The organism is Vibrio satsumensis (assembly GCF_050337435.1).
GTDB classification, from domain to species: Bacteria; Pseudomonadota; Gammaproteobacteria; order Enterobacterales; family Vibrionaceae; genus Vibrio; species Vibrio satsumensis.
Genome location: NZ_JAKJSX010000022.1, coordinates 1 through 42,236, shown reverse-complemented (window position 1 = coordinate 42,236; position 42,236 = coordinate 1). Strand labels below are relative to the sequence as shown.

The following is a 42,236-nucleotide window of genomic DNA, read 5'->3' as shown; positions in this document are numbered from 1 at the left end:
ACGCGAGAGGCCCGAAGGTCCCCCTCTTTGGCCCGTAGGCATTATGCGGTATTAGCCATCGTTTCCAATGGTTATCCCCCACATTAAGGCAATTTCCTAGGCATTACTCACCCGTCCGCCGCTCGACGCCCATTAACGCACCCGAAGGATTGTTAGTGTCGTTTCCGCTCGACTTGCATGTGTTAGGCCTGCCGCCAGCGTTCAATCTGAGCCATGATCAAACTCTTCAATTTAAAGTTTTGATTACCTAAACTAATAGGTGTGACTCAACGAATACTGACTTCAAAACTAATATTCATTCGCTCTTTTCGAAAAAGGAACATGAACATGTAATTTTAAAGCTATTACCATTCCAACAGAATGGTAATGAATTGACTGTGCCAAAATTAAGTAAACTTAACTTTGTATTGGTCACTCAGCTCATTGAAATCAAGTTTGTTACCGAAGTAACTGTTATTACGCTCTTTCGAAAAAGAACCAATAACGTTTTGATATTCATCAACGAGTGCCCACACAGATTGATAGGTTTAAATTGTTAAAGAGCTTTACTTGTTGAGCGTTCCTTTTAGTAAGGAGCCTCTCGAAGTGGACGGCCATTCTAGCGAATTGGGTTTCAGTGTCAAACACTTTTTCCAGCTAATTTTTCAAAGCATCTTAAATGCTTATCACCGTATTGTTACTCAGTTCAAACCGCTTGGTTATCCTTGGCAACGGAGGCGCATTATAGAGAAAATAATCCTTTGCACAAGACCGAAAACAAAAAAAAACCGCCACCGGCGACCGTTCGAACACTATTCACACAAAGCGCTCAAAATAGGTACGATTAAGCCTCAATTTCGGCCAATCGTACCTACCGTTCTTGCTTTAACTATTGGTGAGCAATAATGCGATCGTTGTTTACTAATAGCTGTACTTTCTTATCTGGATTAATTTTTCCTGCCAATATCGCTTTCGCTAACGGGTTCTCAACACTTTGTTGAATAGCTCTTTTCAAAGGTCGCGCGCCATATACAGGATCAAAACCAACTTGAGAAATCAACTTCAGTGCTTTATCCGAGACTTCAAGCTCATAACCATTGTCTTCCATTCTCTTCTTAAGGTGATCAAGCTGAATAGAGGCTATCGATTGAATGTGCTCTTGACCTAATGGGTGGAATACAACGCTTTCATCAACTCGGTTCAGAAACTCAGGGCGGAAATGCTTACCTACCACTTCCATCACCTCATTCTTTATTCCTTGGTAATCGAGAGTCTTGAAGTTCTCTTGAATTCTCGATGAGCCAAGGTTAGATGTCATGATCACAACTGTATTTCTAAAATCGACCGTACGACCTTGTCCATCAGTTAAGCGCCCATCATCAAGAACCTGCAATAATATATTGAAAACATCAGGATGCGCTTTCTCTACTTCATCTAACAAAATCACAGAGTAAGGCTTGCGACGTACAGCTTCTGTTAAGTAGCCACCTTCTTCATATCCAACGTAACCCGGAGGAGCACCAACCAAACGAGCAACAGAGTGTTTCTCCATAAACTCAGACATATCGATTCGCACCATCGCATCATCACTATCAAACATGAAGTTCGCGAGTGTTTTACACAGCTCGGTTTTACCAACGCCAGTTGGGCCAAGGAATAAAAAAGAGCCAATCGGCTTATTCGGATCAGATAAACCAGCACGGCTACGACGAATCGCATTCGATACCACTTCTACTGCTTCCGCTTGGCCAATAACTCGCTTATGTAGAACACCTTCCATTTTAAGGAGCTTCTCTTTCTCAGCCTCTAACATTTTAGAAACAGGGATGCCAGTTTGCTTCGATAGCACGTCTGCAATTTCTGCGTCGGTGACCTTATTACGCAACAGCGTCATTTCTTGCATTTCAGCTTGAGTCGCAAGATCTAACTGCTTCTCTAACTCCGGGATTCGACCGTATTGCAATTCAGACATTCGATTAAGATCACCAGCACGTCTCGCAAAATCCATATCCATTCGAGCTTGCTCTAGCTCTGATTTAATATGTTGCGTGCCAGAAAGCGCGGCCTTCTCTGCATTCCACACTTCTTCAAGCTCTGCAAAATCGCGTTCTTTGTCAGAAAGCTCTTCTTGTAATGTTCGAAGACGCTTTTCACTGGCTTCGTCATTTTCATTAGTAAGAGCTTGCTGCTCGATCTTCAATTGAATGATCTTGCGTTCGAGCTTATCTAGAGACTCAGGTTTCGAGTCGATCTGCATACGAATACTCGAAGCCGCCTCATCAATCAGATCAATCGCCTTATCTGGCAGTTGACGATCAGAAACGTATCGGTGAGATAACGTTGCTGCCGCAACAATCGCTGGGTCGGTAATTTCTACGTGATGATGAAGTTCATAGCGCTCTTTCAAACCACGGAGAATCGCAACCGTGTCTTCCACGGTTGGCTCATCGACGATCACTTTTTGGAATCGACGCTCTAGCGCAGGATCTTTCTCTATATACTGGCGATATTCATCGAGCGTTGTTGCGCCTACACAATGAAGTTCACCACGAGCCAATGCTGGTTTCAGCATATTCCCGGCATCCATAGAGCCTTCGCCTTTGCCCGCACCGACCATGGTGTGAATTTCATCGATGAAGAGAATAATATTGCCCTCTTCTTTCGACAATTCGTTAAGAACCGATTTTAAACGTTCTTCAAATTCACCACGATATTTAGCACCGGCAATCAAAGAGCCCATATCTAATGAAAGTACACGTCGGCCTCTCAAACCTTCAGGTACTTCATTATTGATAATACGCTGCGCTAAACCTTCGACAATTGCTGTTTTACCGACACCTGGTTCACCAATAATGACAGGGTTGTTCTTAGTACGGCGTTGAAGTACTTGGATAGTGCGACGGATTTCGTCGTCTCGGCCAATTACCGGATCTAGCTTGCCTTGCTCTGCTCTTTCGGTCAGATCAATAGTGAACTTCTCTAGTGCTTGACGTCTGTCTTCCGCATTCGGGTCATCGACCTTCTGGCCACCGCGAACTTGTTCAATAGCTTGAGATAATTTTTGCTCGGTAAGACCTAGCTCTTTAAGTAGACTTCCTAAAGGGCCTTTATCTTCAATTGCGGCAAGTAGGAATACTTCTGAAGATATGTAACTGTCTTGACGCTTTTGCGCGACCTTATCACATAGGTTGAACAGCGTTCCCATGGCATTCGATAATTGAACGTCACCACCGATGCCACTTACTTTAGGGACTCGGTCTAATATTTCGCTCAATTTAGAGCGCAATTGAACCACATCAATATTCAGCATGGTGAGCAATGGACGAATTGCACTACCATCTTGATTAAGCAAAGACACCATTAGGTGCACAGGTTCTATATATTGGTGATCACGACCTAATGCGAGCGACTGAGCATCAGATATCGCAATTTGGAATTTACTAGTGAATCGATCGAGACGCATGCCAACCTTCCTACTCTTAGATATGTTTATCTTATGATTAGAAGATGGATACGGTAACGCGGATTTTCAAGGGATAAGAATGAAGAATAGAGCTTATATAAAAATATAAATGAGCTGGATGCCTGGTTGCACTAGCTAAAGCTTACTCTAACCAAATAAAGGTAGCTTGGCGTCCAGTAATACCATCACGACGATAAGAATAGAACAAATCAGGATCTGCAAAGGTACAGAGATTTGAATCCGTCACTTCCGACACACCCACTTTTTCAAGTCGTTGTGTAGCAAGTTGAGACATATTCGCTAGCCATTTGCCCGGTTCAGCTTTGGCTGCAAATGCGAGCTTAGCTTGAAGGTCAAAACGAACAAAAGCTTCCAACACATCATCACCTACTTCAAAGGCTTGTTTGCCTATTGCAGGACCAAGCCAAGCAATGATCTTATTCTCTGAATCTAGGTTTGAAAACTTTGCGACTGCATTTTCAAGAATTCCACCAGCAAGGCCACGCCAACCAGCATGAACAGCCGCAACTTGAGTGCCTTTGGTATCAGTAAGAATTACAGGTAAGCAATCAGCTGTCATCGCAGAACAGACAACACCTTTAGCCGTGGTAAATGCACCGTCAGCATCAAGAACATTCGCCATAGGTTCTAAAACCGTAATGACATCTGTTGAATGAGTTTGATTTAGCCATACCGGAGCTGCGGGCATATTAGCTTGCTGCTTAAGCCAGGTTCTATTGTTTTCAACAAGCGAAGCATCATCCCCAACATGCGTACCTAAGTTTAATCCTTGATACGCGTCAGTAGAAAAGCCACCTACACGTGTCGACGCAAATGCCTTCACGTTGTTAGGTGCATTCCAGTTAGGGATGATCAACGACATATTAAATGTCTTCTTCTTTATTTTCGCGAGCATCAACACGTAACGCTTCAGCCATCACAACCATGTCATTTGGCACAGGAGCGTGGAACTCAACTTCTTCACCTGTAATTGGGTGAACAAATTTAAGCATAACGGCGTGTAGCGCTTGGCGATCAAAAGAACGAATCATGGTCGTTAGTTCTTCAGATGCACCTTTTGGAATACGAGCACGGCCACCGTATGCAACATCACCTAACAGCGGGTGCTGAAGGTATGACATGTGAACACGGATTTGGTGAGTACGACCCGTTTCGAGGCGCAGACGAATACGAGTATGCTCACGGAAGTGTTCAGCAACACGGTAGTGAGTTACCGCCGGCTTACCCAGTTCATTTACGTCCATTAATGTACGCTTAGTTGCATGGCGGCTAATGCCTTTTTCTACCACACCACCAGCGGTCATTTTGCCAATTGCAATTGCTTCATATTCACGAGTAATACGACGCTTAGCAAGAGCACGCACAAGACGAGTTTGAGCTGGAACCGTTTTAGCCACAACCATAAGGCCGGTTGTGTCTTTATCAAGACGGTGCACAATACCTGCACGAGGCACTTCTGCAATCTGTGGGTAATGGAAAAGCAATGCGTTTAGTATGGTTCCATCCGGTGTGCCTGCTCCTGGGTGTACAACCAGATCGCGAGGCTTATTGATAACCAATAAGTCATCATCTTCGTAGACAATGTCTAGAGGAATATCTTGTGCTTCCCAGCGCTCTTCATCTGCAAGCTCAGCTTGCAAGATGATCTCCTCACCGCCCAAAACCTTAACGCGCGGCTTAGTTATAACTTCGCCATCCACTTGGATTTTGCCGTCAAGAAGCCACTCTTTAATACGAGAGCGAGAAAAATCGGTAAATAGTTCAGCGACAGCTTGGTCTAAACGTTGACCTAACTGGCTGCTTTTTACTGTGTCTGTTAATGTGATCTGCTGAGCCATATCGAACTTTTTTAAAAACCGTGAGACTAATACCCATTAGTATGGATAAAATAGAATAATTGCATCATTGTATCTGTTACTGGTTAGAAAGTAACGGAAGCTTACGAAATATTTAATTCAAGGAATCGACGCCTGACATGAAACACCTTACTTTATCGGGTCTATTAGCCGTATCACTCTTGGTTGGTTGTTCAAGTAGTGAAGAGATAGTGCCAGATGTACCACCATCGGTTCTCTACTCTGACGCGCAAGAATCACTGCAGAGCGGTAGCTGGCTTTCAGCAATAGAAAAGCTAGAAGCCCTAGACTCACGTTACCCATTCGGCGCCTATTCTGAGCAAGTACAGCTCGATCTGATTTACGCTTACTACAAAAATGATGACTTGGCACTTGGCCTCGCTACCATTTCACGATTCCTACGTTTGAACCCTACTCACGAGAAACAAGATTGGGTTCTTTACATGCGTGGCTTAACACACATGGCGCAAGACCGAAACTTCATGCACGATATTTTTAATATCGACCGTAGCGACCGAGACCCAGAGCCGGTGAAACTCGCTTTTGCTGACTTCAAGCGACTACTCGAACGGTTCCCTAGCAGCCCTTACGCTGAAGATGCACAAAAACGCATGTTCGCACTTAAGAATCGCCTAGCCGACTATGACTTAGCAACTGCGGATTTCTACCTACGCCGCGAAGCTTGGATAGCTGCGATCAACAGAACGCAAGAGCTGCAAAAGACTTACCCAGATACCATCGCTGCTCGTAAATCTCTAGAGATTCAGCTAGAAGCTTATAAACAACTAGGCCTAGATGACGCTGTGTTAAGAACAGAAAAGTTGATTGAGTTAAACCCACTACCTTAATCTACTTCTTACATCTCAATCCCAAAAGCGCGCTAATTTACTAGCGCGTTTTTTTATCCACATATCGCAAACTTGATGAATCGCATATTACACGGTATCTTCAAAAGATAACTTTTAACAAAACATCAACATGGAGTGTGGATGTGAGTAGGTTGTTATTATTTATCTGGGTATCGCTATTTAGCCAATTATCCTACGCATTAGAACTGTCCCCATTAAGCAATAAGCCTTACATGGGCGACTTAGATGTGCTCAAAGCCAAAGGAACGGTTAGAGTGCTAGTTTCTGCCGATCTTGGTTTCTATTACATCGAGGATGGTAAGCCAAAAGGCATCGTGGCAGAAATGCTCTACCACTTTGAAAAAAGCCTTCGTAAGAAACACCCCTACCTCAATGTTCAAATCATCCCCGTACAACGAGATGATCTACTTCCCTCTTTAGAATCTGGCTATGGAGATGTCGCTGTTGCTAACCTGACGATCACCGACAAGCGCTTACAAATCATCGATTTTTCCAATCCAATGATTAAAGATGGGAAAGAATTGATTATCACCGGCAAGAACTCAGAGCCGATCACCGAGATCAAGCAATTGAGCGGCAAAGAGGTATGGATCCGTGCAAGCTCGAGTTACTTCGAGAGTGTACAAAGAGTCAATAAAGAGCTTAACGAATTAGGTTTACCACCACTGCATGTCCACTTCATTGAAGAATCACTGCAAGACTACGAGCTGATAGAGCTAGTCAACCAAGGTTATATTCAGGGCACAATTCTGGACAGCCATAAAGCAAAGCTGTGGATCGACGTAATGGAAAACATTCAAGTGCATCATGATTTGCCCTTACGTGAAAATGGCCAAATAGCATGGGCATTGAGAAAAAACAGCCCTCAGTTAAAGAAAGAGATAAACAAATACGTCAAGACTGCACGAACAGGTACCCTACTTGGAAATGTTATCTATCAGAAATACATCGACAACACTCGCTGGTTAGGTAGAGCACTCAACCCAAATAAAATAGACCGAGTGGCTAAGCTTTCAGATGTCTTTGAAAAGTATTCGAGTAAATACGAATTCGACCCTTTGATGATGTCTGCACAAGGTTTCCAAGAATCTGGATTGGATCAAAGCAGAGTTTCTCATCGTGGCGCTATTGGGGTGATGCAGGTGCTGCCAAGTACCGCTAAAGACAAAAACGTCAACATTAAAAACATACATAAGGTGGATAACAATATCCATGCGGGTGTGAAATACATGCGCTTCATTAAGGACAGATATTTTGACGACCCTGCCATTACGCCAGACAACCAAATCTACTTCACTTTGGCTTCTTACAATGCAGGTCCAGCTAAGATCAGAAAGATGAGGCGCATTGCCAAGCAGAAAGGTTACAACCCAAACATCTGGTTTAAAAACGTAGAGATCATCACTCGCAAATACGTGAGTAAAGAACCGGTAACCTATGTCGCCAACATCAACCGTTATTTTGTAATCTATAAGCAGTTACAAGCTATCAATGCCATCCGAGAGGACGGTACAGCGAGATTACTAAAAACCAACGATTAGTTTGTCTTCAATCCCAAAAGCCTGAGGAACAAAGGCACTAGGGGAAGATAAAAACACAAAAGCCGCATAAGAAAACTTATGCGGCTTTTGCTTATCAAATTCAGAGAAAGCTTACATAGCGAACTATATCACGAGAGCTACATCACAAAACACTATTGAGTGAATTTTCATCAAGTACTTTCAATAAGCTGTAGGACGCCCCTAAAAACTGGTTTAATTTTTAGCGAAGCCTTGTCTCCAAGTTATCGTTTTCCATAAGGATAACAAGCATTTTCCGCCAAAAAGATACTAAGATTTGCGTGAGATCACATTTGATTTTAATGCTCACTCCACCCAACAAAAACAAGATCTAGATCACATTCTTTATTCCTGAAAGTCGTAATCTGAAGTTAACCCATGAGGGATACAACAGAGGAAAACTTCTATGAAAATGAACATCACTGGTAAAAACATCGACATTACCTCTGCAATCCGTGATCACATAGAAAGCAAATTTAAAAAGCTGGATAAATGGCAAGTAGACATCATTGGCTGCCAAGCGAGCTTTAGCGAAGAACCAAATAAGAAGAAAAAATTTGAAGCAGTACTAACCGTACCAAAAGGCCAACTTGTTGCTTCATCAATCCATGACGACCTCTACGTTGCTATCAACGAAGTAGAACAAAAACTAGAGCGTCAACTCAACAAGCTACGCCATAAACCAGAAGCGCGCCGCGCTGAAAAGCCTGAAATCGAAGAGCTAGAAGCTGAAGTAGAATAAGGAAAGATAACAGATTAAAAAATAGCGCCTCAGGGCGCTATTTTTTTGCTTGACGCTCGTAGCTCGCTTGCTTATTGTGTTTAAACATTCATAAAACAATCACTTTTTATGCAAACTCAATCTTTGTTTATTTTTGACTTCTTTTTTCTTCCGTAAATCGGAGGCTAAGTCGTTTTAGAAAAACAAGTCAAAAACGAACAAGAAGCCTCCCACACTAGGGAGGCTTTTTTATAAGGACACATTTATGACTGACCGCTCAATTTCACTGGATGATATCCGCCTTCGTCTTAATGATTTAGATGACGAACTACTGAAGCTACTTTCAGAACGTCGCAAGCTAAGCATCGAAGTTGCTAAAAGCAAGGTAGAAACATCAAAGCCAGTTCGTGATGCAGTAAGAGAACAACAACTGTTGGTTAAACTGATTAACAACGGTAAAGATAAATACGAATTGGATGCTCAGTACATTACCAAGCTGTTTCACACTATCATTGAAGATTCAGTCCTACTGCAACAGTCATACCTACAAAACCTCGCGAATCCGCAAAGCCGTAAACCATTGGCTCGCGTTGCATTCTTAGGTTCTAAAGGGTCCTACTCTCATCTTGCGAGCCGTGAATATTTCAGCCGTAAGAATATGGAATTGATTGAATTAAACTGCAACCACTTCAAAGAAGTAGCGTCGACGGTAGAGTCGGGCCACGCTGATTACGGTGTGTTACCTATTGAGAACACCAGCTCAGGTTCGATTAACGAAGTGTACGACCTACTTCAACACACCACGCTTTATATCGTTGGTGAGCTATCTCAGCCGATTGAACACTGCCTAGTGGCGAAAAACGATATTCGTTTAGAAGACATCAAAACGCTCTATTCCCACCCACAACCTCATCAGCAATGCAGTGAGTTCTTGAGCCGCCTTAAGGGTGTCAGCCTTGAGTCTTGCGCAAGCACGGCTGATGCAATGAAAAAGGTTAAAGAGCTGAATGGAAATGACGTAGCAGCTATTGGTAACGCATCGAGCGGTAAGCTTTATGGGCTTCAGCCAATCCAAGGCAACATTGCAAACCAAACAGAGAACCACACGCGTTTCATCGTTGTAGCACGTAAGCCGGTTGAGGTATCGACTCAAATTCCAGCAAAAACGACACTGATTATGTCGACATCTCAAGAGGCGGGTTCTTTGGTAGAGACACTACTGATCCTGCAACGCTTGGGCATCAACATGACCAAGCTGGAATCTCGCCCAATAATGGGTAACCCTTGGGAAGAGATGTTCTATGTCGATTTAGAAGCACACCTGGATTCAGATAATATGCAGCAAGCGATAACGGAACTAACAGCTATTACTCGCCATTTAAAAGTCCTTGGTTGCTACCCAAGTGAAAACATCAAAGCGACTCAAGTTAAGTTGTCATAGCTGAGAGTGAGTATCAGCTTCTAGCCAACATAAGTATTTGGCCTACAGTAGGCCAAATACTTAAATCACCATCTAGTCGAGTACTATTCGAGCTAAGAACACTTCCCCTAGCATGCCTGTAACACAATTCACTTGTTTCGTAAATTCTGCACGATTATCTCCCTCCACCACTTACTCCTATCTAATAAAAAAACATTAATGGCTTTTTTATCAATAAAGACAAAACCTTACCGCCTTCACAGGAAATCATCGAACTGTGTGTAATTAATAGCGAGTAAGCATTAAGTAACATAAACTTACGCGCTTAAATTATAAATAGTGTTGTCATTAACTATGAAGCTAAGTACTAAAATCTTGCTGCTGATAACTCCTGTGATACTGTTCAGTACCGCTGCTTCTAGCTATATTATTTATTCGACGCAGAAAAGCAGTTTCATCAAACGCGAAGACAACGCACTTCAGCTCAACATGGAAAAGTTAGCTGGGTACTTTCGACAGTCTCGCTCATTCCTCAATAGCTACTCTTACACCTTGACCCAAAGTGATATGGTAAAGCGTTACTTTCTCACTGAACAAAACCTATCTCGCGATCTTGAACTGGTAAGTAATCTTCAAGAAGCCATACATTTTCTGCAAGATGATGATGAAAGTTATACTGGTTTAGCACTTTTAAATGGTGAACGAAAATTGCGCTATTATGCGGATAATAGCAACGATTCACGCTCTCAGATTGACAAGAAAATATTAGAATATGTTGACCAGTACTATCGAGATACCCAAGCAATCTCAGGTACCAAATATATTCAAAACTCTCAAGGCGAAGGGATGTTGGTTCATTATGAGAAGGTAGACAGAAAAGCGACTTTTCCAACCGAAAATAATCAACTAAACGATACGTTCTTTGTGGTTGTGTCAGTCTCTCTCGACAAGTTTAATACTTTGAGAAAACAGATAGAATTCGACTATCAAACAAGCTTATTTTTCACCTCGGTAGCGGTTTCTCTAGAAAATGATGTCACCCACTCAGTCAAACTTGCGCCAGAACTGTATGCCACGGTAGACCCAGCTCAGTTCCTATTAGAAAACAAACTCGACTCTATTTGGAACAAGCTGAGTGTCTCATTTGTACTATCTGCGTTTGTTACTGTCGCTCTGCTACTCATGCTTTTGTCTCGCAGCGTGATAACTCCGATAACGCGACTCGATCGACAATTACAGCAAGTAGAAAAAAAACAACGTAAGAACATTGAACGCTTGGGCACTCGTGATGAGCTTGGCCGTCTATCACAGCGTTTTTATGACATGTACCAAGAACTAGATAACACCTACCAACAAACCAAGCTTTTGGCCGAGAATGATCAGTTAACCCAAATCGCCAATAGGCATCAATTTCAAACCTTCGTTCAGAAATCATTGCCCAAGCCTAGCTCGAATACCGAAACCTGGGTTCTCTACTTTGACCTAGATAACTTCAAGTTTGTGAACGACAAATATGGACATCAAATCGGCGACTCCATTCTGGTCAGTTTTGCTCAGCGTATTTCCGATATTTGTAGCCACTATAAAACAGAATTTGACGCTCATTGTATGCCAGCCCGACTTTCTGGAGACGAGTTCGTTGTGTACATTAACGCCCCTACTCGCCAAGGGAATATCGCGCATAGATTCTCTGAGAGCTTACTGACGCCACTACAAAAAGGTTTTATCACAGAATCAGGGAGCTTTCCGATCACGGTCAGTATTGGTATTGCGACCTACCCCAACGATGGCCACTCCATCGAAAAGCTACTGTCGAACGCTGATACCGCGATGTATCAAGCCAAACGCGCAGGTAAAAACCAATTTGCTGACTATTCACGAGATTTAGACAAAGCGATTCAACGCCAAGCAAACATTGAACGCGCACTCAGAGACAAGAACTTTGATGATGAATTTAGACTCGTTTATATGCCGTACATGGATTCAACAGGAACCCATGTTATTGGTGTTGAGGTGTTATTACGTTGGAATTCGGAGCAACTAGGCTTGGTTCCACCTGATGAATTCATTCCAATTGCCGAGCAAACAGGATTATTCGATCAGGTTGATCAGTGGGTCATTCAGAATGCATTTGCTTCTTTTCATCGACTTCAAGCTCAATTTGATCACTCAATTCAGTTATCGATTAACTTATCTTCTGCTGGGATTGAAACGACTGATCTTGCTGACTTCATCAAAGAGCACGCCGATTTAAATCGAATTCCGCCAAGTTTGATTGATTTTGAAATTACCGAAACCTTTTACTCTAACTCTGAAGGTTTTCCGCTGCTTAACGAACTGTCATGCATGGGTTATCGACTGGCGATTGATGACTTTGGTTCCGGTTACACCTCTATCACTCAACTGGTGCAGTATCCAACTCAGAAAATTAAATTGGATAAAGCGTTTTTGGATACCTTAATTGAGACAGATAACCAGAACATCGTAAAACCAGTTATCGGGTTGTGTCATGCTCAGGGGAAAAAGGTCACCGCCGAAGGGATTGAAACTCAAGACATGCACCAGTGGTTACAGGATGCACAGTGCGATATGCTGCAAGGCTATTACTTTGGTAAACCCATGCCATTAGAAGAGTTGAGTGACTGGTACCGACAACATCAACTCAATCTAATCGACAACAAAAAGAATCCGACACATGAAATCTGTAATCATCGCATCGCTGAACCCAGCTAAAATTAACGCCGTTAAAAGTGCGTTCTTATCTGCTTTTCCTGATACTGAATTTGATTTCAAAGGCATCAGCGTCCCTAGTGGTGTCGCCGATCAACCGATGAGCAATGATGAAACCTATCAAGGTGCCGTGAATCGTGTTCACAACGCAACTCAAGCTCAGCCTGATGCAGACTTCTATGTTGGTCTAGAAGCGGGAATAGAAACAAACGTCACCTTTGCTTGGATGGTGATCGAAGCGAATGGTCAACGTGGCGAGTCTCGTTCAGCAAGCCTGATGTTGCCACCAGCCGTGCTTGAGAAGTTAAAGCATGCAAACGAGTTAGGGGATGTGATGGATGAAGTGTTTGGTACCGATAACATCAAACAGAAAGGTGGCGCCATTGGCTTACTAACACATAACCAACTGTCACGCAGTTCGGTCTATCATCAAGCTTTAATTTTAGCACTGATCCCATTTGTGAATCCTGAGCACTTTCCTATTTAGTGCTTCGTTAAACTTAGAAAGGTTCTGAAAACAATCTTCAGAAACAAAAAACGCTAACATTCAGTTAGCGTTTTTTATCGAATTCGTATTCGCACTATCTAGTGATAGCCTAATTCCGTTATTACTTTAGCAATAGATCGGCGATCACGGCTTTCTCTTGTTCAGACTTGGCCTTTAGCTCATTTGAGCCTCTGGTTATCGTTGCCACGCCTACTCCCAGCATTTGACTTACTTGCCGTTGAGACATATCGCCTTTCATCAACTCACAAAAAATATTAATTCGAGCAACCAAAGCATCTCGCTCGTCAGGTGTCATCATCATGGTCAACAACAATTCGTGCTGATCTTTTTCGACAGCCGTCTTTACCAAGTCCATCAGTTGTTGCCAATTATCATATTCAGGTTGTGATGCCATATCTCTACACTTACTTTTAAATTCTGACTTTAAAGAGTCGCTTAACGATTGAAAGCGTTTAACACTTTATACCGAAACACTTGATGCGATCCAATGTAAAAAGGCAGTAAGTGGAAATGGTTCGCACTCACTGCCTTTCATATTACTCAGATTAAGACAAAATACCGAAGCCTTAGTATTTCATTTTTGCCTCATGGGGAGCTAAAAACGTTCCCTGCTCACCCAAGATATCTCGATAGTAGGTCTCAAACATCAAGATATTTTGAACGTAACCGCGAGTCTCTTTGAATGGGATCATTTCGATAAAAGCATACGCATCTAGCTTTTCATCACTGCGTGAACGCCACTGTTTGACACGACTAGGACCAGCATTATAAGCAGCAAACGCAAAGATACGGTTATTATCATATTGAGCCAATAAACCATCTAAATAGTGGCTACCAATCTCAATGTTCTTGCCGACATCATAAAGGTCATCGCTGCCCTGGTACTTAATCTGATGCTTCTTCGCTGTATATTGAGCCGTCTTCGGCATGATTTGCATGATACCGCGCGCGCCAACAGGAGAACGAGCTTCTGAGTCCATGGCACTCTCTTGTCTTGCTAAAGACATCAAAGTAATTGGATCGAGATCGTGCTTCTCGGCGTAGAAATTAAACCACCACTTATGAGCAACAGGAAAACGTAGCGCAATGTTATCCCACATCTTCGCCGAGATGCTCGCTGTTACTGTAAAGTGATTCCAACGCTGCGTCGCGGCATGAGCCGCAAGCATTGATTTCTGATCTTTGTCAGCATTAGTTAACAACCAACGCCATTCACTCTTCGCTGCCGCTATTTTATCTCGGTCAATCAGCTCGCCGATTCGAACCAAAGAAGTCTCAAATGGCTTCACTGTTTCAGCATTGTATTTAAGTGTCGATGTTGGGTATTGAACCGGCTTACCTAACTGCTTAGCCGCAGCCACACTGTAGAAGTTACGCTTCCCTAAAATATCTGACAGTCGCTTATTGCCTTTATCAGTGTCGCCCGTCGCGATTTCAGCTCTGCCCTGCCAATATTGCCAACGAAGCGAAGCCTGATGTTTATCATCCAAGCGCGCTATCCACTCTTTCAGGCCCGTCCAATCGGCATGCTGAATCGCTAAGCGAGCACGTCGTTCGAGCAGAACTTGCTTTGATGAACTCGCGAGCATTTTGTCTCGCCACACCATCAACTCTTCAGAATCGGTGTTGATCAGACGAAACGTTAGATAATCGGCTAGCTCTTGAGATTTCTCTTTCGAAAATTTCTGAGCCTTGATGACATCATCAAACACCTCTTGAGCGCTGCTTGATGACTTCCTTGCTAACTTCTCGAAAGCAAACTCGGTTTGCGCTTGGTAGAATTCATTTACTGGGTGCTTCTTAGCAAACGCGAGTACATTTTCAGGCTTGTTGTACAACGCCTTCATCTGCTTAGCTTGAGTAATTGACTCATCATGCTCCAATTGCTTAATCAAATAGCTCATTAACTTACCGTTACGGCTCTCGAACGCTAACAGCATTCTATCCAGAATCAGCTCATCGGCTCTTAGCCCGGCTTGATCCCAGCTTTGAAATAGAGGGTCACAAGCGTCATCAATACCACTACCACTCAACCAAAGTTGCTTAGCCCCTTTAAAAGCAAGCTCTTGGTTGCCTTGCTCATAATTCGCACGGTAGTAGATACATTGATATTTTTCACCAACAGGCTCTTGGGTTTGAAACTCAAGGATCGTTTCCCACTGTTTTTGAGCCGCCAATAAATCTAAATAAGGCGCACGCATACGATTAGAAAACGGCAGTGCTTTATTCTCTTCAATAAAGGCATCCACTTCAGCAGGTGTGCGATCACCTAAGCCTAATAAGAAGGCGCGATAATCAGTGTAAGGCGTTAACGGATATGTTTGAATTTTGTTACGCAGCGCGGAGTAAGCTTCTAGATCACGGTTGTCTAAAATCTCTTGTGCTCTGTCATAAACATCACGCTGCATTTCAAGCTCGGAGGCATTGCTAGCCATAGCCATCGGAGCCAGTGAAAATGAAGACAAAATTGCCGATGCAGCGACAGCAATTTTCGTATTACCAATGCGGAAAAACATTCGCTCTTTCCTTAGTGCGTGTATGAATACGTGAAGTCTATTTACGCCCGACATCACATCAAATGTAAAGAGATTGAGTGTAAATATTATTAATATTTAACACTTCGCCTCAGAAGCTTATTAAATATAGTTTTAATGACCAATGTGACAATAATAGGTAAGGATTCGTTCAAGAATGGCTTTTCTGTCCTAGGAGTAACATCTTTGGGGATATTGGTATAAAATAGACGACAATTTTGAACAATAAATTAGGATCGATCGGCAATGGCTGAATACGTATATACCATGTCTCGGGTGAGCAAAACTGTTCCACCTAAGCGTCAAATTCTTAAAGACATTTCTCTTAGCTTTTTTCCTGGCGCTAAAATCGGTGTTTTGGGTCTAAATGGTTCAGGTAAATCTACCCTACTACGTATCATGGCTGGCATTGATACTGATATTGATGGTGAAGCTCGTGCACAACAAGGTCTTAAAGTCGGTTACCTACCGCAAGAGCCTGTACTAGACGAATCAAAAACAGTGCGTGAAATCGTAGAAGAAGCGGTTTCTGATGTTGCAGACGCGCTTAAGCGTATCGACGCAGTTTACGCAGCTTACGCAGAACCAGATGCAGATTTTGACGCTCTTGCTAAAGAACAAGGCGAGCTTGAAGCGCTGATCCAAGCAAAAGACGGCCACAACCTAGAGACAGCTCTAGAGCGCGCAGCTGACGCACTTCGCCTTCCTGAGTGGGATGCGAAAATCGAATTCCTATCAGGTGGTGAACGTCGTCGTGTTGCTATCTGTCGTCTACTTCTAGAGAAGCCAGACATGCTGCTTCTTGATGAACCAACCAACCACTTGGATGCAGAATCAGTAGCATGGCTTGAGCACTTCCTAGTAGATTACAGCGGTACTGTTGTGGCGATTACCCACGACCGTTACTTCCTAGACAACGCTGCAGGCTGGATTCTAGAACTTGACCGTGGTGAAGGTATCCCATGGGAAGGTAACTACACGTCTTGGCTAGAACAGAAAGACGAGCGTCTTAAGCAAGAAAAAGCGGGCGAAAGCGCACGTCAAAAGACAATCGAGAAAGAACTTGAATGGGTTCGTCAAAACCCTAAAGGCCGTCAAGCTAAGTCTAAAGCTCGTATGGCTCGTTTTGAAGAACTGACCACTGGCCAATACCAGAAGCGTAACGAAACCAACGAACTGTTCATCCCGCCAGGTGAGCGTTTAGGTGACAAAGTTCTTGAAGTGAACAACCTAACTAAATCGTTTGGTGATCGCGTTCTTATCGACGACCTATCGTTCAGCATGCCTAAGGGCGCTATCGTTGGTATCGTTGGTGCCAACGGTGCGGGTAAATCAACACTATTCAAGATGCTAAGCGGTGCAGAACAACCAGATTCAGGTTCGGTTGTACTAGGTGAAACTGTTAAGCTTGCTTCTGTTGATCAGTTCCGTGACAGCATGGACGACACTAAGACAGTATTCCAAGAGATCTCTGAAGGCGCTGATATCATTAAGATCAACAACTTCGAAATCCCTGCGCGTGCTTACTGTTCTCGTTTCAACTTTAAAGGCAACGACCAACAGAAGATCATCGGTGAGCTTTCTGGTGGTGAGCGTAACCGTGTTCACTTAGCAAAACTGCTAAAAGCGGGCGGTAACGTACTGCTACTCGATGAGCCTACCAACGACCTTGACGTTGAAACGCTACGTGCTCTTGAAGAAGCACTGCTTGAGTTCCCTGGCTGTGCAATGGTTATCTCGCACGACCGTTGGTTCCTAGACCGTATTGCGACCCATATCTTAGACTACCGTGATGAAGGTCAAGTTAACTTCTACGAAGGTAACTATACTGAGTACACTGAGTGGCTTAAGCAAACTCTAGGCGCGCAAGCGGCAGAACCGCACCGTATCAAGTACAAGCGTATCGCTAAGTAAATTAGCTTGTATTTTGAACAAAGGCCGCGATAATAGCGGCCTTTGATATATCTGGCTTACGTGTTACGCATCGATATAGAGAGATTACTTATGGTTGAAAGACGTCAATTTTCACGAGTTATTTATCAAGTCCCGACTGAGATCTCACAAGGACAAGTAAATGTTTCAGGCTCAGTGCAAGACTTATCACTCCATGGTTTACTCATTCAATGCAATGAATCAAAACAACTTAGCCATGATGTCCCTGTTCAAGTGAGCTTTAAACTCGAAAACAGTGATATCAATATTCAGTTAGCAGCAACGATAGTCTCTACCATCAATACCTCAATGCGTTTACGCATAGAGCATTTAGATATTGATAGTATCAGCCACCTTAAGCGACTTGTTGAGCTTAACGTTGGTGACGATGAACTGCTTTATAGAGAGATTGAACACCTTACCGATTTAGGTAAAGAGTGACATCTCCATTACCCTTTTCTATTAGAAGCATTTAGTTAATACAAACCATGTCTAAAAAAGTATCAATTACTATTCCCTCTAGTCAGGGGGAGCAGACGTTTTACTTCGGCCGTAAAGCCGTACTCATGTGCACCACTGCGATTTTTTCAGTACCGCTGCTGATTGGCGGAGCTGCGTACATGCACTTCGAGAGTAAACAAGAACTCGCACTGCAAGCGGGTGATGCCCAACAGTTGATTGAAACACTGATTGTTGAAAAAGAACAAACAGAATTTCTTTATGCTGAGCAGGTAGAAACCAACCATTCTCTATCGCAAATACTCACCGAGAAAGAAGGCACGATTCAGCTGCTTGGTAAGCGTGTATTTGATGTGGAATCAGTACTTGGTCTTGCAGATGAAGAGCTGCTTACCGATGATGTTTCTCTAGAAGATCGCATTGATGCGGCTGCAGTCGATTCAGCAGTAAGAGCCACGATGTTTCGCTTGATTCCAAACGACAGCCCTATGGCTTATCAACGTATCTCTTCTTCTTATGGTAGCCGCACTAACCCTATTTCAGGTAAACGCCATGTACATACTGGTATCGACCTGACGTGTAAACGTGGTGAAGATATTGTCGCGCCCGCAGATGGAGTCATTGAAACGGTACGCCCAAGTAAAAAAGGCTTCGGTAACTTTATTACTATGCGTCACTCGTTCGGCTTCATGAGTTCTTACGCGCACCTACAAAAATTCAAAGTTCGCAGCGGTCAGTTTGTTAGTAAAGGTGATGTGATTGCGAGTTGTGGTAACTCAGGTAACTCAACCGGGCCACACCTGCATTATGAAGTACGCTTCCTTGGTCGTTCATTGAACCCTCAATACTTGATGGATTGGACACCGGAAAACTTCAACTACGTGTTCGAGAAAGAGAAAAAGGTTAAGTGGGGTCCACTGGTTCAACTGATTGATAATGTAGTTCGCTTGCAGATCAACCTGACCAATGTGCCTTACATTAGCTCGACTATCGACACCGTATCGAGTGAAGAGAACAAAAAGCCTATCACGACTAACTAGTTGTTGGTAATTAGGAGATGTTGGTTTGGCCTATGGTGATCTAATTGCTTTTAGACTACTGTAGGCCAAATGCTTTCATAGCGTTCAGCACAAACAAAAAGAGCGACCATCAGGTCGCTCTTTTTTATGATTTCAAATAGTGATTAGCCACGATGAATCGAGTCATGTGCTTGTTTTAACAGGTTTTGGCTCTCTTGCAAGAACTGCTGAGAGTAGTCACCAAACCAATCACTGACTTGATTAAAGCTATCAACAAACTTGGCTTTATCTTTCCCATCCAAGATTTCTAATGCTTCGCCGAAACGACTATGGAATCGTCGAATCATCTCAATATTCTCATCCGAAGAAAGAATAATATCACCGTATAAGTTCGGGTCTTGAGCAAACAGACGGCCAACCATCGCAATCTCCAGTCGGTAGATTGGCGAACTTAGCTTCAGAAGCTGATCAATGTTTGGATTCTCTTTACTCAGGTGCAAGCCGTAAGCAAAAGAGGTGAAGTGACGAAGTGCTTGAATCAGAGTCATGCCGTGATCGTGTTCAGCAGCATCCATCTGGCACAGGCTCGCGCCCCAAATACCAAATTGATTCAGCAACCATTGGTAGCTTTCAGAGCCACGCCCATCACTGTAAACAATCACTTGTTTCGCAAGGCTTGGAACATCAGGACCAAACATTGGGTGTAATCCAACCACTGGACCTTGGTGCATGTTCATCATGGCTTGTAGAGGCTTTGATTTTATCGACGTCAAATCACAAAGAATACAATCGCTTGGTAGGTTGCCCAGCTTCGCAATCACACCTTCCGTCAGGTGAATTGGAACCGTAACAACCACAAGGCCGGCATTATCTAAGATTTCATCGGCTCTATCCCAATCTTGGCTGCCAAGGATTTTCACTTCATAGCCTGAAAGCTTGAACATACGGCCAAACAGACCACCAAGCTGACCATTACCACCAACGATAACCACTGAACGCAACTCTGGGTTAAGACACTTAAAACCAGAATCTTTTTCACTGGCATAAGACTCACGCATAGTACGACGCAAAATATCTTCGATTAACTGTGGCGGAACCCCTATTCTCTCGGCTTCTTGACGACGAGATGCCAACATCGCGGCTTCACGTTCCGGTACATAAATAGGTAAACCATGTTCACTTTTCACTTCGCCGACTTTCTCTACTAGAGCCAGTCGTTGAGCCAGTAAATCCAACATTTGTTTATCGACAGCATCGATTTGGTCGCGTAATTCGTTCAGTTCAACGGCCATTTTATTCCTTACTAATCTATAAGCCCGTACTAATCTAAAAGCCCGCATTGACGCAGGTTCGTTAGCGACAGATCTTAAAATGCCTCATTAGATGAGGCACTTAAATTTAAACTCTGACTAACCTTTCAGGCGGTTCTCTAAAAACGGGACTAATTCCGTATGTGCATGCTTCAATAGTGCCTCAGTTGATTCCCAATTGATACACGCGTCGGTAATAGAAACGCCGTATTTCATCTCATTTAGAGGAATATCTGACGGCTGATTACCTTCGTTAATGTGGCTCTCAATCATCAGGCCAATAATCGATTTATTGCCTTCACGCACTTGGTGGATAACGTCTTCAGCAACCAACGGTTGACGGCGGAAATCTTTACGAGAGTTTGCGTGGCTGCAATCAACCATCAATGCCGCTTCTAAACCAGATTTACCCAGCTCTTGCTCACATTCGTGTACAGATACTGAATCGTAGTTAGTTTGCTTACCACCACGTAAAATCACGTGACCGTTTGGGTTACCCTGAGTCGTTAGCAGTGCAACCTCACCTTCGCGGCTGATACCCATGAAACGGTGACTAGAAGAAGCAGCCTGCATCGCATTAATTGCAGTACCTAAGTTGCCGTCAGTACCATTCTTAAAGCCGATTGGCATTGAAAGGCCACTTGCCATTTCACGGTGAGTTTGAGATTCAGTCGTGCGTGCACCGATCGCAGCCCAACTGAATGTATCTGCCAAGTATTGTGGGCTGATTGGGTCTAGTGCTTCTGTCGCTAGTGGGATTTCCATCTCCGCTAACTCAACTAAAAGCTCACGACCTACATGCAGACCATGCTCAATATCGAACGTACCATCTAGATGTGGGTCATTGATCAAGCCTTTCCAACCAACCGTGGTACGAGGCTTTTCAAAGTAAACACGCATAACAATATACAGTTGGTCGCTCAGTTCTTCAGAAAGTGCTTTGAGGCGTTTTGCGTACTCTTTCGCCGCTTCTAGATCGTGAATAGAACATGGACCACACACGATTAGCATACGGTGATCTTTCTTATGAATGATATTCGCAATCGTTTCACGAGACTCTTGAATAAAACGACGAGCATTATCGCTCAAAGGTAATTTCGCTTTTAACTCCTCTGGAGTAATCAGTACCTGTTCGTCGATGATATTGACATTGCTTAATTCACTTTTTTGCATAACTCAACCTGTATATTTATTTTTACACCCAGCATTTCCATTTGGGCTAACAATCTTTAAAAACACAATAACAGCTACAAAAACGATTGCAAGTGTAAACAATAAAAAACATTAAATGTAAATTTAATTTTACACCTCATCTTTAGTTCGTTCTGAGGCACAAATAGGCCTAAACCACGCCAAGCACATACAAAAAAGGCGATATCTTTAATATCGCCTTCTTAAAACTTATAGAGTGTTTATTTATCACCCAGCGTTTAACATCCGCTTAATTTGCTCTGAGGCCTCTTTCCATCGGCTATCCGTGTGAAGCGTCGGTAAATCAAAGCTGTGCTTTTTAAGCAATGAGTTGGCTAAAGGCACCTCTTGAATCGCTAAGTGATCAAGAGCCTCAATTTGCGCATCTCGTTTATTACACATCAACACCATGTCGCAACCCGCATTCAGAGCAGCCTTCGCTCTGTCGGCTGGCCCACCCATAATTGCAGCGCCTTCCATCGTTAAGTCATCAGAAAATACCAAGCCTTTGAATCCAAGCTGCTGCTTCAATACTTTCTGCAACCAATACTCTGAGCCACTCGCAGGCTGATCATCATAGTGAGAAAAAACCACGTGCGCAGGCATCATCGCATCTAATATTCCAGCTTCAATTTGAGCCTTGAAGATCGCCATGTCAGTTTCAAAAATATCGTCTCTAGGGTCGTAAGGCGTTTCAAGGTGCGAATCAGCAATCACGCCACCGTGTCCTGGAAAGTGCTTTCCTGTTGTCGCCATTCCAACCGATTTCATGCCTTTAATAAAAGCACTACTGTGGCGAACGATGGTATCAATATCTTCACCAAATGCTCGGCTACCAATCGCTTTACAGTCGTGGCCTTTGTCTAAAACAGGCGCAAAGCTCAGGTCGATATCATGGGCAATCAACTCCGCCGCCATCAACCAACCCGCTTGTTCTGCTAATTGCTCGCCATTATTCTTGGTCGCAAATTCTTGAGCTGCCGGGATGATTGAAAAACCATCGCGGAAGCGCTGAACTCGGCCGCCTTCTTGGTCAACACCGATTAAAATAGGACGTTTTGCAACTTTGCGGATCTCTTTATTTAACGCCGATAGCTGTTTGCTATCGTGGTAGTTTCTAGCAAATAAGATGAGACCACCAACGGTTGGGTGCTCTAAAATTTCTCTGTCTTCAGCTGTTAGCTCATAGCCCGCAACATCTACCCACAACGGTCCCATACAATATCCTTTTATTGCTTAAATTCTGCTACTGCAGATTTACTTTGTTCAATTAATTGGTCGGCTTGCTCTTCCTGCTGAGTTAACGCAATGAACAACAAGTCAGTAATAAAAAGTTGGCTATCACGAGCAGTTATAGATGAACTGCGAATATGATTTTCGTCGGCTGCTGATATCAACTTAATGTCAGCGTATTTGTCTAAAGCAGAAGGTGATAGCTGACTAATCACTATCACCTTGGCTTTTTTCGATCTAGCTAGCTGAGCAACCTTCACCACTTCTCTGGTGTTTCCAGAATAAGAAATCGCAATCAACACATCATTTTCAGAAAGAGAAGCGGCATTGGCAATTTGAATATGGGCATCCTGCTCTGCATTGGCAGCATGACCAATTTTCATCAGCTTATAAGCAAGATCTTTCGCCACCAAAGATGAAGCGCCTACACCTGAGATCTGCACCTTACGTGCAAGATGCAAAATATCTGCGGCATGGTTTAGCTGCTCACCTTCGTTTAATAACACAGTGCGCTCAAGCGATTGTGTTTTGCTTGCAAGAAGTTTGTCCATCACCATATCAGGCGGGTCTTTACGCGTAATCGTGCCATGTATGCCACGTTGAGATACGGGCTGATAAGTCATATCGCTTTGGTAGAGTTTGACCTTCATTTCTGAAAACCCTTTATAACCAAGCTTCTGACTAAACTTCACTATCGTTGACTGACTCACTCCGACGGCTTTGGCCAACTCGGGCGAAGATAATTGCTTCACCTGTTGTGGGTGGTCAAGAACATATCGCGCCACCAGCGCATCGGATGGAGACAACTTGGGTAACAGCGCTTTTACTTTCGCAATGCCTTTCATTAAACGCCCTTCCCCTTCTCTCTAACCGCACCTCGTTATCATAACGAGTTTTGTATTTTCATTGGAATAATTATTCCTTCGAATTCTCCCGTATGGAATAGCTAGCACAACCTTCTGGGATCATGGTCAAAGAAAAGCATTGGTCACTATTCCACCAAGGAATAGATTTTGAAACTCATTATTCAAACTGACATTCTGAAAAAATAATTATAAGTACCCTCTACCCTATTCATGCTACGGAGCTGCTATGAATTCACTATTTACCTCACTGGACTGGGCTGTATTTGCGATATATTTCGCCATTATTGCTTTTACAGGTTGGCACTTCAGCCGAACAAAAATAACGAGCACTAAGGACTACTTTTTAGGTGGTAATTCGATGCCAATGTGGGTCGTGGCTATCTCGGTGCTCGCGACATCACAATCTGCAGCGACGTTCTTAGGCGGGCCAGAATCTAGCTACCGTGGTGACTTAACCTACTTAGCGACCAATATTGGCGGCATTATTGGTGCCATCTTCGTTGCCTTGGTACTTATCCCTCGTTTCTATCAAAACAAAGTCTCAACTGTTTATGAACTACTAAAAGTACGCTTTGGCGAGAAAACCAAACAGCGTGCAGGCGTGATGTATTTGGTCGGTCGCATATTTGCTTCTGGTGCACGCCTATACATGGCCGCTATCGCTGTCTCCATGATTCTATTTACCGACATTGCTCCAAGCAGCGTAGTTACTTCAGTGATCATTCTCGTTGCCGTTGGCCTTGCTTATACCTACATGGGTGGCATTCGTTCCGTTATCTGGAGCGACCTAATTCAACTGGTGGTTTATGTCGGTGCAGCCATTGCTGTGATCATCTATTTATTGGGACAAATTCCAGCTGATTTCAACCAAATTGCGCAGGTACTGGCTAACCCTGGTGAAGGCCAAGCTTCGAAACTGACTTTATTAGATTTTAACCTCGACTTTAGCCCTGCTGGTACCTTCAGCTTTTGGGCATGTATCACGGGATTCGTGCTGTTAAACATTGGTGCGTTTGGCCTTGATCAAGACATGACTCAGCGAGTTCTAACATGTAAAGATGCCAAGCAAGGTTCAAAAGCGATGATTAACTCAATCATCTTCTCTATTCCAGTTGTGCTTGTATTTATGTCAATTGGCCTACTCTTGTATGTCTTCTACCAAAGACCTGAACTGATGGGCGTTGAAGGCAAAGAGGTTGTTCAAAATTTTAATGGCGAGAACGTCACGATTTTCATGTACTACGTGCTGAATGAAATGCCAGCAGGTCTTAGAGGCTTGGTTACTGTTGGGGTTGTTGCTGCGGCACTTTCAACACTAAATTCCGGCTTGAACTCAATGTCATCAGTAGCTATTCAGGATATCTACAAGCCTTGGCTAGAAGCTCGTAAAGGAGTACAAGATGATTTCCATTACGTGAAAGCTGGTCGATTTGGTATGGCGGCGGCAGCTGTGGCCTTAGGTAGTATGGGTATCCTGTGTTACTACTGGCAGCAGTACACTGACATGCCACTGTTGTCGTTTGCTTTGAGTGTTATGGTCTTTGCCTACACAGGATTATTGGGTGTCTACTTCACTGCAATATTCACCGAGCGCGGTAACGAAACTTCGGTCGCTCTAGCTCTAATGGCTGGCTTCTTCACCACACTGCTGATGCAAGCTTATGTTTGGGATAGCGTAATGGGCGTGATTAACGCTGATTGGGTAGGGATTCGTTTAGCTTTCCCTTATCAACTTTGTGTTGGCACATTTGTATCGTTAATCGTATGCCTTTCAGGTAAGAAGCAAACTCAAGAAGTTAATAAACTACAAACGGTTTAGCCAATGATTACCCATACTCTAGCCGTCGATGGTGGCGGCACAAAAACCGCTATGAGGCTAAAACGAATTTCACCAACGCCGAGCGTAATTAAAGAGCGCACTTTAGCCGCAACGTCATTGACCTTATACGGTGAAACAGCCATCACTCAACTGACTCATTACATTGAAGAAATGCTGAGTGTGAATCAGATCAGTCCGAAACAGTGTTATATTGTGGTCGGTGTTGCTGGCGCAGGTAATACTCAACTAAAAGCTAAGTTACAACTGGCACTGTCCCATTTCCCAAACCGGTATGTGACGACCGATGCTGAAACGTCGGTCGTTGGTGCAAATATAGGGGAAGGCGTAAACTGCATTGCCATTGGTACAGGTTCGGTTGCGATTCAGTTAGATACCCACCACAAAACACATCAATTTGGTGGCTGGGGCTTCCCGATAGGCGATCAGGGTGGCGGTGCTTGGCTTGGGTTTCGAGCAGTTCAACAGACTCTCAGTGAATTCGATGGCAAACAGCCATCTTTCACAAGTCTACTAGTGATGAAAAAGTCAGGGTGCAATCGCAGTCAAATTTTAGATTGGATAAGCACGGCCAACGCAACTGATTATGCTCAATTTGCACGAGAACTCGTCGACATGGAACAGCGCTGTCCAACGGCAAGTCTCATATTAAAGCAAGGTATTGAAGAAATAGAGCTGCTTACTCGAGCATGTTCAGACAACAATTCACTACCGATTATGTTCTTAGGCAGCTTAGGTTCTTTCTATCGTAAAAAACTGCCACAAGAACTACAAGCTCGCAGCTTAGAGATTCAAGGTAATGCTTTAGATGGTGCAGAAATCATCGCACATCAAAAGCTCTACCCGTTTAATTAAGGAAATGACCATGAAGTCAGAGTTATATATTGGCGTGATGTCCGGCACGAGTATGGACGGCGTTGATACGGCATTAGTGTCGATAGAAGATACTCGTATCACATTGCTCGCGCATGATGAGTTCCCTATACCTGATGATCTTAAAGCACGTCTGCTTGAGGTGTGTATTGGTCAGAAAACGGATTTGATTGCTATTGGTGAGCTAGACCACCAGCTTGGCCATCTGTTTGCTGAAGCGGTTCTGCAACTTCTCGACAAGTCAGACACACCTGCATCTTCTGTGACTGCGATTGGTAATCATGGCCAAACAGTGTTTCATCAGCCAACAGGCGAATCTCCATTTACCATGCAGCTGGGTGATGCCAACATCATTGCCGCTAAAACACAGATTCAAACCGTCGCTGACTTCAGACGTAAAGACATGGCATTAGGCGGACAAGGTGCACCGTTAGTCCCCGCCTTCCACCATACAATTTTCCACCCGCAAGACAGCTCGGTTGTGGTGTTGAATATTGGTGGTATCTCGAATATTTCAGTGCTGCGCCCGAATCAGCCAACACTTGGTTATGATACAGGCCCAGGGAATATGTTGATGGACGCTTGGGTTGATAAACACACGGGCGAGAAGTTTGACCGTGATGCGCAATTCGCACTTAAAGGTCAACTCAATCAAGCCTTGCTCGAACAGCTGTTAAATGAATCTTATCTATCTCAAATGCCACCGAAAAGTACCGGCAGAGAGCTGTTCAACCTACCCTGGCTAGAGCAACAGCTTACAGAATTTAAAGATATTACGGCAGAAGATGTTCAGTGCACGCTTTGTGAATACACCGCATTGACGATAGCCAATGAAGTGAAAGCTTATCGCTTGGGTAACCAACCTGCACTGTATGTGTGTGGCGGTGGTACAAGAAACCCATTGTTGATGAAGAGATTGTCCGAACTGCTTCCAAGTTGGGGTGTTGACTCAACAACCAGTAAAGGCGTTGATGCCGATTACATGGAAGCGATGGCTTTTGCGTGGCTTGCTCAACGTCATGTTCATCAACTGCCAAGCAATTTGCCAGAAGTGACTGGCGCAAGCAGAGCGGCCTCTCTAGGCGTTCTCTATCGTGCTGACTAAACCATTTTAGAACCATCATTTTAGAATCACCATTTAAGGATCATTATGAGTAACGACGCTCTCATATCAGCGCTCTCGCACCTCGTTTCGGAGGGGAGAAACCCTGATACTATGGATATTGATCTGCTCACCTCTCTCGAAGTGGTTGAAAAGATTAACCAACAAGACAAACAAGTCCCACTGGCGATTGAAGCGGAACTGCCGCAGATCGCGAAAGCGGTAGATAAAATTGCTCATGCCTTTCAAAACGGTGGTCGACTGATTTATATGGGCGCAGGCACCAGTGGTCGATTAGGTGTGTTAGACGCATCAGAATGCCCGCCGACTTTCGGCGTCTCAGACAAGATGGTTATCGGCCTAATCGCTGGCGGACCAGAGGCGATTTTAAAAGCTAAAGAAGGCGCAGAAGACTCGCTAACTCTCGGTATTGAAAATCTGAAAGCGATTCAATTTTCAGAAAATGATGTCGTGGTGGGTATAGCTGCCAGTGGTCGCACACCTTACGTGATTGGTGCACTCAACTATGCCAATCAACTTGGCGCGGTGACCGTTGCATTGTCTTGTAACCCTGACTCTCCAATTGCTGAAATCGCTCAAATCGCAATTAGCCCGGTGGTTGGCCCAGAAGCATTGACTGGTTCAACACGCCTCAAATCAGGTACAGCACAAAAGCTGGTGCTTAATATGCTGACGACTGCCAGCATGATTCGCATTGGTAAAAGCTACCAAAATCTGATGGTCGACGTAAAAGCAACCAATGAAAAGTTGGTTGCCCGCGCTGCTCGTATCGTTATCCAAGCAACTGAGTGCGACAAAGCACTGGCAGTCTCGACACTTAAAACGACTGATTACGATGTGAAGTTGTCTATTTTGATGATTCTAACAGGGCTAGATTTAGAATTGGCCAAGGCTCAGCTTGATAAGCAAAATGGCTTCTTGAGAAAAGCAGTCGAAAATAATCAATAGTCTGCTGTTGACTGTTACTATCGCTACATACAAAAAGACCAGTGCACATGCGGTACTGGTCTTTTTTAGTTTTAATTTTTTATCGCTAGCTTGGGCTTAATAGTCGTTTGAGAACTCATCCCAGCCACGTTGCCATTCCATACGGAAACGTTGAGCGTCTTCCGTACCAGAACACACGCCTTCATACACCTGACCAGATAAACCAATCTGATAAGCATGGTTCGGATTACAATATTCAGCCACACCTAGGTGGTAACCTTCTGTGTAACTCGCTTGATCGACTGCGCCAAGCTCAGTCATCTCTGAATACGAACGTTGAGTGTGGCCTTTGATACCATCACGATAGCCAATCTCTTGCCAATTGCCTTCAGCTGCTAAATCTTGAACATTGGCGCTGCATCCTGCAAGGCTAAATGCCACGGCGAATAGTGCGATTATTTTTTTCATTTCAGTCCTTTATATTTACCTAGCCACTTCCTGACGAAGCGTTGCATTTGTGGTGATTCTCCGCTGAACACTGGCTGATGTCCACTTATGTCTGTTATCTGCCACTGATATCTATTGGTTACCGCTTAAAGCTGATAAATCACCACTTACCAGAAGCAAGACACATCTCAACATGAATAACCAACCGCTCTGCAAACGTAACAAACCACTCAATCAGTTATAACACCACTTAATTGACTATTCGACCACTCACTCTCATAGCGGAAGTTTCTTCTCATACACTCCTCTAATATACACCCTGACTTAATTAATACATTCAGGGATAACAAATTATGATGTGGTTTCTTACCTGTGTTGCAGCACTCATTGGTGGCTACTTTATTTACGGTGCCTTTATCGAGAAAATTTTCGGTATCAATGAAAAGCGTCAAACACCCGCTCACACTAAGCAAGATGGCGTGGACTACGTTCCAATGTCGACGCCAAAGGTTTACCTAGTTCAGCTGCTTAACATTGCAGGTGTCGGTCCAATCTTCGGCCCTATCATGGGTGCCCTTTATGGTCCGGCAGCGATGCTTTGGATCGTGCTAGGTTGTATCTTCGCAGGTGCGGTACACGACTATTTCTCAGGAATGTTATCTATCCGTAACGGCGGTGCTTCAGTTCCAACCATCACTGGACGTTACCTAGGCAATGGCGCAAAACACTTTATGAACATCTTTGCCATTGTTCTACTGCTTCTAGTTGGTGTCGTATTCGTATCTGCTCCTGCAGGCATGATCACTAACCTAGTGAACGACCAAACTGATTTCGCGATGTCTGCAACAACCATGGTTGTTATCATATTTGCTTACTACATCATCGCAACGATTGTCCCTGTCGATAAAATCATTGGTCGCTTCTACCCACTGTTCGGTGCACTACTTATCTTTATGTCTGTTGGCCTAATCACTGCGATTGGTCTATCTGACGAGCACCAAATCATGGGCGGCTTCGAGATGAAAGACATGTTCACTAACATGAACCCGAATGACCTACCACTTTGGCCAGCTCTATTCATCACTATCGCTTGTGGTGCAATCTCTGGCTTCCACGCAACTCAGTCTCCTTTAATGGCGCGTTGTATGGAAAACGAGAAGAACGGTCGCTTCGTATTCTACGGTGCAATGATTGGTGAAGGTATCATTGCTCTAATCTGGTGCGCACTTGCGCTATCATTCTTCGGCTCTGTTGAGTCTTTGTCTGACGCGATTGCAAACGGTGGTCCAGGTAACGTGGTATACAGCGCTTCATTTGGTCTACTGGGTGTATTCGGTGGTATCCTTGCTTTCCTTGGCGTGGTTATTCTACCAATCACTTCTGGTGACACGGCGTTCCGCTCAAGCCGTCTTATCCTTGCTGAATACTTCAACATGGAGCAGAAAACACTGCGTAACCGCCTACTGATGGCTCTACCACTGTTCGTTATCGGTGGTATCCTGACTCAAGTAGATTTCGGTATCATCTGGCGTTACTTCGGTTTTGCTAACCAATCAACAGCAGTAATGATGCTATGGACAGCTTCGGCTTACCTACTTCGTCACAATAAACTGCACTGGGTAACAACGGTTCCAGCTGTGTTCATGACTTCTGTGTGTATTACATTCATCCTGAACAACAGCCAGCTAGGCTTCGGTCTGCCAATGCAGCTTTCAACCATCATCGGCGTGGTAAGTGCATTCGGTATTGCAGCTTACGTTATCAAAATTTCAAAAGGCAAAGGCGATATCGACCTTGCTGATGAAGAAGAAAAAGAAGCAAAAGGCGTCACCAAAACCGCCTAGCTCTTTCAGGATATTGATAAAAAGAGACAAGTCTTCATAGAGAGACAAAAGAACAAGCCAAACACACTTCGCTTGCTCCCGTAATCACCCAGTGATTCTTGGAAATTAAGACTAAAGCCCGTCCACCGTGATGGGCTTTACTGTATCTCAATATTGGCATCTCAGCCTGAGAAGCAATGACCGCTCGATATAACCAACGAAAACACAAGCAAAGCTACCGTTACCACGCAATGAGCTTTACACTTAACAAGCGTCTCAATAGGTGAAAATATGGAACTCATTCTCTCTCTACTGCAACAAACCTGTGTCTACTTAGTGATTGCTTATATGCTAAGTAAAACCCCATTGATTCTGCCTTTGTTGAGCATATCTTCACGCTTAAGTCATAAAGTCAGCTGTTATGTTCTGTTTTCTCTGTTCTGTATTATGGGTACCTATTTCGGACTGCAGATTAATGACGCGATAGCCAACACTCGTGCGATGGGTGCGGTTATGGGGGGTCTGTTTGGCGGCCCTGTGGTTGGCTTTGCCGTCGGCTTTACTGGCGGTATTCACCGTTACTCATTAGGCGGTTTCACAGACTTGGCTTGTGCTATTTCGACCACAGCAGAAGGCTTGATTGGTGGCCTATTGCACGTTTACTTAGTCAGAAAGAACAAAGCCAGCCAACTGTTTAACCCGTTGGTGGTTTTCTCGGTAACCCTGTTTGCAGAGATCATTCAAATGCTGATTCTACTGGCGGTCGCAAAACCCTTCGAACAGTCCTACGCTCTGGTCTCTGATATTGCTGCGCCAATGATCATTGCTAACTCAGTCGGTGCAGCGCTGTTCATGAGCATCATCCAAGACAGGAAAACCATCTTCGAAAAATACTCGGCTACCTTCTCACGCCGCGCATTAACCATCGCAGAGCGTTCGGTAGGTATTTTGCATGGCGGGTTCAATTCCGATAACGCACAAAAAATCGTACGTATCGTTTATGAAGAGACCAATGTTGGTGCGGTAGCGATTACCGACAGAGAAAAAATTCTCGCGTTCGTCGGCATTGGTGATGAACACCATATTCCAAATACCCCAATTTCATCACAAAGCACGCTCACTTCGATGGAACAGAACGACATCATCTACCTTGATGGCAAAGAGAACCCATACCAATGCTCCTTGTCGCAGGATTGTAAATTGGGCTCAGCTCTGATTATTCCACTCCGTGCGGGTAACGAAGTGGTCGGCACCATTAAACTGTATGAGCCAAAGCTAAAACTATTCTCGACCATCAATATGTCGATGGGTGAAGGTATCGCTCAGCTATTATCGAGCCAGATCCTATTTAGCAACTATCAGCAACAACAGACGCTACTGACACAAGCGGAAATCAAGCTGCTGCACGCTCAGGTTAACCCACACTTCTTGTTCAATGCGCTTAACACCATCAGCGCAGTAACACGCCGTGACCCAGATAAAGCTCGAGAGTTGATTCAGCACCTATCTCACTTCTTTAGAAGCAACCTAAAGCAGAACATCAACACCGTGAAGCTCAAAGACGAGCTGGCACACGTCAACGCTTACCTGACCATAGAGAAAGCACGCTTTACCGATCGACTAGAAGTGGAATGGGATATCGACCCGCAGTTGTATGAATCTCAATTGCCGAGCTTTACCCTGCAACCGCTGGTAGAAAACGCCATCAAACATGGGATTTCAAACATGTTGGAAGGCGGCAAAGTGAAGATCTATAGCGAAGCTTTCGAGGGTGGATTCAAGTTAACCGTTGAAGACAACGCGGGTAATTATCAGAAGCCATCTCAAGATCACGTAGGATTAGGTATGGAAATTGTTGACAAACGACTCACTAATTTCTTTGGACAAGATTCAGCACTAAAAATAGAATCTCAGCCACAGCAATTTACTCGAATGAGCTTTATCATACCTATACTAAAATAATGGTATTTTCGGAGACAAATCGCTCCGAGTTGAAACAATTAGAAGCAGACATTTAAAAGATAAGCGTGAATCAAGCAGGGATAGAACCAAGATGAAGATTGTAGGATGTTAAAGGCATTAGTTGTCGATGATGAGCTTTTTGCTCGAGAAGAACTGATTGAGCTGCTAACCGAAACCGGAGAAGTGGAAATCATTGGCCAAGCGAGTAACGCGATCGAAGGACTGAAACAGATCAATCTACTCAAGCCTGATGTCGTGTATTTGGATATCCAAATGCCGCAGGTTACCGGGATTGAACTGTTAAGCATGCTTGACCCAGACACCATGCCTTACGTGGTATTCGTTACCGCCTACGACCAATATGCGATTCAAGCCTTTGAAGATAACGCATTTGATTACCTACTTAAGCCAGTCGAGCCTTGTCGATTAAACAAGAGCGTTTGTCGTCTAAATAAAGTCATCAAACAAAACCAGAAAGCACCAGAACAGAACATCTCAGCGATTGCTCCCTGCCACTTAGAGCAGATTCCGTGTATTGGTCACAACCGCATTGTGATCATGGCAAGCCAAACGGTCGAGTGCGCCTATTCCGATATCAGTGGTGTGCATGTTCGTAGCTCATCGCAAACCGCGACCTCACAGTTAACGCTAAAGATCTTGGAAGAAAAAACCGATTTGATCCGCTGTCATCGCCAATATTTGATCAACATAAAATCGATCCAAGAGATCAAACTGCTAGAGAATGGATTAGCGGAGATCATTACCCTTACTGGCTTTGAAGTCCCTGTTAGCCGTCGTTACTTAAAGACTTTAAAAGAGCAACTCGGTCTCCAGTAACGAGTTAGAAGTTCGACGCCTTGTTCCAAAGTACGATCAAAAAAGCCAACGTATCAACGTTGGCTTTTTACTGTTTGCAAATCGATAGTGTTTACAAATCGATAGTGTTTGCGAATCGATCTTGTCACCAATCCATAACGATTAGTCGACTTGCTTAATCTGCAGCTCTTTCGGCACTTCGAAGAACATGTTCTCTTCACGACCTTGAATCTCTTCAACCTCGGTAGCACCCAGCTCACGAATACGATCTAAGATTTGGTTTACTAACTCTTCAGGAGCAGAAGCACCGGCTGTTACACCGATTTTCTTTTTGCCTTCAACCCACTCGGTTTGAATGTCTTCAGGACAGTCAGTTAGGTAGCCTGGCGTACCTAGCTTCTCAGCCAGCTCTTTTAGGCGAGTTGAGTTAGATGAGTTCTTAGAACCAACAACAATCACTACATCAACGTCATTCGCCATCTCACGCACGGCATCTTGACGGTTTTGAGTCGCATAACAGATGTCGTCTTTACGAGGGCCTTGAATCTCAGGGAATACACGACGCAACTCTTCAATTACATCTGCCGTTTCATCAACAGACAAGGTAGTTTGGCTAACATAGTGCAGGTTACTCGGATCGTTCACCACTAGATTCTGTACGTCCTCTGGTCTTTCAACCAAGTACATACCACCAGTTTGGCTCGCGTACTGACCCATAGTGCCTTCCACTTCAGGGTGACCCGCGTGGCCAATCAGTACTACTTCCATATGTTTGCGGCTCGCACGAGCAACCTCCATATGAACTTTAGTCACCAAAGGACACGTCGCATCGAATACCGTTAACTCACGCTCTTTCGCTTCTTTACGAACCGCTTGAGAAACACCGTGAGCCGAGAAGATCACGATGTTGTCGTCTGGTACTTCACTCAGTTCTTCGACAAAAATAGCACCACGCTGTTTGAGCCCCTCAACAACAAAGCGGTTGTGTACCACTTCATGGCGAACATAGATCGGTGGCTGATACATTTCGAGTGCACGCTCTACGATGCTGATCGCACGATCGACACCGGCACAAAAGCCACGAGGGTTAGCTAACATTATTTTCATTTCATTGCTCATCATTTACCGCGGTACTAAGGTTGTTTCTATAGAGTTCGCCGTCAGCGAGGTTCGCATTCTACAGTGAAGCGTCTAGACAGTGAAGCTCTGGGTGACATCACAGCTGTAAGGCTATCTTGTTCTAGCGTGAAGACAGCTATTCTAACGTTAAGATAGTTATTCTACCGCTAAGATGTTGACGTCAAACGTAACGTCTTGACCAGCAAGTGGGTGGTTAAAATCAACCGTCACTGAATCACCTGCGATGTCAGTAATAATCCCTGGGATTTCCATACCGTCAGGACCAGAGAATGCCATGATAGTGCCCACTTCAACTTCAGAATCGCCAACAAACTTAGCACGATCCATATAGTGAATATGATCAGGGTTTGGCATACCAAACGCGTCTTCTGCTTTCAGTTCGATAGACTTTTCAGTTCCAGCTTCAAGTCCCAGTAAGCACGCTTCAAAGTTCTCACTTAGACTGCCATCGCCCATGACGAACTTTGCTGGTTTGCCCATATTTTCCGTACTATCGGCAACTGAACCATCCTTCATTTTAATCGTAAAATGTAGAGTTACTGCTGAATCATTTTTAATTGCTGCCACGTTACTTTCCTTAGATTTCTTTATTATTTGAAAACGCCATTTGCTTCGCTCTCATATTACTTGCAGCATAAAAAAAAGCGCCGTCGGAATCAACCGACAGCGCTTAGGGCTATTCTATTCTGTGAGTCATAGACTGACTTTGAGGCAAGCTATTTGCTTTCGTCTTTCTTACGGAAACCATCTAAGATGATCATCGCAGCACCGATACAGATTCCCATATCCGCTAAGTTAAATGCAGGCCAGTGGTAAGTGCCCCAGTAGAAGTCTAAGTAATCGACAACAAAGCCATGTACGACTCGGTCAAACACATTACCTACTGCGCCACCAATGATGATCGCATAAGCAATGTTATTCCACTTCTCTGCTGCTGGTAGTTTGCTCATCCAGTACGTCAGCATGCCTGTTACCGCAAAGGCGATACCCGTAAATAACCAACGCTGCCAACCACTTTGTTCACTCAAGAAGCTAAACGCTGCACCGTAGTTATGCACATACAGAAAGTTAAAGAATGGCAGCACCTCAATACGGTTTGCCCAGCCATAACCCATATTGTCCATGACAAAGAGTTTAATGCCGATATCAGCCAAGAAGACCAATAGAGCCAGCCATAACCAACGTACACCAGATTGTTTTAACGAAACTTCACTCATTTCAATTCCTAGTATTTACGAAGTTGATATTCATTGTTAGTCACCTTAAGTGGCTTTGATTACCGACTTGGTTAAACACATTTCCTATAACTAAAAATAACCCCAGTTGATACTGGGGCTATGATTTTTACAAAAAGTTCAGTCTTTCTCTGAGTCGTTATGCGAACTTACGCACTTCGCCTTCACCGTCGATGTTCGACACACAACGACCACAAACTTTCTCGTGACCTTCGATAGTGCCTACATCTGGAGTGTGGTGCCAGCAACGATCACACTTCTCAGCTTCAGTAGCTGCAACTTCAACGAATAGACCAGCAACGTCTGTCGCTTGCGCTGCATCAGACTTCTCGCTCAGTGGCTTAACAACAGCTGCAGAAGTGATAAGTACGAAACGTAGCTCATCTTCTAGCTTGTTGATTTTCGCCGCTAGTGCGTCGTCAGCGTATAGAGTAACTTCAGCTTGCAGTGCACCACCGATCGTTTTCTCTTTACGAGCATCTTCAAGAAGCTTGTTCACTGCGCCACGAACAGATTGGATTTCAGTCCAGAATTCGTTGCTTAGCTCTTCGCCTTCAGCAAGACCAAATAGACCTTCGAACCACTCACCTGTGAATACGAACGTGTCGCGCTCACCCGGCATTTCATTCCAGATTTCATCTGCAGTGAACGACATGATAGGTGCCATCCAACGAACGAGAGCTTCTACGATGTAGTAAAGCGCAGTCTGACAGCTACGTTGAGCATGGCTGCCCTGCTTCGCTGTGTACTGACGGTCTTTAATTACGTCTAGGTAGAAAGAACCCATTTCGATAGAACAGAACTGCATTAGACGTTGAGTCACACCGTGAGTATTGTACTCGCCGTATGCTTTAACAATCTCTTCTTGTGCAGCTTGAGCACGACCAACAGCCCAGCGATCAAGTGCAACCATCTCTTCAGCAGGTACTAGGTCAGTTTCAGGGTTGAAACCGTTCAAGTTCGCTAGGAAGAAACGAGCCGTGTTACGAATACGACGGTAAGCATCCGCTGAACGCTTTAGGATTTCATCAGAAACCGCAACTTCACCTGTGTAGTCTGTAGAAGCAACCCATAGACGCAGGATATCTGCACCTAGCTTGTTGGTTACATCTTTAGGTGCAACAACGTTACCGATAGATTTCGACATCTTACGGCCGTTACCATCCACCACAAAACCGTGTGTTAGTACTTGCTTGTATGGTGCTTCGTCTTTCATCGCGATAGATGAAATTAGAGAAGACTGGAACCAGCCACGGTGTTGGTCTGAACCTTCAAGGTAAAGATCAGCACTGTGAGTGCGCTCTTCGTTCGGGAAGTTGTACTCTTCGCGAGAATCAACAACAGAGAAGTGCGTAACACCTGAGTCGAACCATACGTCTAGCGTATCCATTACTTTTTCGTACTTATCAGCGTCTTCTGCGCCCATAAGTTCAGCAGCGTCTACATCCCACCAAGCTTGAATGCCTTTCTCTTCAACTAGCTTCGCAACTTTTTCAATAAGCACTGGGCTTTCTGGGTGAAGTTCTGCTGTTTCTTTATGAACAAACAGAGCAATTGGCACACCCCAAGTACGTTGACGAGAGATACACCACTCAGGGCGACCTTCAACCATACCTTCGATACGGCTTTGACCCCATTCAGGCAACCACTCAACACTCTTGATTGACTCTAGTGCTTTTGCACGTAGGCCAGCTTGATCCATAGAGATGAACCATTGTGGTGTTGCACGGAAGATGATTGGAGTTTTGTGTCTCCAACAGTGTGGGTAGCTGTGCTCGTATGCGTGGTGATGCAGAAGTGCACCTTTCTCTTTTAGAACTTCTAAAACAGAGTCGTTCGCTTTGAATACATGCTGACCAGCAAATAGCTCAGTATCTGGCAGGTAAACGCCGTTTGAACCAACTGGGTTAGCGATTTCTAGGTTGTACTTCTTACCAACCACGAAATCCTCTTGACCGTGGCCAGGCGCAGTGTGAACCACACCAGTACCTGAATCCGTTGTCACGTGGTCACCAAGAACAGCAGGAACAGTAAAATCGTAGAACGGGTGGTTGAACTGAGAAAGCTCAAGATCAGCACCTGTAGCAAAACCAAGGTTATGGAAATGCTCGATACCTGCACGGTCCATTACGTCTTTTGCTAATTCAGAAGCAACAACGATACGTTGAGCAGGCAGGTCGCCATTCGCTTCAACTTGGATAAGCACGTATTCAAGATCATCACGTAGACATACTGCGCGGTTCGCCGGCAGAGTCCATGGTGTTGTCGTCCAGATAACGATTGAAATTTCGCCTTGACCCGCATGACCTTCAGCTAGAGTAAATTTCTCTAGAAGTGCCGCTTCGTCAGCTGCAGTAAATTTCACATCGATAGATGGAGAAACTTTATCTTTATATTCAACTTCAGCTTCAGCCAGAGCAGAACCACAGTCAGTACACCAGTGAACTGGTTTGAAACCTTTAAGAAGGTGACCTTTGTCTGCGATTTTGCCTAGAGAACGAATGATGTTCGCTTCAGTGCCAAAATCCATAGTGCGGTAAGGTTTGTCCCACTCGCCCATGATACCAAGACGTTTGAAGCTCTCTTTCTGACCTTCAACTTGACCCGCAGCGTACTTACGACACTCTTCGCGGAATTCAGCAGCCGAAATCTTCTGACCAGGCTTACCTTTCTTCTTCTCAACCATTAACTCGATCGGAAGACCGTGACAGTCCCAACCAGGGATGTACGGTGCATCAAAACCAGAAAGGGTCTTAGATTTGATAATAATGTCTTTAAGAATCTTATTCAGCGCGTGGCCAATGTGAATGTCGCCGTTCGCGTATGGAGGGCCATCATGTAGTACGAAAGATTTTTTACCTTTCTTTGCCTTACGGATTTCGCCGTAAAGATCTTCTTTGTACCAACGCTTCAGCATTTCTGGCTCACGATTTGCCAGATTGCCGCGCATTGGGAACCCTGTTTCTGGTAAGTTCAGGGTATCTTTATAATCACTCATCGATTCTTAATTCCGTTATATTGGGCGAAGTTAGACATTATGTTAATCGGTGGAATCATCCGATTAATTCTTTAGCTGAAGCAGCCACACCCTTGCGGCTTCAGCATCCAATTCTATTTGATTCTTTAGTGCGTCGAACGATTCAAATTTTATCTCGTCGCGCAGTTTGTGCAAAAGTCGTACTTCTAACTGTTTACCATATAAATTGGCTTTAAAGTCAAAAAAGTGCACTTCTAATTGCTGCCTTACCCCATTAACTGTTGGTCGTTGTCCAATATTAGCAACGCCACCGACAGGAACACCATCGATATCCAAAGCTTCAACAACATACACTCCCGATACAGGAGAAACACAACGCTTTAATGGAATATTAGCGGTAGGGAAACCGATAGTTCTCCCTAGTTTTCGACCATGGGACACTCGACCACTAATACTGTAATCACGTCCTAACATGGTAGCACTTGCAGCCAAGTCATCGACCGCTAATGCATTTCGTATCTCAGTACTACTTACTCGTAATTGGTTTAAGCAATAGCTTTGGGTGCTTACCACCTCAAAACCGTACTTCTCGCCCGCCTCTTTGAGCATAGCGAAATTACCAGTGCGACCTTTACCAAAGCAAAAATCGTCACCAACCACCAAGAACTTCACACCAAGCTTATCAACCAAAAGAGCTTTAATGAATGCTTCTGCGGATAAACTTGCAAAATACTGATTAAAATTGACACACAATAAGCGACTGATATCTAGCTTACTCAGTTGCACGTATTTGTCTCGTAAGCGAGTTAAACGTGCTGGCGCTCTATCTCGGGCAAACAGCTCCATAGGCTGCGGTTCAAACGTCATAACAACAGAAGGTAGCCCTAATGCTGCAGCTTGTTTAGAAACCTGACTCAGAACCTCTTGATGTCCTAAATGAACACCATCGAAGTTACCTATGGTTAATACACAGCCATGATGCTGCGCTTTAATATTGTGTATACCTCGGATCAGTTCCATTATGATCAGCTAAAACCTGTTATTTGCATCATTTATTGTGTGAAACCGACGGATTATATACTAATCAGTATTAATCTGTCGCTGCTTTTAAATGTTTTACTCGGATACCTAAAACCAGTACCGAAACAATATAAACAAAGCCACCAAGTCCAATCAAGCCTGTTAGCATCAGCGCTCTCTGACTAAAGCTCCATTCAAGCCACTGTTGCATATTATCTAGCTGCCACAAAATAGCCGCAACCATCACACCGCCAGAGACAATTAACTTCGCGCAGAACAACAAAGTCGTCTTTGTTAGTTTGTAGACACCAGCAAGGTGTAAGCCGCGATATAGCAGTGCCATATTCACAAAGGCAGACAGCGCCGTCGCAATAGCCAAACCCACATAACCATAGAAATAAGCAAAGATCGCGTTAAACACCATATTGGTCACCATTGCGATAATGCCGTACTTAACCGGTGTTTTGGTATCTTGGCGAGAGTAATAGCCCGGGGCTAAAACTTTAATCAACATGAAGTTAAGCAAGCCTGACGCGTAGGCTACTAATGACATCGATGCCTGCTGTACATCATGTGGAGAAAACTCACCGCGCATGAATAGCACCATCAGCATAGGTTTAGCTAAAACGATAAGACCTAACATCGCAGGAATACCAAGCAGCAAAACCATGCGCACGCCCCAGTCCATGGTATGAGCAAACCCTTCCCCTTGAGCATCAACGTGCTTACGAGATAAAGCCGGAAGAATAACCGTCGCAATGGCAATACCAAACAAACCAAGTGGAAATTCCAATAATCTGTCCGAGTAATACAGCCAACTGATAGAGCCCGTCGCTAGGAAACTGGCAATGAAAGTATCAAACAACAAGTTAATTTGACTAACAGACACACCAAACAGAGCTGGGATCATTAATGTGCGGATCTTAACGACGCCCGGATCTCTCCACCCCCATTTAGGCTTAACCAATACACCCGCTTTAATCAGGAAAGGCATTTGGAACAGGAATTGAACTAAGCCTCCAAGAAAAACGCCGATGGATAAACCAATTTCAGGTTGTTCTAAATTAGGAGCAAGAAACCAAGCACAAGCAATGATCATCACGTTCAAGAACACTGGAGTAAAAGAAGAGACCGCAAACTTACCTAATGTATTAAGAATGGCCCCAGATAAAGCTACGAAGGTGATAAACCACAAATAAGGAAAGGTAATCTTGAGCATAAAGCTCGCTAGCTCAAATTTTGGCGCTGATGGGCCATCATTTAGCCAGTCGATAAACCAACCCGCACCAAACATCGCGGTGATCACGCCAGAGCCCAATACCCCGATAACGGTGACGATAGACACTAAAACTCCGAGCGTACCCGATACTTTGGCAATTAAATCTCGAGTCTTATCTTTATCACCTGCTGCGTGATATTCCGTTAATACAGGAACAAACGCTTGAGAAAACGCACCTTCTGCAAAAAGTCGACGTAAGAAATTAGGAATCTTATTAGCGAAGAAGAATACATCAGCACTCGCTCCAGCCCCCATCAAATTTGCTACTACTACATCACGTACTAGCCCCAACACACGGGAAACAAAAGTCATTGCACTGACAATCAGGCCTGACTTTAATAGTCGTTTACTCACAGAAACCTCTGACACTGGTTGATTACTTTCAAGCGAGGATAAATACTATCCTATCCTAAGAAGCATATTTATTAGCATTGGTCTAAAAATGCTGTTAGAATCCCCGCCATCTTAACCGCGATGACCTTTCCATACCAAAGTTTGTTTGGCTACGATTGGTTTTTGCACAAATCATTTGACAATTAAGCGCTAATGAGGGATAGTCCTCGCCCTTAAATTGTCACCGAACTAAGTTTTTGGGAGTTAGACCCTTGGCAAACAGTAAATCTGCTAAGAAGCGCGCTATCCAAGCTGAGAAACGTCGCCAGCACAATGCTAGCCGTCGTTCTATGATGCGCACTTACATGAAAAAGACTATCGCAGCTATTGCAGCTGGTGATAAAGAAGCTGCAACTGCTGCTCTTGTAGAAGTTACACCACTTCTTGACCGTATGGCGACTAAAGGCCTTATTCATAAGAATAAAGCTGCACGTCATAAGTCTCGTTTCGCTGCTGCAATCAAAGCTCTTTAATAGAAATTTGATTACAACGCAAAACGAAAAAAACCGGCCTAGGCCGGTTTTTTTATATCTAAATTTTGAGTAACGCTTTTATTTTACGTGCTAACAGCCATTTTACTTACCGATAGACAATTAAGCAGATAGATAAAAAACAATCAGGAAAATAAAGAGAGAAGCAAATTGGTACGTAGATAGATAGATAGATAGATAGATAGATAGATAGATAGATAGATAGATAGATAGATAGATAGAT

General features: G+C 44.0%; 33 protein-coding genes, 1 rRNA gene and 1 other annotated feature. Of the genes, 17 read left to right on the top strand and 17 right to left on the bottom strand.

Annotation, left to right across the window (positions count from 1 at the left end; genetic code table 11):
- From L4C44_RS22150 to rluD, 4 genes are all read right to left on the bottom strand, one after another.
- Nucleotides 1–233: ribosomal RNA gene (locus L4C44_RS22150) — 16S ribosomal RNA — on the bottom strand; the annotation flags it as partial.
- Nucleotides 234–868: 635 nt separating this feature from the next.
- The gene (clpB, locus tag L4C44_RS22145) at nt 869–3,442 is read right to left on the bottom strand and encodes an ATP-dependent chaperone ClpB (RefSeq protein WP_371713287.1); all 2,574 of its coding nucleotides are present in this window, start codon (nt 3,440–3,442) and stop codon (nt 869–871) included.
- Nucleotides 3,443–3,584: 142 nt separating this feature from the next.
- Complete coding sequence (gene pgeF, locus L4C44_RS22140; RefSeq protein ID WP_428805715.1) at nt 3,585–4,325, bottom strand: peptidoglycan editing factor PgeF; 741 nt, start codon at nt 4,323–4,325, stop codon at nt 3,585–3,587.
- A gap of 1 nt (nt 4,326) precedes the next feature.
- Nucleotides 4,327–5,301 (bottom strand): 23S rRNA pseudouridine(1911/1915/1917) synthase RluD, encoded by a 975-nt coding sequence (gene rluD / locus L4C44_RS22135; protein ID WP_019820953.1) that lies wholly within the window; start codon nt 5,299–5,301, stop codon nt 4,327–4,329.
- 137 nt (nt 5,302–5,438) lie between these two features.
- Between rluD and L4C44_RS22130 the strand changes: the two genes are divergently transcribed.
- The 6 genes from L4C44_RS22130 to yjjX all read left to right on the top strand — a co-directional run bounded on the left by L4C44_RS22130 (nt 5,439) and on the right by yjjX (nt 13,105).
- Nucleotides 5,439–6,167 carry an outer membrane protein assembly factor BamD gene (locus L4C44_RS22130; RefSeq protein ID WP_061019010.1) on the top strand — a complete coding sequence of 243 codons (729 nt, stop codon included), beginning with the start codon at nt 5,439–5,441 and terminating at the stop codon, nt 6,165–6,167.
- 137 nt (nt 6,168–6,304) lie between these two features.
- Nucleotides 6,305–7,729, top strand: coding sequence for an MltF family protein (locus L4C44_RS22125; RefSeq protein WP_315897541.1), 1,425 nt, complete (start codon nt 6,305–6,307; stop codon nt 7,727–7,729).
- Nucleotides 7,730–8,153: 424 nt separating this feature from the next.
- Entirely contained in the window at nt 8,154–8,489 is a 336-nt protein-coding gene (gene hpf, locus L4C44_RS22120) for a ribosome hibernation-promoting factor, HPF/YfiA family (RefSeq protein ID WP_004735034.1), read from the top strand.
- A 110-nt stretch (nt 8,490–8,599) separates the two neighbouring features.
- Nucleotides 8,600–8,721: a sequence feature (Phe leader region), on the top strand.
- 12 nt (nt 8,722–8,733) lie between these two features.
- Nucleotides 8,734–9,909 (top strand): prephenate dehydratase, encoded by a 1,176-nt coding sequence (gene pheA / locus L4C44_RS22115; protein WP_428805714.1) that lies wholly within the window; start codon nt 8,734–8,736, stop codon nt 9,907–9,909.
- 333 nt (nt 9,910–10,242) lie between these two features.
- Nucleotides 10,243–12,621, top strand: a complete 2,379-nt coding sequence (locus L4C44_RS22110) for a putative bifunctional diguanylate cyclase/phosphodiesterase (RefSeq protein WP_428805713.1) — start codon at nt 10,243–10,245, stop codon at nt 12,619–12,621.
- Nucleotides 12,584–13,105 (top strand): inosine/xanthosine triphosphatase, encoded by a 522-nt coding sequence (yjjX, locus tag L4C44_RS22105; protein WP_327784212.1) that lies wholly within the window; start codon nt 12,584–12,586, stop codon nt 13,103–13,105. Before L4C44_RS22110 ends, yjjX begins: the two co-directional genes overlap by 38 nt.
- Nucleotides 13,106–13,226: 121 nt before the next feature.
- Here yjjX and trpR read toward each other — a convergent pair whose 3' ends face one another.
- Together trpR and L4C44_RS22095 are read right to left on the bottom strand one after the other, a co-directional pair.
- Nucleotides 13,227–13,520, bottom strand: a complete 294-nt coding sequence (gene trpR, locus L4C44_RS22100; protein ID WP_048615039.1) for a trp operon repressor — start codon at nt 13,518–13,520, stop codon at nt 13,227–13,229.
- Between the two features lie 172 nt (nt 13,521–13,692).
- Entirely contained in the window at nt 13,693–15,642 is a 1,950-nt protein-coding gene (locus L4C44_RS22095) for a transglycosylase SLT domain-containing protein (protein WP_428805712.1), read from the bottom strand.
- A 264-nt stretch (nt 15,643–15,906) separates the two neighbouring features.
- Between L4C44_RS22095 and ettA the strand changes: the two genes are divergently transcribed.
- From ettA to L4C44_RS22080, 3 genes are all read left to right on the top strand, one after another.
- The gene (ettA, locus tag L4C44_RS22090; protein ID WP_017071393.1) at nt 15,907–17,574 is read left to right on the top strand and encodes an energy-dependent translational throttle protein EttA; all 1,668 of its coding nucleotides are present in this window, start codon (nt 15,907–15,909) and stop codon (nt 17,572–17,574) included.
- 90 nt (nt 17,575–17,664) lie between these two features.
- Complete coding sequence (locus L4C44_RS22085; protein WP_146490569.1) at nt 17,665–18,033, top strand: PilZ domain-containing protein; 369 nt, start codon at nt 17,665–17,667, stop codon at nt 18,031–18,033.
- Nucleotides 18,034–18,080: 47 nt separating this feature from the next.
- Complete coding sequence (locus L4C44_RS22080) at nt 18,081–19,091, top strand: M23 family metallopeptidase (RefSeq protein ID WP_428805711.1); 1,011 nt, start codon at nt 18,081–18,083, stop codon at nt 19,089–19,091.
- 143 nt (nt 19,092–19,234) lie between these two features.
- On the opposite strand, the gene tyrA is transcribed toward L4C44_RS22080, so the two are convergent.
- The 4 genes from tyrA to L4C44_RS22060 form a co-directional block, all read right to left on the bottom strand.
- Nucleotides 19,235–20,362: a bifunctional chorismate mutase/prephenate dehydrogenase gene (gene tyrA / locus L4C44_RS22075; RefSeq protein WP_076673809.1), complete on the bottom strand. Its 1,128-nt coding sequence runs from the start codon at nt 20,360–20,362 to the stop codon at nt 19,235–19,237.
- Nucleotides 20,363–20,479: 117 nt separating this feature from the next.
- Entirely contained in the window at nt 20,480–21,553 is a 1,074-nt protein-coding gene (locus L4C44_RS22070) for a 3-deoxy-7-phosphoheptulonate synthase (RefSeq protein WP_010434849.1), read from the bottom strand.
- Nucleotides 21,554–21,799: 246 nt separating this feature from the next.
- Nucleotides 21,800–22,789 carry a beta-N-acetylhexosaminidase gene (gene nagZ, locus L4C44_RS22065; protein ID WP_428781829.1) on the bottom strand — a complete coding sequence of 330 codons (990 nt, stop codon included), beginning with the start codon at nt 22,787–22,789 and terminating at the stop codon, nt 21,800–21,802.
- An 11-nt stretch (nt 22,790–22,800) separates the two neighbouring features.
- On the bottom strand, nt 22,801–23,649 hold the full coding sequence (locus L4C44_RS22060) for a MurR/RpiR family transcriptional regulator (RefSeq protein ID WP_017077734.1): 849 nt from the start codon (nt 23,647–23,649) through the stop codon (nt 22,801–22,803).
- 247 nt (nt 23,650–23,896) lie between these two features.
- On the opposite strand from L4C44_RS22060, the gene L4C44_RS22055 reads away from it, so the two are divergent.
- Genes L4C44_RS22055 through murQ form a run of 4 tightly spaced genes read left to right on the top strand, consistent with a single transcriptional unit; the run spans nt 23,897 to nt 28,451 of the window.
- On the top strand, nt 23,897–25,489 hold the full coding sequence (locus tag L4C44_RS22055; protein WP_428805710.1) for a sodium:solute symporter: 1,593 nt from the start codon (nt 23,897–23,899) through the stop codon (nt 25,487–25,489).
- Nucleotides 25,490–25,492: 3 nt separating this feature from the next.
- A complete protein-coding gene (locus L4C44_RS22050) occupies nt 25,493–26,362 on the top strand; it encodes a glucosamine kinase nucleotide-binding domain-containing protein (protein ID WP_428805709.1) in 870 nt (289 codons plus the stop codon).
- A gap of 10 nt (nt 26,363–26,372) precedes the next feature.
- Nucleotides 26,373–27,485 (top strand): anhydro-N-acetylmuramic acid kinase, encoded by a 1,113-nt coding sequence (locus L4C44_RS22045; protein ID WP_428805708.1) that lies wholly within the window; start codon nt 26,373–26,375, stop codon nt 27,483–27,485.
- Nucleotides 27,486–27,530: 45 nt separating this feature from the next.
- Nucleotides 27,531–28,451: an N-acetylmuramic acid 6-phosphate etherase gene (gene murQ / locus L4C44_RS22040; RefSeq protein ID WP_285955173.1), complete on the top strand. Its 921-nt coding sequence runs from the start codon at nt 27,531–27,533 to the stop codon at nt 28,449–28,451.
- 96 nt (nt 28,452–28,547) lie between these two features.
- Here the strand turns inward: murQ and L4C44_RS22035 are convergent, their stop codons facing one another.
- Nucleotides 28,548–28,898: a DUF2799 domain-containing protein gene (locus L4C44_RS22035; RefSeq protein ID WP_146490564.1), complete on the bottom strand. Its 351-nt coding sequence runs from the start codon at nt 28,896–28,898 to the stop codon at nt 28,548–28,550.
- A 332-nt stretch (nt 28,899–29,230) separates the two neighbouring features.
- On the opposite strand from L4C44_RS22035, the gene L4C44_RS22030 reads away from it, so the two are divergent.
- The 3 genes from L4C44_RS22030 (at nt 29,231) to btsR (ending at nt 33,499) form a co-directional block, all read left to right on the top strand.
- A complete protein-coding gene (locus L4C44_RS22030) occupies nt 29,231–30,721 on the top strand; it encodes a carbon starvation CstA family protein (RefSeq protein ID WP_428805707.1) in 1,491 nt (496 codons plus the stop codon).
- A 270-nt stretch (nt 30,722–30,991) separates the two neighbouring features.
- Entirely contained in the window at nt 30,992–32,662 is a 1,671-nt protein-coding gene (locus L4C44_RS22025) for a sensor histidine kinase (protein WP_146490562.1), read from the top strand.
- A 105-nt stretch (nt 32,663–32,767) separates the two neighbouring features.
- Nucleotides 32,768–33,499 carry a two-component system response regulator BtsR gene (gene btsR, locus L4C44_RS22020; protein WP_017106772.1) on the top strand — a complete coding sequence of 244 codons (732 nt, stop codon included), beginning with the start codon at nt 32,768–32,770 and terminating at the stop codon, nt 33,497–33,499.
- A 141-nt stretch (nt 33,500–33,640) separates the two neighbouring features.
- On the opposite strand, the gene ispH is transcribed toward btsR, so the two are convergent.
- From ispH to murJ, 6 genes are all read right to left on the bottom strand, one after another.
- Nucleotides 33,641–34,597 (bottom strand): 4-hydroxy-3-methylbut-2-enyl diphosphate reductase, encoded by a 957-nt coding sequence (ispH, locus tag L4C44_RS22015; protein WP_146490579.1) that lies wholly within the window; start codon nt 34,595–34,597, stop codon nt 33,641–33,643.
- Between the two features lie 156 nt (nt 34,598–34,753).
- The gene (gene fkpB, locus L4C44_RS22010) at nt 34,754–35,185 is read right to left on the bottom strand and encodes an FKBP-type peptidyl-prolyl cis-trans isomerase (RefSeq protein WP_102321451.1); all 432 of its coding nucleotides are present in this window, start codon (nt 35,183–35,185) and stop codon (nt 34,754–34,756) included.
- 149 nt (nt 35,186–35,334) lie between these two features.
- On the bottom strand, nt 35,335–35,835 hold the full coding sequence (gene lspA, locus L4C44_RS22005) for a signal peptidase II (RefSeq protein WP_428805706.1): 501 nt from the start codon (nt 35,833–35,835) through the stop codon (nt 35,335–35,337).
- 157 nt (nt 35,836–35,992) lie between these two features.
- Nucleotides 35,993–38,851, bottom strand: coding sequence for an isoleucine--tRNA ligase (gene ileS / locus L4C44_RS22000; RefSeq protein WP_428805705.1), 2,859 nt, complete (start codon nt 38,849–38,851; stop codon nt 35,993–35,995).
- Nucleotides 38,852–38,914: 63 nt separating this feature from the next.
- Nucleotides 38,915–39,850, bottom strand: a complete 936-nt coding sequence (gene ribF / locus L4C44_RS21995; protein ID WP_428805704.1) for a bifunctional riboflavin kinase/FAD synthetase — start codon at nt 39,848–39,850, stop codon at nt 38,915–38,917.
- Nucleotides 39,851–39,920: 70 nt separating this feature from the next.
- Nucleotides 39,921–41,483: a murein biosynthesis integral membrane protein MurJ gene (murJ, locus tag L4C44_RS21990; RefSeq protein ID WP_146490560.1), complete on the bottom strand. Its 1,563-nt coding sequence runs from the start codon at nt 41,481–41,483 to the stop codon at nt 39,921–39,923.
- A 251-nt stretch (nt 41,484–41,734) separates the two neighbouring features.
- On the opposite strand from murJ, the gene rpsT reads away from it, so the two are divergent.
- Complete coding sequence (gene rpsT, locus L4C44_RS21985) at nt 41,735–41,995, top strand: 30S ribosomal protein S20 (protein ID WP_004739529.1); 261 nt, start codon at nt 41,735–41,737, stop codon at nt 41,993–41,995.
- Nucleotides 41,996–42,236 lie beyond the last annotated feature (241 nt).

Bases quoted from the DNA above. Each gene is read 5' to 3' on its own strand.
- clpB (WP_371713287.1), bottom strand. From the start codon at position 3,442: ATGCGTCTCGATCGATTCACTAGTAAATTCCAAATTGCGATATCTGAT.
- pgeF (WP_428805715.1), bottom strand. From the start codon at position 4,325: ATGTCGTTGATCATCCCTAACTGGAATGCACCTAACAACGTGAAGGCA.
- rluD (WP_019820953.1), bottom strand. From the start codon at position 5,301: ATGGCTCAGCAGATCACATTAACAGACACAGTAAAAAGCAGCCAGTTA.
- L4C44_RS22130 (WP_061019010.1), top strand. From the start codon at position 5,439: ATGAAACACCTTACTTTATCGGGTCTATTAGCCGTATCACTCTTGGTT.
- hpf (WP_004735034.1), top strand. From the start codon at position 8,154: ATGAAAATGAACATCACTGGTAAAAACATCGACATTACCTCTGCAATC.
- pheA (WP_428805714.1), top strand. From the start codon at position 8,734: ATGACTGACCGCTCAATTTCACTGGATGATATCCGCCTTCGTCTTAAT.
- L4C44_RS22110 (WP_428805713.1), top strand. From the start codon at position 10,243: ATGAAGCTAAGTACTAAAATCTTGCTGCTGATAACTCCTGTGATACTG.
- yjjX (WP_327784212.1), top strand. From the start codon at position 12,584: ATGAAATCTGTAATCATCGCATCGCTGAACCCAGCTAAAATTAACGCC.
- trpR (WP_048615039.1), bottom strand. From the start codon at position 13,520: ATGGCATCACAACCTGAATATGATAATTGGCAACAACTGATGGACTTG.
- L4C44_RS22095 (WP_428805712.1), bottom strand. From the start codon at position 15,642: ATGTTTTTCCGCATTGGTAATACGAAAATTGCTGTCGCTGCATCGGCA.
- ettA (WP_017071393.1), top strand. From the start codon at position 15,907: ATGGCTGAATACGTATATACCATGTCTCGGGTGAGCAAAACTGTTCCA.
- L4C44_RS22085 (WP_146490569.1), top strand. From the start codon at position 17,665: ATGGTTGAAAGACGTCAATTTTCACGAGTTATTTATCAAGTCCCGACT.
- L4C44_RS22080 (WP_428805711.1), top strand. From the start codon at position 18,081: ATGTCTAAAAAAGTATCAATTACTATTCCCTCTAGTCAGGGGGAGCAG.
- tyrA (WP_076673809.1), bottom strand. From the start codon at position 20,362: ATGGCCGTTGAACTGAACGAATTACGCGACCAAATCGATGCTGTCGAT.
- L4C44_RS22070 (WP_010434849.1), bottom strand. From the start codon at position 21,553: ATGCAAAAAAGTGAATTAAGCAATGTCAATATCATCGACGAACAGGTA.
- nagZ (WP_428781829.1), bottom strand. From the start codon at position 22,789: ATGGGACCGTTGTGGGTAGATGTTGCGGGCTATGAGCTAACAGCTGAA.
- L4C44_RS22060 (WP_017077734.1), bottom strand. From the start codon at position 23,649: ATGAAAGGCATTGCGAAAGTAAAAGCGCTGTTACCCAAGTTGTCTCCA.
- L4C44_RS22055 (WP_428805710.1), top strand. From the start codon at position 23,897: ATGAATTCACTATTTACCTCACTGGACTGGGCTGTATTTGCGATATAT.
- L4C44_RS22050 (WP_428805709.1), top strand. From the start codon at position 25,493: ATGATTACCCATACTCTAGCCGTCGATGGTGGCGGCACAAAAACCGCT.
- L4C44_RS22045 (WP_428805708.1), top strand. From the start codon at position 26,373: ATGAAGTCAGAGTTATATATTGGCGTGATGTCCGGCACGAGTATGGAC.
- murQ (WP_285955173.1), top strand. From the start codon at position 27,531: ATGAGTAACGACGCTCTCATATCAGCGCTCTCGCACCTCGTTTCGGAG.
- L4C44_RS22035 (WP_146490564.1), bottom strand. From the start codon at position 28,898: ATGAAAAAAATAATCGCACTATTCGCCGTGGCATTTAGCCTTGCAGGA.
- L4C44_RS22030 (WP_428805707.1), top strand. From the start codon at position 29,231: ATGATGTGGTTTCTTACCTGTGTTGCAGCACTCATTGGTGGCTACTTT.
- L4C44_RS22025 (WP_146490562.1), top strand. From the start codon at position 30,992: ATGGAACTCATTCTCTCTCTACTGCAACAAACCTGTGTCTACTTAGTG.
- btsR (WP_017106772.1), top strand. From the start codon at position 32,768: ATGTTAAAGGCATTAGTTGTCGATGATGAGCTTTTTGCTCGAGAAGAA.
- ispH (WP_146490579.1), bottom strand. From the start codon at position 34,597: ATGAGCAATGAAATGAAAATAATGTTAGCTAACCCTCGTGGCTTTTGT.
- lspA (WP_428805706.1), bottom strand. From the start codon at position 35,835: ATGAGTGAAGTTTCGTTAAAACAATCTGGTGTACGTTGGTTATGGCTG.
- ileS (WP_428805705.1), bottom strand. From the start codon at position 38,851: ATGAGTGATTATAAAGATACCCTGAACTTACCAGAAACAGGGTTCCCA.
- ribF (WP_428805704.1), bottom strand. From the start codon at position 39,850: ATGGAACTGATCCGAGGTATACACAATATTAAAGCGCAGCATCATGGC.